50 protein-coding genes, 2 tRNA genes and 1 pseudogene (1 of these 53 running past the window's edge) are annotated in these 55,552 nt (G+C 73.6%); 22 read left to right on the plus strand and 31 right to left on the minus strand.

Annotated elements, in window-relative coordinates:
• Nucleotides 1-124: 124 nt before the first annotated feature.
• Nucleotides 125-2,632 (minus strand): DEAD/DEAH box helicase, encoded by a 2,508-nt coding sequence (locus tag EV190_RS13830; protein ID WP_133741970.1) that lies wholly within the window; start codon nucleotides 2,630-2,632, stop codon nucleotides 125-127.
• 219 nt (nucleotides 2,633-2,851) lie between these two features.
• Here EV190_RS13830 and EV190_RS13835 point away from each other — a divergent pair.
• Nucleotides 2,852-2,925: transfer RNA gene (locus tag EV190_RS13835), tRNA-Ile, on the plus strand.
• A gap of 604 nt (nucleotides 2,926-3,529) precedes the next feature.
• The gene (gene lhgO / locus EV190_RS13850) at nucleotides 3,530-4,729 is read left to right on the plus strand and encodes an L-2-hydroxyglutarate oxidase (protein ID WP_133741971.1); all 1,200 of its coding nucleotides are present in this window, start codon (nucleotides 3,530-3,532) and stop codon (nucleotides 4,727-4,729) included.
• A gap of 162 nt (nucleotides 4,730-4,891) precedes the next feature.
• On the opposite strand, the gene EV190_RS13855 is transcribed toward lhgO, so the two are convergent.
• Complete coding sequence (locus EV190_RS13855) at nucleotides 4,892-6,175, minus strand: DUF3500 domain-containing protein (protein ID WP_133741972.1); 1,284 nt, start codon at nucleotides 6,173-6,175, stop codon at nucleotides 4,892-4,894.
• Between the two features lie 347 nt (nucleotides 6,176-6,522).
• On the opposite strand from EV190_RS13855, the gene EV190_RS13860 reads away from it, so the two are divergent.
• Both EV190_RS13860 and EV190_RS13865 read left to right on the plus strand, forming a co-directional pair.
• The gene (locus tag EV190_RS13860; protein ID WP_133741973.1) at nucleotides 6,523-7,521 is read left to right on the plus strand and encodes an ADP-ribosylglycohydrolase family protein; all 999 of its coding nucleotides are present in this window, start codon (nucleotides 6,523-6,525) and stop codon (nucleotides 7,519-7,521) included.
• A gap of 140 nt (nucleotides 7,522-7,661) precedes the next feature.
• Nucleotides 7,662-8,606: a PfkB family carbohydrate kinase gene (locus EV190_RS13865; protein WP_133741974.1), complete on the plus strand. Its 945-nt coding sequence runs from the start codon at nucleotides 7,662-7,664 to the stop codon at nucleotides 8,604-8,606.
• Nucleotides 8,607-8,681: 75 nt separating this feature from the next.
• Here EV190_RS13865 and EV190_RS13870 read toward each other — a convergent pair whose 3' ends face one another.
• The gene (locus tag EV190_RS13870) at nucleotides 8,682-10,115 is read right to left on the minus strand and encodes an ABC transporter substrate-binding protein (protein ID WP_133741975.1); all 1,434 of its coding nucleotides are present in this window, start codon (nucleotides 10,113-10,115) and stop codon (nucleotides 8,682-8,684) included.
• Nucleotides 10,116-10,670: 555 nt separating this feature from the next.
• On the opposite strand from EV190_RS13870, the gene EV190_RS13875 reads away from it, so the two are divergent.
• Both EV190_RS13875 and EV190_RS13880 read left to right on the plus strand, forming a co-directional pair.
• Nucleotides 10,671-11,624 (plus strand): carbohydrate ABC transporter permease, encoded by a 954-nt coding sequence (locus EV190_RS13875; protein WP_133741976.1) that lies wholly within the window; start codon nucleotides 10,671-10,673, stop codon nucleotides 11,622-11,624.
• On the plus strand, nucleotides 11,621-12,448 hold the full coding sequence (locus EV190_RS13880) for a carbohydrate ABC transporter permease (protein ID WP_133741977.1): 828 nt from the start codon (nucleotides 11,621-11,623) through the stop codon (nucleotides 12,446-12,448). The genes EV190_RS13875 and EV190_RS13880 overlap by 4 nt, the downstream gene beginning before the upstream one ends.
• 155 nt (nucleotides 12,449-12,603) lie before the next feature.
• Here the strand turns inward: EV190_RS13880 and EV190_RS13885 are convergent, their stop codons facing one another.
• A complete protein-coding gene (locus tag EV190_RS13885; RefSeq protein ID WP_133742058.1) occupies nucleotides 12,604-13,536 on the minus strand; it encodes an alpha/beta hydrolase family protein in 933 nt (310 codons plus the stop codon).
• Between the two features lie 454 nt (nucleotides 13,537-13,990).
• Complete coding sequence (locus EV190_RS13890) at nucleotides 13,991-14,620, minus strand: hypothetical protein (protein ID WP_133742059.1); 630 nt, start codon at nucleotides 14,618-14,620, stop codon at nucleotides 13,991-13,993.
• Nucleotides 14,621-14,646: 26 nt separating this feature from the next.
• Between EV190_RS13890 and EV190_RS13895 the strand changes: the two genes are divergently transcribed.
• On the plus strand, nucleotides 14,647-14,910 hold the full coding sequence (locus tag EV190_RS13895; RefSeq protein WP_133741978.1) for a hypothetical protein: 264 nt from the start codon (nucleotides 14,647-14,649) through the stop codon (nucleotides 14,908-14,910).
• 156 nt (nucleotides 14,911-15,066) lie between these two features.
• Here EV190_RS13895 and EV190_RS13900 read toward each other — a convergent pair whose 3' ends face one another.
• The 5 genes from EV190_RS13900 to EV190_RS13920 all read right to left on the minus strand — a co-directional run bounded on the left by EV190_RS13900 (nucleotide 15,067) and on the right by EV190_RS13920 (nucleotide 20,543).
• Nucleotides 15,067-16,581 (minus strand): hypothetical protein, encoded by a 1,515-nt coding sequence (locus EV190_RS13900; protein ID WP_243742570.1) that lies wholly within the window; start codon nucleotides 16,579-16,581, stop codon nucleotides 15,067-15,069.
• A 7-nt stretch (nucleotides 16,582-16,588) separates the two neighbouring features.
• Nucleotides 16,589-17,545 (minus strand): cation transporter, encoded by a 957-nt coding sequence (locus EV190_RS13905; RefSeq protein WP_208113173.1) that lies wholly within the window; start codon nucleotides 17,543-17,545, stop codon nucleotides 16,589-16,591.
• A complete protein-coding gene (locus tag EV190_RS13910; RefSeq protein ID WP_133741979.1) occupies nucleotides 17,542-18,321 on the minus strand; it encodes a substrate-binding periplasmic protein in 780 nt (259 codons plus the stop codon). Before EV190_RS13910 ends, EV190_RS13905 begins: the two co-directional genes overlap by 4 nt.
• On the minus strand, nucleotides 18,318-19,496 hold the full coding sequence (locus tag EV190_RS13915; RefSeq protein ID WP_133741980.1) for a zinc-dependent alcohol dehydrogenase: 1,179 nt from the start codon (nucleotides 19,494-19,496) through the stop codon (nucleotides 18,318-18,320). Before EV190_RS13915 ends, EV190_RS13910 begins: the two co-directional genes overlap by 4 nt.
• 144 nt (nucleotides 19,497-19,640) lie before the next feature.
• Nucleotides 19,641-20,543, minus strand: a complete 903-nt coding sequence (locus EV190_RS13920) for a manganese catalase family protein (protein ID WP_133741981.1) — start codon at nucleotides 20,541-20,543, stop codon at nucleotides 19,641-19,643.
• Nucleotides 20,544-20,754: 211 nt separating this feature from the next.
• Here EV190_RS13920 and EV190_RS13925 point away from each other — a divergent pair, with 211 nt between their 5' ends.
• On the plus strand, nucleotides 20,755-21,009 hold the full coding sequence (locus tag EV190_RS13925) for a MerR family transcriptional regulator (RefSeq protein WP_133741982.1): 255 nt from the start codon (nucleotides 20,755-20,757) through the stop codon (nucleotides 21,007-21,009).
• A gap of 72 nt (nucleotides 21,010-21,081) precedes the next feature.
• Here EV190_RS13925 and EV190_RS13930 read toward each other — a convergent pair whose 3' ends face one another.
• Entirely contained in the window at nucleotides 21,082-21,921 is an 840-nt protein-coding gene (locus tag EV190_RS13930) for a SigB/SigF/SigG family RNA polymerase sigma factor (RefSeq protein ID WP_133741983.1), read from the minus strand.
• 344 nt (nucleotides 21,922-22,265) lie between these two features.
• Between EV190_RS13930 and EV190_RS13935 the strand changes: the two genes are divergently transcribed.
• The 3 genes from EV190_RS13935 to EV190_RS13945 all read left to right on the plus strand — a co-directional run bounded on the left by EV190_RS13935 (nucleotide 22,266) and on the right by EV190_RS13945 (nucleotide 25,080).
• Nucleotides 22,266-23,345, plus strand: coding sequence for an SDR family NAD(P)-dependent oxidoreductase (locus EV190_RS13935; RefSeq protein WP_133741984.1), 1,080 nt, complete (start codon nucleotides 22,266-22,268; stop codon nucleotides 23,343-23,345).
• A 203-nt stretch (nucleotides 23,346-23,548) separates the two neighbouring features.
• A complete protein-coding gene (locus EV190_RS13940; RefSeq protein WP_133741985.1) occupies nucleotides 23,549-24,370 on the plus strand; it encodes a nucleotidyltransferase in 822 nt (273 codons plus the stop codon).
• Nucleotides 24,367-25,080: a metallophosphoesterase family protein gene (locus EV190_RS13945; RefSeq protein ID WP_133741986.1), complete on the plus strand. Its 714-nt coding sequence runs from the start codon at nucleotides 24,367-24,369 to the stop codon at nucleotides 25,078-25,080. Before EV190_RS13940 ends, EV190_RS13945 begins: the two co-directional genes overlap by 4 nt.
• Nucleotides 25,081-25,146: 66 nt before the next feature.
• Here EV190_RS13945 and EV190_RS13950 read toward each other — a convergent pair whose 3' ends face one another.
• From EV190_RS13950 to EV190_RS13960, 3 genes are read right to left on the minus strand one after another with little or no spacing between them, the layout of a single operon-like run.
• The gene (locus EV190_RS13950; protein ID WP_133741987.1) at nucleotides 25,147-25,350 is read right to left on the minus strand and encodes a DUF2795 domain-containing protein; all 204 of its coding nucleotides are present in this window, start codon (nucleotides 25,348-25,350) and stop codon (nucleotides 25,147-25,149) included.
• A gap of 52 nt (nucleotides 25,351-25,402) precedes the next feature.
• On the minus strand, nucleotides 25,403-26,758 hold the full coding sequence (locus tag EV190_RS13955) for a cytochrome P450 (RefSeq protein ID WP_133741988.1): 1,356 nt from the start codon (nucleotides 26,756-26,758) through the stop codon (nucleotides 25,403-25,405).
• A gap of 32 nt (nucleotides 26,759-26,790) precedes the next feature.
• Nucleotides 26,791-27,171 (minus strand): DUF3140 domain-containing protein, encoded by a 381-nt coding sequence (locus tag EV190_RS13960; RefSeq protein WP_133741989.1) that lies wholly within the window; start codon nucleotides 27,169-27,171, stop codon nucleotides 26,791-26,793.
• Nucleotides 27,172-27,347: 176 nt separating this feature from the next.
• On the opposite strand from EV190_RS13960, the gene EV190_RS13965 reads away from it, so the two are divergent.
• The 3 genes from EV190_RS13965 to EV190_RS13975 all read left to right on the plus strand — a co-directional run bounded on the left by EV190_RS13965 (nucleotide 27,348) and on the right by EV190_RS13975 (nucleotide 28,745).
• Nucleotides 27,348-27,800 carry a hypothetical protein gene (locus tag EV190_RS13965; RefSeq protein ID WP_133741990.1) on the plus strand — a complete coding sequence of 151 codons (453 nt, stop codon included), beginning with the start codon at nucleotides 27,348-27,350 and terminating at the stop codon, nucleotides 27,798-27,800.
• Between the two features lie 89 nt (nucleotides 27,801-27,889).
• Nucleotides 27,890-28,294 carry a four-helix bundle copper-binding protein gene (locus EV190_RS13970; RefSeq protein ID WP_133741991.1) on the plus strand — a complete coding sequence of 135 codons (405 nt, stop codon included), beginning with the start codon at nucleotides 27,890-27,892 and terminating at the stop codon, nucleotides 28,292-28,294.
• A gap of 31 nt (nucleotides 28,295-28,325) precedes the next feature.
• Complete coding sequence (locus EV190_RS13975; protein ID WP_133741992.1) at nucleotides 28,326-28,745, plus strand: ChaB family protein; 420 nt, start codon at nucleotides 28,326-28,328, stop codon at nucleotides 28,743-28,745.
• A gap of 18 nt (nucleotides 28,746-28,763) precedes the next feature.
• Here EV190_RS13975 and EV190_RS13980 read toward each other — a convergent pair whose 3' ends face one another.
• Complete coding sequence (locus EV190_RS13980) at nucleotides 28,764-29,804, minus strand: glycosyltransferase family 9 protein (RefSeq protein WP_133741993.1); 1,041 nt, start codon at nucleotides 29,802-29,804, stop codon at nucleotides 28,764-28,766.
• A gap of 92 nt (nucleotides 29,805-29,896) precedes the next feature.
• Nucleotides 29,897-30,316: a CBS domain-containing protein gene (locus EV190_RS13985; RefSeq protein WP_166655459.1), complete on the minus strand. Its 420-nt coding sequence runs from the start codon at nucleotides 30,314-30,316 to the stop codon at nucleotides 29,897-29,899.
• 180 nt (nucleotides 30,317-30,496) lie between these two features.
• Between EV190_RS13985 and EV190_RS13990 the strand changes: the two genes are divergently transcribed.
• On the plus strand, nucleotides 30,497-31,573 hold the full coding sequence (locus tag EV190_RS13990) for an FUSC family protein (protein ID WP_133741994.1): 1,077 nt from the start codon (nucleotides 30,497-30,499) through the stop codon (nucleotides 31,571-31,573).
• Nucleotides 31,574-31,618: 45 nt separating this feature from the next.
• Nucleotides 31,619-32,473, plus strand: coding sequence for a Rieske 2Fe-2S domain-containing protein (locus EV190_RS13995; protein WP_133741995.1), 855 nt, complete (start codon nucleotides 31,619-31,621; stop codon nucleotides 32,471-32,473).
• 139 nt (nucleotides 32,474-32,612) lie between these two features.
• Here the strand turns inward: EV190_RS13995 and EV190_RS14000 are convergent, their stop codons facing one another.
• The 3 genes from EV190_RS14000 to EV190_RS14010 all read right to left on the minus strand — a co-directional run bounded on the left by EV190_RS14000 (nucleotide 32,613) and on the right by EV190_RS14010 (nucleotide 35,069).
• Nucleotides 32,613-33,089, minus strand: a complete 477-nt coding sequence (locus tag EV190_RS14000) for a deaminase (RefSeq protein WP_133741996.1) — start codon at nucleotides 33,087-33,089, stop codon at nucleotides 32,613-32,615.
• Nucleotides 33,086-33,742: a RibD family protein gene (locus EV190_RS14005; RefSeq protein WP_133742063.1), complete on the minus strand. Its 657-nt coding sequence runs from the start codon at nucleotides 33,740-33,742 to the stop codon at nucleotides 33,086-33,088. The genes EV190_RS14000 and EV190_RS14005 overlap by 4 nt, the downstream gene beginning before the upstream one ends.
• Nucleotides 33,743-33,926: 184 nt before the next feature.
• Nucleotides 33,927-35,069 (minus strand): nitric oxide synthase oxygenase, encoded by a 1,143-nt coding sequence (locus EV190_RS14010; RefSeq protein ID WP_133741997.1) that lies wholly within the window; start codon nucleotides 35,067-35,069, stop codon nucleotides 33,927-33,929.
• 386 nt (nucleotides 35,070-35,455) lie between these two features.
• Between EV190_RS14010 and EV190_RS14015 the strand changes: the two genes are divergently transcribed.
• Both EV190_RS14015 and pcaD read left to right on the plus strand, forming a co-directional pair.
• Complete coding sequence (locus EV190_RS14015) at nucleotides 35,456-36,631, plus strand: thiolase family protein (protein WP_133741998.1); 1,176 nt, start codon at nucleotides 35,456-35,458, stop codon at nucleotides 36,629-36,631.
• 337 nt (nucleotides 36,632-36,968) lie between these two features.
• Complete coding sequence (gene pcaD, locus EV190_RS14020; RefSeq protein ID WP_133741999.1) at nucleotides 36,969-37,733, plus strand: 3-oxoadipate enol-lactonase; 765 nt, start codon at nucleotides 36,969-36,971, stop codon at nucleotides 37,731-37,733.
• Nucleotides 37,734-37,790: 57 nt separating this feature from the next.
• On the opposite strand, the gene EV190_RS14025 is transcribed toward pcaD, so the two are convergent.
• Together EV190_RS14025 and EV190_RS14030 are read right to left on the minus strand one after the other, a co-directional pair.
• Nucleotides 37,791-39,419, minus strand: a complete 1,629-nt coding sequence (locus EV190_RS14025) for a SulP family inorganic anion transporter (protein ID WP_133742064.1) — start codon at nucleotides 39,417-39,419, stop codon at nucleotides 37,791-37,793.
• A gap of 68 nt (nucleotides 39,420-39,487) precedes the next feature.
• Nucleotides 39,488-39,832: an ArsR/SmtB family transcription factor gene (locus EV190_RS14030; RefSeq protein ID WP_133742000.1), complete on the minus strand. Its 345-nt coding sequence runs from the start codon at nucleotides 39,830-39,832 to the stop codon at nucleotides 39,488-39,490.
• Nucleotides 39,833-40,027: 195 nt separating this feature from the next.
• Between EV190_RS14030 and EV190_RS14035 the strand changes: the two genes are divergently transcribed.
• Nucleotides 40,028-41,107, plus strand: a complete 1,080-nt coding sequence (locus EV190_RS14035; protein ID WP_133742001.1) for a DNA alkylation repair protein — start codon at nucleotides 40,028-40,030, stop codon at nucleotides 41,105-41,107.
• A gap of 230 nt (nucleotides 41,108-41,337) precedes the next feature.
• Here the strand turns inward: EV190_RS14035 and EV190_RS14040 are convergent.
• Nucleotides 41,338-41,410 (minus strand) — tRNA-Asn (locus tag EV190_RS14040).
• Nucleotides 41,411-41,596: 186 nt separating this feature from the next.
• Here EV190_RS14040 and EV190_RS14045 point away from each other — a divergent pair.
• Nucleotides 41,597-41,911: a hypothetical protein gene (locus EV190_RS14045; RefSeq protein ID WP_133742002.1), complete on the plus strand. Its 315-nt coding sequence runs from the start codon at nucleotides 41,597-41,599 to the stop codon at nucleotides 41,909-41,911.
• A 41-nt stretch (nucleotides 41,912-41,952) separates the two neighbouring features.
• Nucleotides 41,953-42,450, plus strand: coding sequence for a hypothetical protein (locus tag EV190_RS14050; protein ID WP_133742003.1), 498 nt, complete (start codon nucleotides 41,953-41,955; stop codon nucleotides 42,448-42,450).
• A 450-nt stretch (nucleotides 42,451-42,900) separates the two neighbouring features.
• Here the strand turns inward: EV190_RS14050 and EV190_RS14055 are convergent, their stop codons facing one another.
• Genes EV190_RS14055 through EV190_RS14075 form a run of 5 tightly spaced genes read right to left on the minus strand, consistent with a single transcriptional unit; the run spans nucleotide 42,901 to nucleotide 50,055 of the window.
• Nucleotides 42,901-43,434, minus strand: a complete 534-nt coding sequence (locus tag EV190_RS14055; protein ID WP_133742004.1) for a hypothetical protein — start codon at nucleotides 43,432-43,434, stop codon at nucleotides 42,901-42,903.
• Entirely contained in the window at nucleotides 43,425-44,645 is a 1,221-nt protein-coding gene (locus tag EV190_RS14060; RefSeq protein ID WP_243742571.1) for a hypothetical protein, read from the minus strand. The genes EV190_RS14055 and EV190_RS14060 overlap by 10 nt, the downstream gene beginning before the upstream one ends.
• Nucleotides 44,646-47,441 (minus strand): hypothetical protein, encoded by a 2,796-nt coding sequence (locus tag EV190_RS14065; RefSeq protein ID WP_133742005.1) that lies wholly within the window; start codon nucleotides 47,439-47,441, stop codon nucleotides 44,646-44,648.
• Nucleotides 47,438-48,946, minus strand: coding sequence for a hypothetical protein (locus EV190_RS14070; RefSeq protein WP_133742006.1), 1,509 nt, complete (start codon nucleotides 48,944-48,946; stop codon nucleotides 47,438-47,440). Before EV190_RS14070 ends, EV190_RS14065 begins: the two co-directional genes overlap by 4 nt.
• Nucleotides 48,946-50,055, minus strand: a complete 1,110-nt coding sequence (locus tag EV190_RS14075; protein ID WP_133742007.1) for a hypothetical protein — start codon at nucleotides 50,053-50,055, stop codon at nucleotides 48,946-48,948. Before EV190_RS14075 ends, EV190_RS14070 begins: the two co-directional genes overlap by 1 nt.
• Before the next feature lie 820 nt (nucleotides 50,056-50,875).
• Here EV190_RS14075 and EV190_RS24570 point away from each other — a divergent pair.
• A pseudogene (locus EV190_RS24570) lies at nucleotides 50,876-51,520 on the plus strand (serine/threonine-protein kinase); the annotation flags it as partial.
• A gap of 924 nt (nucleotides 51,521-52,444) precedes the next feature.
• On the opposite strand, the gene EV190_RS14085 reads toward EV190_RS24570, so the two are convergent.
• The 4 genes from EV190_RS14085 to EV190_RS14100 form a co-directional block, all read right to left on the minus strand.
• Nucleotides 52,445-52,846, minus strand: a complete 402-nt coding sequence (locus EV190_RS14085; RefSeq protein WP_133742008.1) for a spore-associated protein A — start codon at nucleotides 52,844-52,846, stop codon at nucleotides 52,445-52,447.
• Between the two features lie 163 nt (nucleotides 52,847-53,009).
• Nucleotides 53,010-54,338, minus strand: coding sequence for a replication-associated recombination protein A (locus tag EV190_RS14090; RefSeq protein WP_133742009.1), 1,329 nt, complete (start codon nucleotides 54,336-54,338; stop codon nucleotides 53,010-53,012).
• Between the two features lie 106 nt (nucleotides 54,339-54,444).
• Nucleotides 54,445-55,077, minus strand: a complete 633-nt coding sequence (locus tag EV190_RS14095; RefSeq protein WP_133742010.1) for a phosphatase PAP2 family protein — start codon at nucleotides 55,075-55,077, stop codon at nucleotides 54,445-54,447.
• Between the two features lie 3 nt (nucleotides 55,078-55,080).
• Nucleotides 55,081-55,552, minus strand: the end of a protein-coding gene (locus EV190_RS14100; RefSeq protein ID WP_133742011.1) for a SpoIIE family protein phosphatase. 1,475 nt of this gene lie beyond the right edge of the window; 472 of the gene's 1,947 nt are visible here — the last part of the coding sequence; its start codon lies off the right edge, out of view; it ends in the stop codon at nucleotides 55,081-55,083.

Here is a 55,552-nt window from a genome sequence, read left to right on the forward strand (position 1 = left end):
CTCCGCCGCGCCGCCCCCCCCCCCCCGCGCCGGCCCTCCGTCCCCCGCGGGTGTTCCTCCATTTGGGGGCACCCTCCCCCCCCCCCCCCCCCCACACCCCCCCCCCACCACCGGGGAAACCGCTCTAGTCCAGCCGGTCGACCTCCACCACGCGGACGACCGCGTGGCCCTCCTCGTCCGAGGCGGCCAGGTCGACCTCGGCGGTGATGCCCCAGTCGTGGTCGCCCGCCGGGTCGTCGAAGATCTGGCGGACCTCCCACACGTCCGGCTTCTCCTCGATCAGCAGCAACTGCGGGCCGCGCGCGTCGGGGCCGGTGCCGAGCGCCGGGTGCTCGCCGTAGTACTCGGCCATGGCCTCCTCCCACGCCTCGGCGTTCCAGCCGTCCTCGGAGTCGAGCGCGCCCAGGTCCCGGTAGCGGCGCAGCGCGGCCAGCTCCACCCTGCGGAACAGCTCGTTGCGCACCAGCACGCGGAACGCGCGCCGGTTGGCGGTGACCGGCTTGGGCTTGGTCTCGACGGGGACCTCGCCGGGCGCCTCGGCGGGGTTGGTCAGCTGCTCCCACTCGTCCAGGAGGCTGGAGTCGACCTGGCGGACCAGTTCGCCCAGCCACTCGATCAGGTCGAGCAGCTCCTCGGTCTTGGCGTCCTCGGGGACCGTCTGGGTCAGCGCCTTGTAGGCGCTGGCCAGGTAGCGCAGCACCAGCCCCTCGGAGCGGGCCAGCTCGTAGTGGCCGACGTAGTCGGTGAAGGTCATCGCGCGCTCGTACATGTCGCGCGCGACGGACTTGAGCTGCAGCGGGTGGTCGCCGACCCAGGGGTGCCCGCGCCGGTACACCTCGTAGGCGTGGTCGAGCAGCTCCTCCAGCGGCTTGGGGTAGGAGACCTCCTCCAGCCGCTCCATCCGCTCCTCGTACTCGATCCCGTCGGCCTTCATCTGCTGGACGGCCTCGCCCCGGGCCTTGTTGAGCTGCGCGGCCAGGATCTGGCGCGGGTCGTCCAGGGTGGACTCGACCACGGTCAGCACGTCCAGGGAGTAGGAGGGCGACGTCGGGTCCAGCAGGTCGAAGGAGGCCAGGGCGAACGTCGACAGCGGCTGGTTCAGCGCGAAGTCCGGCTGGAGGTCGACGGTGAGCCGCGCGGTGCGGCCGTCGGCACCGGGTTCGCCCACCTTCTCGACGATCCCGCCGTCCAGCAGCGAGCGGTAGATCGCGATCGCCTCGCGGATGTGGCGGCGCTGGTTCCTGCGGTCGTCGTGGTTGTCGGTGAGCAGGTGGCGCATCGCCGCGAAGCAGTCGCCGGGCCGGGCGATGACGCTGAGCAGCATCGCGTTGCTGACGCGGAAGCGGGAGTTCAGCGGCTCGGGGTCGGCGGCGATCAGCTTCTCGAAGGTGGCCTCGTCCCAGCCGACGAACCCCTCGGGGGCCTTCTTGCGCACGACCTTGCGCCGCTTCTTGGCGTCGTCACCGGCCTTGGCCAGCGCCTTCTCGTTCTCCACCACGTGCTCGGGGGCCTGCGCCACCACGTTGCCGACCGTGTCGAACCCGGCCCGCCCGGCCCGGCCCGCGATCTGGTGGAACTCCCTGGCGCTGAGCCTGCGGACCCGCGAGCCGTCGTACTTGGACAGCGCCGTGAACAGCACCGTGCGGATGGGCACGTTGACGCCCACTCCCAGGGTGTCGGTGCCGCAGATGACCTTGAGCAGTCCGGACTGGGCCAGCCGCTCCACCAGGCGCCGGTACTTGGGCAGCATCCCGGCGTGGTGCACGCCGATGCCGTGCCTGACGTAGCGGGAGAGGTTGCGGCCGAACCGGGTGGTGAACCGGAAGCCGCCGATCTCGGCGGCGATGGCCTCCTTCTCGGCCTTGCTGCACATGTTGATGCTCGTCAGGGACTGCGCGCGCTCCACCGCCGCGGCCTGGGTGAAGTGCACGATGTAGACGGGCGCCTCGCGGGTGGTGAGGAGCTCCTCCAGAGTCTCGTGCAGCGGGGTGGTCCGGTAGGAGTAGAACAGCGGGACCGGGCGGGTCGCCGAGGAGACCACGCTGGTCGGGCGCCCGGTGCGCCGGGTGAGGTCCTCCTCGAACCGGGTGACGTCCCCGAGCGTGGCCGACATCAGCAGGAACTGCACCTGCGGCAGCTCCAGAAGCGGGACCTGCCACGCCCAGCCCCGGTCGGGCTCGGCGTAGAAGTGGAACTCGTCCATGACGACGGTGCCGATGTCGGCGTCGGCGCCGTCGCGCAGCGCGATGTTGGCGAGCACCTCGGCGGTGCAGCAGACGATGGGGGCGTCGGCGTTGACGCTGGCGTCCCCCGTCATCATCCCCACGTTGTCGGTGCCGAAGACCGCGCACAGCTCGAAGAACTTCTCCGACACCAGCGCCTTGATCGGCGCGGTGTAGAAGCTGCACTCGTTCCTGGCCAGCGCCGCGAACAGCGCCCCGGTGGCCACCAGGCTCTTGCCCGAGCCGGTGGGGGTGCTCAGGATGACGTTGGCCCCCGACACCACCTCGATGAGGGCCTCCTCCTGGTGCGGGTACAGGGTGAGCCCCCGCTCCTCGGCCCACAGCGAGAAGGCGTCGAACAGGGCGTCGGGGTCTGCTGTGCCGCGGGGCAGCTGATCGATGAGGCTCACCCCTCCATACTGCCCGCTCCCGAACGCTCCCGGTCCCGTTCGGGGGAGCGGGCCTCCCGGGACCGGGGAACCCCGGGCGCCTTCGGGAACGCCTGCCAGGCAGGGTGATCGATCCCTCAGGGCGAATCGGCGGAGGCTGCTAGACTCGCGGGCATCCGGGCCGGCCAGAGGTCGCCCGGCGCCGAGAGCCCTCCTCCCACGAGGCTCCGTCGTTCGTGCGGGCCGGTAGCTCAGCTGGTCAGAGCAGGGGACTCATAATCCCTGGGTCGCGGGTTCGAGCCCCGCCCGGCCTACCCCTTACCGCAGGGAAACCCCAGGTCGAACGCTATTCCCTAGCGCGACACTGGGGTTTCGGCGCGGGAGGAGTCGACGGCCAGGGAAACCCCGCACCAGAGGCTCCGACGCTGTTCCATCCCTCCGCGCTGCCGTCGTCACGTCGCACCCTGAACCTGACCGCCCGCACTATCCGGGCCCATCGCGCCGCCACCGGCTCCCAATAATCCGGACACGCATTACCGAATCACCTCTACCCCGGAATCCCCCTGGGGAGTCTCGGGCGCGGGGGTGATTCGGGCACCGGTGGTTTTGTTGACGGTCGTGGGGGGGGTGGGCGGGGGGGGGGGGGGGGGGGGGGGCCGGCCCCCCCCCCCCACGACCGTCAACGGAACCCTCACGCGACGGAGTGGCACACGCCGACAGCGGGCGGCACATAATGGAGCGGACCCGTGCTCCCCGGGTCGCGGAATCGAGCCCTGTCCGGCCTGCCTCTCCCCGTGGGGAGGCTCCGGGTGGGCACTGTTTCCCGGCGCGGTACCGGGGCTCCGGCGTGTTCGGGCGCGCTCGCCGGCATCGTTCCGGTCCCCGCCGCGCGCCCGCACACCAGCGAAGGGGGCCGGTATGGCTGACGGGGTCGTGGGCATCGTCGGGGCCGGAATCGTCGGGCTCGCGATCGGCCGGGAGATCACCCTCAGGCGGCCGGGGACGCGCGTCGTGGTGCTGGAGAAGGAGGACCGCGTGGCCGTCCACCAGACCGGCCGCAACTCCGGCGTCGTCCACGCGGGCGTCTACTACCGGCCCGGCAGCCTCAAGGCCCGTCTGTGCGCGCGCGGCGCGGCCATGCTGCGCGAGTACTGCGCCGATCGCGGGATCGCCTACGAGGAGTGCGGCAAGCTGGTCGTCGCGGTCACCGACGAGGACGTCGCGCGGCTCGACGAGCTCTCCGCCCGGGCGGGCGCGAACGCCGTCCCCGGGCTGCGGCGCGTCGGCCCCGCCGGGATCCGCGACGTCGAACCGCACGCCGTGGGCCTGGCCGCCCTGCACTCGCCGCGAACGGCCGTCACGGACTACACGCGCGTCGCCCGGTCCTTCGCCGACGACATCGCCGCCGCGGGCGGGCAGGTGCGGTTCGGGTTCCCCGTCACGGGCATCGCCGCGACCGGGGGCGCGCTGCGGGTCTCCTCCGGGGACCGGAGCGTGGCGGTGGACAGCCTGGTCGTCTGCGCCGGGCTGCACACCGACACCGTCTCCCGGATGGCGGGCGACGCGTCCGCGCCCAGGATCGTCCCGTTCCGGGGGGAGTACATGCGCGTCCGCCCGGAGAAGGCGCCCCTGGTGCGCGGGCTCGTCTACCCCGTTCCCGACCCCCGGTACCCGTTCCTGGGCGTCCACTTCACCCGGCGGGTGTCGGGGGAGGTGGAGGTCGGCCCCAACGCGGTCCTCGCGTTCGCCCGCGAGGGCTACCGCCGCTCCGACGTCCGCCCGGCGGACCTGGCGGGCACGCTCGCGTGGCCCGGCTTCTGGAGCATGGCGTTCGGGCACTGGCGCACGGGCGTCCGGGAGGTCCGCGGATCGCTGTCCCGACGCGCCTACATGCGGGCCGCCCAGCGGTACGTGCCCGGGATCGGCCCCGGCGACGTCGTGCCCGGCGGATCGGGGGTCCGGGCGCAGGCGCTCGACCGCGACGGCTCCCTCGTCGACGACTTCCGCGTCCACCGGCTCGGCCCCGTCACCACCGTCCGCAACGCGCCCTCACCGGCCGCGACGTCGTCCATGGCGATCGCCGAACACGTGGTCGACGCCATCTCCTCCCCCGCGTAGCCCACTGCGGCGGACAGGCGTCCGCCGTCGCCGTCCGGGACCCGGCAGGGATCGCGGGACACCAGGAAGGCCGCGTGGTGGGCGTCACTGGAGGTGAGAGCGCCAGCCAACAGGGGATGGGGCTGATGACGGTCATGGGTTCGACCACATCGTCCATCGGGATCAGCCGTTCTCGGCCGGGCCGCCTTCCGAGTCGCCGAACGGGGCCTCGCCGGAGCCGGGTCCGCCGGAGGGAGCCTCACCGGGGGGAGCCCCGCCACCCGGGCCGCCCATCCCGGAAGACTCCTGTTGGGTGACGCTGCCGGCGTAGTCGTTGGCCGGGTCCCGGTAGACGGTGTGGATGTGCCCCCACCCGGACGTGGTGTACCCGTCCACGTCGGCGCCCGCCGAACCCTGCTGGTTGGAGAACTCGACGTAGGCGTTCGGGCCGGAGATCTGGAAGTAGACGCCGTCGCCCTGGGACATGTCGTACTCGGTCGCCCCCGACCAGTTGACGTAGGTCTCGTCGAGGGTCGCCTCGATCGCGGCCAGGGCCTGGGCCGTGGTCTCCTCGTCCGACAGGCCCACCCAGTTGGCGATCACGTCGAGCAGGAGCTGCTTCTGTTCGTCGGTCAGGTCCGATCCGGCGATCCCGGTCCCCGTGGGGTAGGAGCAGGTTCCGCCGGGCGCGCAGGCGAGGTTCCCGACGTCCGACCCTTGGTACAGCTCGGCCTCCTGCTCGTCGGTCAGGCTGTCGTAGAAGGCGAAGGCCGTCTCGTACATGCCGGCCAGAGGCTGGACCTCGTTGCCTTCGTCGTCGGTGTAGACGGCGGGTTGGAGGCCCAGGTGCGTGGGCGCGAACGTGATCGAACCGTCGGAGCCGTCCAGCGTGGCGTTCATGCCGAGGTGGTGCCCGCCGAACTGCACCTGCCATGCTTCGGTGGCGGACGGGTCGCCGAAGAAGGCGATGTAGTACTGGCCCAGGGAGTCCTCGGTGCTGGAACTCTGTTCCAGGAGGAACTCGTCGCCGCCCATGATGCCGGTGGCGGTCTCGTACCCCTCTTCGCTCAGCAGCGCTTCGAGGACCTTCATGGCCGCGGCCCTCTGCTCGTCGTTCAGGTCGTCCAGGTTCAGTCCCACCCGCGAGACGAACGTGACCGGGAAGTTCGACCACGTCGTGGTCTTGGACTCGTCGTCGTAGGCGTGGACCAGTTGTTCGTGCTGCTCGTCCGACAGCGCCGCCATGAACTCCTCCGCGGCGGCGGCGGTGTCGGTGATCGTCTCCTCGCTGGTCGTGGACGAGGCTGCCGCCGTCTCCGACGTCGATGGGGTGGCGGTGGACTCCGAGGCGGCGCACCCGCTGAACACGAGGGCCGCCAGCAGAGACACCGCCGCGGTCCACACCGTTTTCGCGCGCTTCGGCCGGTGCCGGCCGCTCGCGGTCTCTTGGTCGATGGCGTTCGTCATGGAGACGAAGGTAGGAGACGGACTTTGGTGTCTCTTGTGCGCTGGGTGAGAACCAGGTGGGAGTCGGTCCCCTGTCTCCGGTCCGCCTGCCGGTGGCGGCCGGCCGCCGACTGCGATCAGGAGCCGGACCCGCTCCGCGCGGTGTCCGACTCCTGATCGCGGGGCTCAGCGAACCGGGTCCGCGCGGCGGTGTCCGTCCGTGCTGCGGGCGCGTTCCCCCGGACGCACCGGCCCCGCTTCCCCGCTTTGCGCATGAGCTCCTTCCACCAGGGCCGGGACAACGGGCGGGCGCCCCCCGCGGCTATCGTCAAGATCAACAACGGACCCACCGACGTTTGGAACACGCGATGAACACCGTCCGCACCCGCGCGCTGGCCGCCCTGCACGGGCTCGCCATCGGCGACGCCCTGGGCATGCCCACCCAGCTGCTGTCGCGCTCCGACATCACCGGCCGTTTCGGCTCCATCGAGGGCTTCGAGGACGGACCGGCCGACCACCCCATCGCACCGGGCATGCGCGCGGGCACCGTCACCGACGACACCGAGCAGGCCCTGCTGGTGGCGCGCCTGCTCATCGAGGGTGACGGGCACATCGCCCCCGACCGCTTCGCCGTCGAGCTGGCCCTCTGGGAGAAGCAGATGGCCGCCAAGGGGTCGGCCGACCTGCTGGGCCCGTCCACCAAGCGCGCCATCGAGGCCATCGCCGCGGGCGACTCCCCCCTGGAGACCGGTAAGTACGGCACCACCAACGGCGCGGCGATGCGCATCGCGCCCGTCGGGGTGGCCACCCCCCACGAGCCCCTCGACGGCCTGCTCGACCGGGTCGTGGAGGCGGGTCTCGTCACCCACAACACGGGACTGGGCATCGCCTCGGCGGCGGCCGTCGCCGCCACCGTGAGCGCGGGGGTGGCCGGGGCCGGCGTCGGCGCCGCGCTGGACGCGGGCCAGCGCGCGGCCGAGGCCGGGGCGGTCCGGGGGCACTGGGTGGCGGGCGGCGACATGGCGGCCCGCATCGCCTGGGCCCGCGCCCACGTCGTCGGCCGCCCCGAGGCCGAGGTGCTGGACTTCACCTACGACGTCATCGGCACCAGCGTGGCCTCGCAGGAGTCCGTCGTCGCGGCCTTCGCCCTCGCCCAGTACCTCGCCGACGACCCCTGGAAGGCCGTCCGGCTGGCGGCGGGCCTCGGCGGCGACACCGACACCGTCGCGGCGATCCTGGGCGCGATGCTCGGCGCCTGCCACGGAACGGGCGCCTTCCCCGCCGAAGCGGTGACCACCGTGCGGGAGGTCAACGGCATCGACTTCGAGTCGCTGGCGGACGACCTGCTGGCTCTGCGCGGCCGCTGACCGGACGCGCGTTCCCGCGTTCCCGCGCCCCCGCGGGGGCGCGGGGCCCGGAGCGCTCCGGGGGAACACCCTAAACTGACCGCAGCCGACCGGGGCGCCCCACCGCCGCCGGTTCCCGGACAGGCAAGGAGAGCCGCCCTGTGAACCGCCTCATCCACTGCGGATCGGTGATCACCGACCTCGTCATGACCGTCGAGGCCCTCCCCCCGCCCGGCGGCGACACGCTGGCCACGTCGACGAGCACCTCCCCGGGCGGGGGGTTCAACGTCATGGCGGCGGCGGCCCGCAGCGGGATGCGCGTCCTCTACGCCGGGACGCACGGCACGGGCCCCAACGGGGACATGGCGCGGGCCGCCCTGGCCGGGGAGGGGATCGAGGTCCTCCACCCGCCCCGCGCGGACGTGGACACGGGTTTCTGCGTCGCGCTCGTGGACGCCGGCGCCGAACGGACTTTCGTCAGCAGCATCGGGGCGGAGGGCGACCTGGACGGCGCGGACCTGGCGCGCGTCCGCGTCGAGCCGGGCGACTTCGTCTACGTGACCGGCTACTCGTTCGTGTCCGGGAACCGGGGGCCCGACCTGGTCCGCTGGCTCGGGGAGCTCCCGGGGCAGGCGCGGGTGGTCTTCGACCCGGCGCCCGTCGTCGCCGGGATCGATCCGGGGGTTCTCGGCGAGGTCCTCGGCCGGACCGACGTCCTCAGCCTCAACGCGCGCGAGGCCGGGCTGGTCACCGGGCTGGACCGTCCCGAGGAGGCCGCAGCCGAACTGGCGCGGCGCGGCCGGCCCGGCGGGCTCGTCGTGCTGCGCGACTCCGCGCGGGGATGCCTGGTGGCCCGGTCGGGGGACGAGCCGGTGCTCGTTCCCGGTTTCGCGGTGACGGCGGTCGACACCAACGGGGCGGGCGACGCGCACACCGGGGCCTTCGTCGCCGCGCTCGCCGGGGGCGCCGATCCGTTCGAGGCGGCCCGCCGGGCCAACGGCGCCGCCGCGGTGGCGGTCACCCGCTACGGACCCGCGACCGCTCCCGACTCCGGGGAGCTGCGTGATTTCCTGGCCGCCCGGGAGCCCGCGGGCGCGCGCCGCTGAGCTTTCCGCCGGTCGCGCGCGGGGGCCCGGGAGGGGTGCCGCCCCGGAGCCCGCGGGCTCCGGGGCGGCGGTCCGTCAGCTTTCGCTCTTGCGGTCGGACTGGAACACCTGCCAGTCCTTCTGCACGTCGGCGAGGTACTCGTCGACGGTGATCTCCTGCGCGAGCAGCTCCTGGGTCTTGACCCCGAGCGTGTCGTACATGGTGTCGGTGGCGTAGTCCCAGTAGCCGATGAGCGCGTCGTCCTCGAGGACCACCTGGGTCGTGTCGATGACCTCCTGGGCGAGCGGCTCGATCTCGGTGTCCTCGGGCGGCAGTAGCGGGGTGCGGCCCAGGGACGCGAGGTCGTTGGCGTGCTGCTGGTCCATGAGCATCGCGAGGAACGCGGCGGCGGGCAGGACGTTGGTGCTCGCGGCGTTCATGTGCCAGGACAGTCCGGCCGAGCCCTGCGAGTTGTGCGCGCCGCTGACGCCTCTCGGCGCCGGGATGAAGCCGATGTCGGCCGTCGCGCCCGCGGTCAGGGACGCGGCGTTCCAGTCGCCCGCGATGTAGAACACCGACTCGCCCTCACCGAAGCGGGTGGTGGCGTCCTCCTCGCTGATGCTGTTGTAGCCCTCCTGGAAGTAGCCGCTCTCCTCCCACTCCACGAGGCGCTCCACGGCGGCCAGGTTGGCCTCGGTGACGAAGTCCGAGCCCTCCATGCCGTTGATCCAGTTGGTCATCTCCACGGTCTCGCTCTGCGCGCCGGCGATGACGCCCAGCGCGTGGTAGCCCGGGTACTGGGTCTGGTTGCCCATGATGAGGGGCTGCTCGCCGGCGTCCTTGGCCGCCTTCAGGGCCGCCTCGAAGTCCTCGAAGGTCTCCGGCGGTTCGAGGCTGAGCTCCTGGAGCTTCTCCTTGTTGTAGAAGACGCCGACGTTCTGGGTCACCGGACTGATGCCGTACAGGTCGCCCGAGCCGAAGGCGCGGCCGTCGGGGGACCAGCGCAGCGGGCCCAGCAGCGAGGGGCTGAACGACTCCGTCCACCCGTAGGCCGCGGCGATGTCGTCGAGGGGGCGCACCAGTCCGCCCTCGACCAGGATTCCGTCGACGGAGTACCCCTGGTTGCCGTGGACCAGGTCGGGGGCGCTCTCCCCGCCGGACTCCAGGGTCGCCACGACGGTGCTGATCTGGTCGTCGAACGACTTGAACTGCGCGTCGACCGTGACGTTGGGGTACTCCTCCTCGAAGCGCGGGATGAGCTTGCCCATCGCGCTCTCGTCGTTGGAGTCGAGCATGAGGCGCAGCGTGACGTCCCCGAGTTCGGCCATCTGCTCGGGGGTCACCGGCTCGGTGATCTGGTCCTCGCCGGAGATGGTGGCGGGGCCGCCCGCGTCCTCGCCGCCTCCGGGCGTGCAGGAGGTGGCCATGAGCGACACGACCGCGAGCAGCCCGATCCCGGTGCGGCCGAGCCATCCATTCCGTACCCCTGAAGGCGATCTACTGGACAAATCGGAACTATTGCTGTTCATCTGCTGCTTTTCCTTTGGGACGGGGGTGTGGACGGGGGGTGTCTCGCCAGGCTCGACCGATCACCGGCACAGATCCTGGCAGCCTCCGATTCGAACCGTCCAGAAATGAAACTCACATCGGACAAAGGTCGTCGAATCGTTACGTTTCATCATCATCATTGAAAGGAGAAAATTCCCTTAATCAACAAAAGTAAAGAAACACCCCAAAACACCCGAAACAGGGTTCAGTCTTCCGCCTCCGGGTGTGGCTCCAGAAGGCGGGAGCGGCGTGCCCCACAGCATCTGCCCCAAGATCGAAGCATGCAAATGCCTCATCTGTCACCAAACTACGCAAAACGCACTAGAGCCCTGAAACACCCCATCCCGCTTTCCACTAAGGTGCGCTTCAAGGCCCTGGACCCGCGAACGCGGAGGCGCCCGCCGATCCGCACGAAAGGCGGCCCGACCGCGCCCCGCTGCTCTCCCGTGCCCCCACCAACCAGCCAGCACGGTCGGCCGCGCGCCCGCAACGCGTCGCGTCCCGTCCTGTCCGCAATCGAAGCCCCAGGAGCGGCGATGACCGCTGTGACCAGCAGGCCCCGAACCCGGCATCCGTCCCGGAGCCGTCCCGGCCGAACCCCGCCCCCGAGGACCGGCGGCCGACGCCGGGACTGGACGGCGCTGCTCTACGTACTGCCGGCCCTCGCGTTCTTCGGGGTGTTCGTCCTCTACCCCCTCTGGCAGTCCGTGTGGCTGAGCCTGTGGGAGTGGAACGGGGTGACCGCCGCGACATGGGTCGGCGCGCGGAACTACGTCGACGTGCTGGGCGACCCGGTCATGCGGGCCGCGCTGCGCAACTCGCTCGTGTTCATCGTCTTCTACGCCGTCCTCCCCACGGCGGTCGGACTCCTCCTCGCCGGTGTGATGTCGCGGATCCGCATCCACGGGCTCACCTTCTTCCGGGCCGCGCTGTTCGTCCCCCAGATCCTCTCCGGGGTGGTCGTCGCCGTGGCCTGGCGGTACCTGTACGGGGTCGACGGGCCCATCAACGGGTTCCTGGACCTCGTCGGGCTGGGCTTCCTGACCAGGGGCTGGCTGGGCGACTTCGCCACCGCGCTGCCCAGCGTCGGCCTCATCGGCACGTGGGTGATGTTCGGGCTGTGCATGGTCCTCCTCCTCGCCGGAGCCCAGCGCATCCCCACCGAGCTCTACGAGGCGGCGCGGATCGACGGCGCGGGGCCGATCCGCGAGTTCTTCACCGTCACGCTCCCCGGCCTGCGCCGCGAGACCTCCTTCGCCCTGGTCCTGACCACCACCTACGCGCTGCGCAACTTCGACGTGGTGTGGAACACCACATCGGGCGGGCCGGGCAACTCCACCGTCATGCCGAGCGTGATCATCTACAAGGCGGCGTTCAACACGCGCGACTACGGAACGGCCGCGACCGTCTCCGTGCTGCTCACCGTGATGATCCTGGCCGTCACCGCGCTCGTCCTCTTCATCCTCCGAGACAGGGAGACCGGCCGATGAGATCCCGCGGCGAGTCGGTGATCAGCCACCTCATCCTCGTGCTGGGCGCGGCCATCGCGCTGTACCCGGCGCTGTCGATCCTGGTGCTCGCGGTGAGCGAGCGCGGCGGACGCCCCAGCCCCCTGGGGATGCCGCGCAGCTTCACCCTGGACAACTTCGCCCGCGCCTGGGAGGGCGGCGGCTTCGACACGGCCCTGCTGTCCAGCGCCGTCGTGGCGGTCAGCGTCGTGGTCGTGACCGTGACGCTCTCGGTCCTCACCGGCTACGCGCTGGCCTGGCTGCGGGTCCCCATGGCGGGCCCGATCCTCGGGGTCCTGCTCATCGGTCTGGTACTGCCCTACGAGGGGGTGATCGTCCCCCTGCACTCGCTCGTCAAGGACCTCGGGATGATCAACACCACAGCGGCGCTGATCCTGCCCCAGATCGGCCTGTCGGTGTCCCTGGGGGTGTTCTGGATGACGACCTACTTCCGCGGCGTCCCGCGCTCACTGCCCGAGGCGGCGTCCATCGACGGCGCCTCCCGGTTCCAGACCCTCACCAAGGTGATGCTCCCGGCGGCGCTGCCAGGCGTCTCCGCCCTCGCGCTGATCGTCTTCCTGTACGCCTGGAACGACTTCCTGCTCGCCCTGGTCCTGGTCCCCGACAACGCGGACGTGCGGACGGCGCCGCTGGCGCTGTCGTTCTTCGCGGGCAACGTCAAGGGCGCCGACATCGGCGTGACCGCCGCGGCGGCGGTCCTCGTGGCGCTGCCGCTCGTCGTCGTGTACGTCGTCCTCCAGCGCAGCTTCATCAGCGGTCTGCTCGGCGGAGCGGTGAAGGAGTAGGGCGCCGCTCCCCCCGGGGCCCGCGGTCCGGACCGCGGGCCCCGGGGGCCGGGCGTCCGACGCGTGATGTCCGTTTCTCTCGGTGGTCTTGAACCGGCCGGAGGCGAAGGGGGCGCGGGATTCTCCCGCACCCCCTTCGCCGTGCCGCGGGCCGACTAGACCGGGCAGGTGTTCCGGTAGTCCGAGACGTCGCTGCCCAGACCGGTCGAGGGGCCGGGGCAGAGGAACTGCGAGTAGCGGGTGTCCTCGTCCACGAACCGCTTCAGCCAGGAGATGCTGTACTTGGCGATGGTGGTGTTGGAGAGGTTCGGGGCGAAGTGCGACGCCCCGTCCAGCTCCAGGTAGACCTTGTCCGGAGCGCCGGAGAGGCTGTTGTAGAACGGGATGGAGTGCGAGCTCACCGAGGCGACGGTGTCGTTCTCGGCGCCGATGATCATCGTCGGCACGTCGACCTCGGACCAGGTCTTGTCCAGGTGCCACGGGGTGAGCGGGATGGCCGCCTTCAGCTCCGGCCGGTCCGCCGCGACCGCGAGGGTTCCGCCGCCGCCCATGGAGTGGCCCATGGCGGCCAGGCGGTCGGGGTCGATCCGGTTCCGCACCGCGCTCGTGCTGTCCTCGACCAGGTAGTCCAGGGCGGCGCTGATCTGGTCGCCCCGGCTGTCGGGCTGGTCGTAGCGCGTGTTGGTGTCGATGGTGAAGATGACGAATCCCTGGGACGCCAGGCGCTCGCCCATCCAGGACATGGAGCTCGAACTGGCGGTGTAGCCCGGGGCGATCACGACGGCGCCGAAGGTCTCGTTGGTGCCGGTCGGGTAGTAGACCGTTCCCCCGCCGAAACCGCTGACCAGGGACGAGACAGAGGTGTCGTCGACCGAGTACGGGCCGCGCAGGGCCTCGACGCTGGAGTCCGTGGGGTCCGGGCCGCGCTCGTAGGGGTTGGCCGCGTAGGCCGGGGAGGCGATGCCGACGCCGCCCGCGACGAGGGCCGCGGCCACGGCCGTCCTGATCGCGGTCCGCACGCCGCGCGAGAGCGGGGAGGCGCTCTTGGCGGGGCTTTCGGTCGGCTGGTCCAGAGTGCTGTTCGTCATGTTCATGGGGGGTTCGGTTCCTCTTCGTCAGGGCGTGGGACACCGCCGGGGCCGCGCGCCTCGGGCGCGTCGACGGGCGGGGTCCGCCGCCTGATACAGGGGGGTGGCGCCGCTCGGTTCGCACGGAGCCGTACGACGTCCGCGTCTTCCCTGCGGGCGGGGATGGCGTTCTCGCACCGTCAGGGTCGGCCGCCGACCGGGAGGGCGCCCGGACCGGGGGACGTCGGCTAGGGGTCTGCGTCGGGTCTCCGCGCGGCGGCGCGGACGTCCCCCGTTCATCAACTCCTCACGGGGACGCACCGCAACTATCCGTGCCGACCCGGTCACCGCGCATCAGTGAAACGACCAGTGTTCGCCCGATTACCGTCCAGGACCCGGCCGGCCCGCCCCGGCGCCCCGGGGCCCGGGCTCCGTCGCGCTCGCGCGCGGAGGCCGGCGGCCCGGTGGCCGGGGTTCAGCGGGCCGGCGGGATCCGCACCGGGATCTCCCCGCCGAGGCGGACGCCTCCGAGCAGGCTGAGGTCGTCGCCGCTCCAGAAGCGGCCGGGGTCGTACCAGTTGGGTGTGCGCCCGCCGGGCAGCAGCCCCATGGCCTCGTAGGTGAGGGCCACGACCTCCGCGCAGTAGGCGGTCTCCAGGGCGTGCTCCCGCGCGCGGCGGGTGAAGGGCACCCTGCCGCGCAGCCACCGCCCGGCGAGCCGGGCGGTGGAGGGGAACGGCGTGCCGTCCAGGCGGGCGACGGTGCGCAGGACCGCGTCCTCGGCCTCCTCGCCGGGCGGGGGGTCGAGCTGGCGCAGCCACGCCCGCTGGCCGTACCTCCGGGCCCACACGGTCACCGCGTCGCGCAGGTCGTGCAGCTGGACCCCCCTGTGGTGGCTGCCGGTCCACATGTCCGTCAGGGACCGGCCGAGTTCGGCGTGCCACATCAGCGGGGGGAGGTCGTCGATGACGACGGACATGCCCACGTGGTTGACGGGGCTGTTCGTGGTCACCTGGATGGCGCGGTCGGGGACCGAGCGTCCGCGGAACAGCCACACGTCGCCGGTCCTGGTCAGGTCCAGCGCCGCGTCGAGGTCGATACTCAGGTCGGTCACCCCGCTAGCCTAGGCACATGCGGTGGTGGAAGATACTCGGTCTGGCCGGTTTCGCGGGCGTCGCGGCGACCGGCGTGGTCATCGTCCGGGCGGAGCGCCGGAGGCGCGCCTACACGCCCGAGGAGGTCCGCGACCGCCTCCGCGCCAAGGCCGCGGAGGCGAACGCCGAACCCCCCGCGGTGGAACCGGTGGCCGCCTCGGCGCCGGCGGCCCCGCGACGCCGCCGGGCGGCCCGGCGCGCCGCCGACAGGCTCGCCCGCCTGCTTCCCGGCCGGCCCTGAGACCACTCGGGAGCGCGGGTCCCCCGTCCTCGCTCCAGGCGTCGCCGACGCGGCGCGGCACGCCCCGGCCGTCGGGGACGTAGCGGGCCCCGCTCCGGCTCCGGGGGACGGGGCGGCGGCCGGGAGGGGTGTCCGCGTATCGGGGCCCTCCCGGCGTCAGTCGGCGACCGGGCTCCACTCGGGGACGTACAGGACCCAGGCGCGGGGGTCCGGAGCCGGTCCCACGGGCAGCGCGCGCCAGTCGGCCGCCCAGTCCGGCGGCGACCCGCCCCTGTCGAGCAGGCCGAACGGGACGGTTCGGCCGAGCGTGAGGAGCCCGTCCAGGCTGTGCGTGGCGTTGCTGCCCGACGGCGCGGCCGACGCGCAGCCCGCGTAGTAGGCGATCGGGACGGCCTCGTCCCCCGTGAGCAGGCAGGGCGGTCGCAGACCCGCGCCGTGCAGCGCGTCGGCGAGCCGCGCGTACTCCTGGCGGGCCGCGGTGTGGGAGGCGGCCCAGTGCGTCACGATCACGCCCTGGATGAGCAGGTGCCCGGCCAGCGCCACGGCCAGGCCCGCGCCCAGCGCCGGCCGCGTCCTCCGGTTCGCCGCCGACCACAGCCGCACCGTTCCGGCCGCGGCCGGGACCGCCAGCAGCGCGTACACCGGGAGCAGGAAGCGCGGCGCCGAGTAGTCGATGAGGAACAGGTAGGTGAACGACATCGACGCCGCGACGGCGACGGGCAGCAGGCCCGCCGCCCGCCGGGCGCGGCGCGCCGACGCCACCCCCAGCGCCACCAGCGGCACGAGCGCGGCCCACCACAGCAGGGCCGGCCAGCGCACGGCGTCCCCGTCGCACGGTCGGCACAGCAGCGGGCCGTCCAGGGTGGCGACCGAGTGCGCGAGGGCGAAGGTCGGCTCGGTACCGCCCTGGATCTCCCCCGCTCTGACCAACCGCTCCAGCACGCCGCCGTAGACCGCCTGGGCCTCGACCAGCCACGGCGCGACCCCGGCCAGCGCGCCGACCGCGACCGCCGCGACGAGGCCGGGCCGCCGCCAGGCCGGGACGGCGAGCGCCGCCGCGCCCAGCGGCGCGGCCAGCCAGAAGGCGTCGCTCGGGCGCATCAGCCCGGCCACCACGAGCATCGCGCCCAGGGCCGCGAGCGCGCCCCGGGGGCCTCGTCCGCGCGCCGCCGCCAGGAACCAGCCGACCGCCCCCACCGCGGCCATCGCCGTGTAGTGGTTGGGCATCGCCGAGGCGGTGTAGAACAGGCTCACCCACAGGGTGGCGTAGCCCAGGGCCGCGAGCGGCGCCACCACGGGCGTCGGCCACAGCCGCAGCCACGGCCAGAACCCCGCGAGCATCGCCAGCGCCGCGGCGCACGCCAGCCAGGCCCGCAGCACCGGGACCGAACCGGTCGCCAGCACCACCGGGGCGGCCAGCAGCGAGACCCCCCGCGACCGGGGCGCGCTGAAGAACGCGGCGGGGTTGCGCGGGTCGTACTGGCTGACGTAGACGACCTCGTCCCAGCCCAGCCCCAGTCCGATCGGCACCAGGAGCAGCCCGGCCGCGGCGAACGCCGCGCAGACCGCGCCCAGCGCCGCCGCGCCGCCGCGACCCGCCCTCCGGTTCCGCGCGGCCGGGCAGGCCCCCGCGGAAGCCGGTTCCGCCTCCCCCGCCCGGCGGGCGTCCACGGGCGCCCTACTGCCGTTCGATCCGCGCCACCGGCGCCACCACGATGTCGTGGACCCGCCAGTCGGACTCGCGCAGCCGCGCGCCGAGGCGCTCCAGGCGCCCGGTGATCCCCTCGGTGTCCGGCCGGGGCACCACCAGTACCTCGCCGACGAGCACGTGCCCCTCCTCGCGCAGCCGCACCCACGCGTCCAGCACCCAGGGCTCCGTCCGGGCGATGCCGACCAGCTTCTCGGGCACGGGATCGGTCCCGTGCCCGGTGGCGGGCGTGGGGCGGGAGTCCATCAGGTTCGTCACCGCCGTCCGGGTGGTGCGCAGGCCGTCGCGGACGATGTCGGCGGAGATGACGGCCGCGGCGACGGCGTCGGCCCACCACAACCCCGCCCCGATGCCCAGGACGCCCAGGATCGCGGCGCCGGAGGTCATCCAGTCGGCCCGGTTCATCTCGGCGTCGGCGTACAGGACCTTGTCGCGCAGTTCCCGGGCGAGCCGGATCTTCATCCGGCCGAGCACGACCGCCGGGACGGCGGTGACCGCCAGCACCGCGATCATCGGCCAGCCCAGCCAGACCTGCCATCCCGCGATCTCGACCAGGCCGATGGGCGGGCGCTCGCCGGTCACCAGCCGCGTCAGCGAGTCGGCCAGGATGTAGCCGCCGAGCGCGAGCAGGGCCAGCGCCGCGGCGAGGAACCCGATCGCGACCGAACGGTGGTAGCCGTACGGGAAGCGCTCGTTCGGCCCGCGGTCCCGAAGCCGGTCGGCGACCAGGAACGCGATCGGCGGCACCAGCGAGAGGAAGTCCTCCGTCCACGCCGCCTTCATCGCCTGGGACTGCCCCAGCGTGACCGCCATGAGGGCGATGGTGACGACGAAGACGGCGATGGTGGCCCACTCCAGCCGCACCGCCCGCAGGTGCAGCCGCTCCTTCTCCTCGGGAAGTTCGTAGTGGTCGTAGATCCGCGTCACCGGCCCGCTCCCTCGGCCTCGACCAGGAGGCGCCGGAGCTCCTCGTCCGGAACGTCCAGCAGGTACCCCTCGACAGTGGCCAGCCAGGCGTTCTCGCCCATGCGCACCGCCATCACGTGGTCCGACCGGCTCAGCTCCACCCCGCTGTCGCGCAGTCCGAGCGGCCCGAGCATCCACTCGCCCACGACCGCGGGCTCCCCCGGGGGCGGCGCCGGCCCCGTGTACGGGACCGCGATCCCGCCCTCCTCGCGCAGCCGCGCCTCCTCGGCGGTGTCCGCCCGCACCGCGACCCGCGTCCCGGACACCTCCTCGCCGGCCATCGGCGCGGGGACGCCGACCACGGCGCGCGTGGTGGTGTACGGCGTGGTGAGCGCCGCCATCCCCTGCCAGGTCCCGGTGTCGCCGAGTCCGCCGGCCACCAGGTCGAGGCCGCCCGCGTGCAGCGACGCCATCAGGTCGGACTCCGAGCCGGAGGACCAGCGCACCCGGGCGTCGAGCTCCTCGGCGAGCCTCCGCACGAGCACCGGCTCGACCCCGCTCACCGAACCGTCGTCGGCGACCCTGGTCCAGGGCGGGGACCCGGTCACGCCGACCCGCAGCACGCCGCCGCGCACCCGGTCCAGGGTTCCCTCGCTGTCGTCGGGCCACGGGTTCCGCGCCGCGAACTCGGCGAACGTCGCGAGCAGGAGGAGGGTGACCACGATCACGCGCGCCCACGCCTGCGCTCCGCTCTCGTGGCGGAACGGCGCGACGTGCGGACCGGGGGCGCGGGTCATGGCTCGAGCAGCACCTTCACCGCCCCGTCCGTCTTGCGCTGGAACATCTCGTACGCCCGCGGGGCGTCCTCGAGCGGCATCCGGTGGGTGGCGAAGAAGTCCACGCCCAGCGGGTCGCCGTCGGTGAGCAGCGGCATGATCTCGTCCACCCAGCGCTTGACGTTGGCCTGGCCCATGCGCAGCTGGATCTGCTTGTCGAACAGGGTGAGCATGGGCAGCGGGTCGGCCATCCCGCCGTACACGCCGGTCAGGGAGATGGTGCCGCCGCGCCGGACCAGGTCGATGGCGGTGTAGAAGGCGGTGAGCCGGTCCACGCCCGCGGTGCTCATCAGCTTGCCCGCCAGGCCCTTGGGCAGCCTCGTCGCCATGTGCTGGGCGATCTTGCCCGCGGTCGTGCCGTGCGCCTCCATGCCCACGGCGTCGATCACCGCGTCGGGGCCGCGCCCGTCGGTGCGGTCCCGGATCGCGTCGACGAAGCCCTCCTCCTCGAAGGAGAAGGCCTCCGCCCCGACCGCCCGTGCCCGCGCGAGCCGCTCGGGCACGATGTCGACCCCGAACACCCGCTCGGCGCCCAGGTGCCGGGCGACGCGGCAGCACATGTCGCCGATGGGGCCCAGCCCCAGCACCGCGACGCTCCCGCCCTCGGGGACGTCGGCGTACCGGACGGCCTGCCACGCGGTGGGAAGCACGTCGGAGAGGTACACGAACCGGTCGTCGGGCGGCCCCGGGGGGACCCTGATCGGGCCGTAGTCGGCGTGCGGCACGCGCAGGAACTCGGCCTGCGCGCCGGGAACGGAGCCGTAGAGCCTGGTGTAGCCGAACAGCTCGGCGCCCATGCCCTCCTCCCGGACCTGGGTGGTCTCGCACTGGGTCTGCAGGCCCTGCCCGCACATGGCGCAGTGCCCGCAGGCGATCTGGAACGGCACCACCACGCGGTCGCCGGGCCGCAGGTTCGCCACCCCGTCGCCGACGGCCTCCACCACGCCGATGGGCTCGTGGCCGAGGATGTCCCCCTCGGCCAGGAACGGCGCCATCACCTCGTACAGGTGCAGGTCGGAACCGCAGAGCCCCGAGGTGGTGACACGGACGACCGCGTCGGTCGGCTCCTGGATGAAGGGGTCGGGCACGGTGTCCACGCGCACGTCGCGCGGGCCGTGCCAGGTGAGCGCTCGCATGCGGGGCCTCCTTCTCCCGCGCCGAGCGGGGCCGCACCGGTGCCGGTCCGGCCCCGCGTCCGCGCCGTTGTCGGTCATGTCCCTGCACAAGTGACCCGGGGCAGCGGGTTCAACCGCGCGGGACGGGCTTTTCCGGGCTCCGGCTCATTCGAGGGACTTCTTGATCTTGTCGGTCATGCTCGTGCCGGGCGCCGCGGCGGCCCCCTTGGCCGAGCCCTCGCCGGGCCTCCCGTCGGACGTGGCGTACAGCGCGGGGTCGGGCGGCGGCGCCGAGGCGGGGCCGCCCAGCGGCTCGGGGTTGTCGAGGTAGCGCAGCTCGTGGCGGCCGTCGGGCGCGGGCCGGTGCGCCCAGCGTCCCCGGGCGGCCTCGGTCCCGTCGGAGAGCCCCCAGATGGTGTTGGAGTGGGTCTGGTCCTCCTCGTCGAACAGGGCGTCGGGCGCGACGGTGTCCTCCAGGCCGTCCTCCTTGAGCTCCTCGATCGCGGCCAGCCACATGTTCTGGTGCACGGTGTCGCGGGCGAGGTTGAACTTGAGCATGGCCTTGACCCCCGGGTCGTCGGTCATGTTGTACAGGCGCGCGGTCTGCAGCCGGCCCTGCGCCTCGGCCGCGACGTTGGCGTGGAAGTCCGCCAGGAGGTTGCCGCTGGCCACGATGTACTTGCCGTTCCACGGGGTGCCCGCCGAGTCGGCCGGCACCGGGCCCCCGCCCGAGACGATGGCCTGCTGGGGGTTCATGCCGCCCACGACGGCCGCCACCACGGGATCCTTGACCGCGTCGGCCGTGACCTCGGAGGGCGCGCCCTCCAGCAGCCGGGCGACCATCGTGGCGAGCATCTCCACGTGGCCGATCTCCTCGGTGGCCACGTCCATGATCAGGTCCTTGTACTTGCCCTCCATCCGGCAGTTCCAGCCCTGGAAGAGGTACTGCATGGTCACGGTCATCTCGCCGTAGGCGCCGCCGATCAGCTCCTGGAGCTTCATCGCGTACAGCGCGTCGGGCTTCTCGGGCTTGGCCTCGAACTGCAGGTGCTTGGTGTGGCGGAACATCCGGGTCCCTTCTCCAGAGTGCGGCCGGACCCCGCCCGGTCGCGGGTATCCGGGGCCGCCAGCTACCCTCCCGGCCCGGCGCGAACCCATCCGGCCGGGAAAACCGGACGGTTCTCCCGCGCGCCGGTCGGGCCCGTTTTCCTGTTTCGCGGCGGCGCATCCGGGTCAGTAGGCGGGGCGGCAGCAGCCGTGCAGGGAGAGGACGGACACGATGACCAGTACCGCCATGCCGCCGGCCTCGGCCCCGAGAACGCTGCGCGCGGTCGCCGAGAGCGTCGGGGTGTCGCCGATGGCGGTCCGGCTGTACGAGAACCGGGGACTGGTCGTGTCGACCCGTCGGTCCGACGGGTCCCGCGTCTACCAGGAGGGGGACGTCGTCCGGCTCCGCCGCGTGGTCGAGCTCCTCGACCAGGGGGTCGACTTCACCACGATCAGGTACGTCTTGGACGCCTCACCGGACCGTTGACGGTCCCGGCGCCGGCGCCCCGGGACGGAGACGACGGGGTGCCGGCGCCGGGGGTTTCGGAGCGGGCCGGGCCTACTGGTCGGGCACGAGCTGGCCGCGCAGCGTCGCCAGGATCGCCGCGAGCCTGCGCGAGACGTGCATCTGGGACAGGCCCACCAGTTCGGCGATCTGCGCCTGGGTCTTGTCCCCCGCGAACCGCAGCAGCAGGATGCGCCGGTCGCGGGCCGGGAGCGCGGCCAGGGCCGGACGGAGGGTGGCGTGGTCCACGACCCGCTCCAGCGCCTCGTCCAGTCCGCCGAGGGTGTCGCCCAGCGTGGTCCCGTCCTCGTCGGCCCCGAAGGGCACGTCCAGGGAGAGCGTGCTGTAAGCGCGCGCGGCGTCGATGAGCTCAAGGGTCTCCTCCTCGTCCAGCTCGAGCAGCACGGCCAGTTCGCGCACGGTGGGCGAGCGCCCGTTCCGCTGGGCGAACTCCGCGGTCACCCGGTTGAGCTCGGCGCGCCGCTCCTGGTGCTTGCGGGGCACCCGGACCGCCCAGGTCCGGTCCCTGAAGTGCCGTTTGACCTCGCCCGTCATCATGGGCAGCGCGTAGGAGATGAACTCCTTGCCGTAGGCGGGGTCGAAGTTGCGGATCGCGTTGTAGAGGCCGACCATCGCGACCTGGCGCAGGTCCTCCTCGGGTTCGCCGCGGTTGCGGTACTGGCGGGCGATGCGCCTGGCGACGGGCGTGTGCAGCTCGGTCAGCTCGACGTAGATGCGCTCGCGGCGGTCCGGGTCCTCGCGGACGCGGCCGAGCTCCTCGAGCAGTTCGCGGGTTTGACGCAGGTAGGCGTCGTCGGAGTGGCGGTTTGGCGGGACGCGGCGACCGTTCCTGCTGCTGGTGCCGCAACCGTGATGTGAAGCCGAAACGGACATTGCGAAACGTCCCCCGCAGGGTCATGGTGAAAGTTTCCGGCACTTCGGGCAGGTGGCCCGCGCGATGGCCGGTGCCACCGGGAAATCCCGCTCAGGAGCGACCCACCGGTCGATTCGCGGTGTTCGGTCGTCTCCAGGTGAAAGGCGGGCCGAAGTGACGGATGGGATTTAGGTCCTCATTCGGACCTGCGAACGCCACCCACTGTAAGCAAGACATCACGGTTAGGGAACGAACACGGCCGAAACCGGAAGGTTGTTTTGCCAGGGGACAAGGTGCCGGAGTTTGAGGCGGCCACCGTCGGTGAATGGGTTCCTCTCAGGTGCACACACGACCGGGAGGCAGCATGCGAGGACGAGCGGCAGTGGCCGGACTGGCGGGGGCGGCGGGACTGGCGGGAACGGCCGTGACGGCGGGGGTGCTCGCCGCCGCGGTCTGGAGCGGCCGCCGCCCCGTGTTCGGATTGCGCGGCCGCACCGCCCTGGTCACCGGGGGGTCGCGGGGCCTGGGTCTGCTGCTGGCCCGCGAGCTGGGCGCGCGGGGGTGCCGCGTCGTCGTGTGCGCCCGGGACGGCGACGAGCTGGACCGGGCGGCCGCGGACCTGACCGCCCGCGGGGTCCGGGCGCACGCCCTGGCCTGCGACCTGCGCGACCCCGATGCCGTGCGCGCCATGGTGGCCGACGCGGCGGCCCGGTTCGACGGGCTCGACATCGTCGTCAACAACGCGGGCATCATCCACACCGCCCCGCTGGACTCGCTGGACGAGGCCGACTTCCACGACGCGATGGACACGGTCTTCTGGGCCTCGCTGCGCGTCGCCCAGGCCGCCCGGCCGCACCTGCGCGGCGGCGGGGTCCTCGTCAACATCACCTCGATCGGGGGCAAGATCAGCCCTCCCCACCTTCTTCCCTACGCCTGCGCCAAGTTCGCGCAGGTCGGCCTGTCCGAGGGGCTGGACTCCGAACTCGCCCGCCACGGCACGCGGGTGCTCACCGTCGTCCCCGGCCTGATGCGGACCGGATCGCCCCGGCGCGCCCTCTTCGGGGGCCGGCCCGGCCTGGAGTACGCCTGGTTCGCCGCCCTGGCCTCGATACCGCTGGTGTCCATGAACGGCGAGCGCGCGGCACGGCGGATCGTCGACGCCGTCCAGCAGGGGCGGCACCACCTCACCCTGACCCCGGTGGCGCACACCGCCGTGACCGCCCACGGCATGGCGCCGAGGCTCACCCAGGCGGTGCTGCGCGCCATGAACCGGGTGCTGCCCGGCCCCGGCCCGGGGCCCGTGCGGCCCACCAGCGGCCTGGAGGCCGCCCCCCAAGCGGACCGGTGGGGGCTGGGCCTGCTCACCCGCCTCAACGACAGAGCGGGCGAGCGGACCAACCAGCTGCCCGCCCACAACGGCCGCCACACGCCGTCGGGGGACTAGCCTCCCGCGTGTCTCCCCGGTGATCTTGACCTTTCCGGGGTCTCGGAGACGGTTGAGACCCCGGAAACGCCAAGATCACCGGGGGGACGGAAAAGGGTGCCCCGCGTTTGAAGCGGTTCGAGGGCGGTAGCGGAGGGTCTCGAGCACCACGACCCGGCCGGGCCGGCCCACAGCGCGCCCCGGTCGGTAGAAGGGGCCGTCCGATGGAGCACGAACCACGCACTCGGGCGCTGCTGACCACGCTCAAACGCGTGGCGGGCGCGTTCAAGGCCGACGGGGTGCCGTTCGCACTGAGCGGGGGCTTCGCGGCGTTCGCGCGGGGGGCGCCGCCCTCCCGGCACGACGTGGACTTCGCGGTGCTGCCCGAGGACGCCGAACGGGCCCTGGAGGTCCTGGCCAAGGCGGGCCTGACGCCCGCCGACACCGTGGAGGACTGGCTGGTCAAGGCCCACGACGGCGACGTCCTCGTGGACCTGATCCACAGTCCGTCCGACCTCCCGGTCACACGCGCCATGCTGGACCGCGCCACGCCCCTGAAGGTGGACTCGGTGCACGTCCCGGTGCTGGACGCCACCGACCTGCTTGTCATGCGGCTGCGCGCCTTCACCGAGCACGAGTGCGACTTCGCCGGGCCGCTCGTCACGGCCCGGGCGCTGCGCGAGCAGGTGGACTGGGAGCAGGTCCGCGTCCGCGTCCGCGGCTCCCCCTACGCACTGGCGTTCCTGGTGCTGCTGGGAGGTCTGGACGTGATCAGCAGAGAGGAGAGCGGAATGCCGCACGAGGCTCCGCAGTACGCGGCGGGCCACCTCCAGCAGACACTGGCGGAGGATCCGCGCACCGCCGAACAGGGAATCCGGGTGCGGGTGGTGGGGGAGGACGTCTATCTGTCCGGAGAGGTCTCGTGTCCCCGCCGCCGCCTCAAGGTCGTCGAGGTGGCCGAGGAGACGATGGCGGGCTACCGCGTCCACGACGAACTGTCCGTCGTCCGGATGGACGGCCCGATCCGGGAGGAGCGACTGCCATGATCACCGTCGCGGCAGTGGGTGACGTGCACCTGGACGAGGAGATGCGCGGCCGCTACCGGGAGCGGCTGGGGCGGCTCGCCGACGACGCGGACGTGCTGCTCCTGGCCGGGGACCTCACCAAGCACGGCACGGTCGAGGAGGGCCGGGTCGTGGCGGAGGAGTTCCGCGGCCTGCCGGTGCCCGTCGTCGCGGTGCTCGGCAACCACGACTACCAGTCCGACGCCCAGGACAAGATCGCCGAGACGATGCGGGCGGAGGGGATCACGGTCCTGGAGGGCGACGCGGTCGCGCTCGACTGCGCGGGCGGGCGGCTCGGCGTCGCCGGGGTGAAGGGCTTCGGCATGGGCTTCTCGGGTAAGTGCGCCTCGGAGTTCGGCGAACCCGAGATGAAGAGCTTCGTCCGGCACTCGCGCGACGCCGCCGAGCGCCTCCGGGAGGCCTTCAAGTCCCTGGACACCGAGCTCACGGTCGCTCTCACCCACTACTCGCCGGTCAAGGACACCCTGGTCGGCGAGCCTCCGGAGATCTACCCGTTTCTGGGCAGCTACCTGCTCGCCGAGGCCGTCGACACCGCGGGCGCGCACCTGGCGGTGCACGGCCACGCCCACAAGGGCACCGAGTGCGGGCTGACACCGGGCGGGGTGCGGGTGCGCAACGTCGCGCTTCCGGTGCTGGGCCGCCCCTACGGCGTGTACCGGATCCAGGACTGACCCGCCGGACCCGCGTCACCGCGCGGCGGCCCCTCCCGGTCGGGAGGGGCCGCCGCGCGGTGGCGGTCAGTGGCCGCCGGTGGCGTCGGACACCGCCGAGCTCACCTCGTTGGGCCCCTCGTAGTCGCGGTCCTCGATCTCGCGCAGCGCGTCGAGCACGTGGTCCCCGGCGCTGTTGTTCCGGGCGTGCCTGACGAGGTCGTCGCGGCCCGCCGGGTACTCGATGCCGGCCAGCGCCTTCTGCACCTCGATGAACGTCGGGTCTGCCATGGTCGTCTTCCTTCCGGTGTGCGGTGTTCGTGCGGGTCCGGGCGGGGCGCGCTCAGACGGCCGAGCCGGCCAGGCGCAGGGCGAAGTGGTCGAGCATGTGCGGCAACGGCCGGTCCGGGCCCATCCGGCCCGGTGCCACCAGCCGGAACTCGCGGCGCTCCAGCAGCGCCGCCAGCAGCGCGGTGGTCGTGAACAGCACCAGGTCCTCGCCCGCGCAGCGCGCCGGACCGCCGCTGAAGGGGACCACCGACCAGTCCCCGGCGGTGTTCCCCTCCAGCCACGCCTCGGGCGCGAACCGGTCGGCGTGGGGCAGGTGGTCGGGGTCCCGGTGGAAGAACGCGCTGAAGACCACGAATGCCGTGCCCGCCGGGGCGGTCGCGCCGTCCCACACGGTCTCGGCGGTGCTGTCGCGCAGGATCGCCAGAGTGGTGGGCCACAGCCGGACCGTCTCCATGACGGCGGCCCGCAGCCGGTCCAGCCCGGCCACTCCCCCGGGGTCGGACACGTCGTGCCCCGCGAGCTCGGCGCGGACCAGCGCGGCCTCCTCCGGGTGCGCCGCGATCAGCGCGAGCGCGCGGAAGGCCGTGATCACGGCGGCGTCGAAGGCGAACAGCCAGTGCGGCACCTGGCCCGCCGGATCGGTCCCGGCCGGAGCGGCCGTCCGGGCGATCTCGGCGGCCAGGCTGCCGGGCTCGGCCCGGTCCAGGTACTCGTTGACGCGCTCCTCGAACTCCGCCCGCGTCCGGTCCCTCCGGGGACGCAGGTACAGCCAGTTGGCGTCGGCGCGCAGGCGGCGCAGCAGGTCGGTGGTGTACCGGTCCTCGCGCGCGGAGTCGCCGAACACGATGCGCCGCACCGCGTTCCAGCAGGACGGGGCGAACCGGGGCCAGGTGAGCTCGCGGTCCGCGCCCAGCGCGTGGTCCAGGACCTCGACCTCCTCGCGGACGGCGGCGAGGAAGGAGGCCGCCAGGGCGTGCGCCCGCTTCCCCGTGCCCAGCGCCTCCTCGTTGAACCGCCGCCGCGCGGGGCGCGCGTCCCCCCGGGTGACGAGCAGCGCGTGCGGCTGGAAGTGCGCGAGCGCGCCCTCCTTCTCCCTGCTCGCCGGGGTGAACGGCTCCGGCGACCCCATCAGCACGCGGCGCACCTGGTCGGGGGTGAGCAGCAGGACGCCGCGCCTGCCGAGCACGTTGACCCGGACCGGTCCGGGTCCGTGCGCGGCGCGCATGCGGCGCAGGACCCGCCCCGCGCGCCCGTCGGTGTCCAGAGCGGTCGCCGCGGCCTCCCAGAAGGGTCTCCGCAGGACGGGGCCGCGGGCCAGGGTGGGGACCAGCATGGTCGCGACGACGCTCAGCTGCTCCGCCGCCGAGGCGCGCGGAAGCGAGGGCGGGGAATCCGCCGTTCCCTCCATGGGGGTGTCCTCCTCGTCTCGGCCTCGGGCGGTCACTCGGGTTCGCCGACGCCCGGTTCGTCCCCCGGACGGGGCGAGTCGGGCTTGAGCGGGTCGTGTCCCAGCCCCATCAGGGCGTGCCGCCACTTCTCGTCGTCGGGCCGGGGGTGCGACAACAGGGCGGCCACCTCGTCCACCGCGTGCCGCATGGTCCGCACGTCGTCGTCGGTCAGGTCGGTGCGCCGCTTGTCCAGCACGTGCAGGACGTCCCGCCCGGTGGCGGTGATCCCCATCGCGGGGTCCGAGGTGAAGACCTCCGGTCCCGAGGCGTCGGTCAGCAGCCACGAGCGCAGTTCCGCGCCGCTCATGTTGACGGTCTCGTGGAACCGCGTCCACAGCTCCGCGTCCTCGCCCTCAAGACGGTCCTCGGCCATGTCGGCCTCCCTTCCGTTCGTTCTCGCGGGGTGTCGGCCCTGTCGGCCCAGCTACCGAATCGCCTTCTCCGCAAACCCCCGCACCGCCTCCCCCGCCGCGTTTGGACGGGGCCGGGGGTGGTAGCCGCAGAGGTGATCGCGGGCCGCCGCGCCCGCGCGGACCCGGGGAGCCGGTCGTGGGAGTGCTGAGAGCCGGAGCGCAGGGCGGCGCGGCGGGGGTCGCGGCGACCCTGGCCATGAGCGCGGTCATGGTGGCGGGCAGGAGGTCGGGCAGGGTCGGGCGCCTTCCGCCGAAGCTGCTGACACGCCGGCTCCTGCCGGGCGGGGGTCCGCACACCCCGCGCTCGGGGGAGGACGCCGCGACCGTCGCGGCGCACCTGGGGTTCGGCGCCGGGGCCGGCGCGGTGTTCGGCGTCCTGACCGGTGGCCGGCGGCCGCGCGTGCTCACCGGGGTGGCGTACGGGCTCGGGGTGTGGCTGCTCGCCTACGAGGGGTGGGTTCCGGCCCTGACCGTCCAGCCGCCCGCGCACCGGGACGCCCCCGGACGCGCCTGGACCATGGCGCTGGCGCACGTGGTCTACGGCTCCGCCCTTGCCTCGGGGCTGCGCCGGATGCGCGGGGGCGCGTGATGTTTACCCGTGCGGGGCGGGGTTAGGCGCACGGAGGAGTACCGGAGGAACGAGAGACCGGGAAGCAGTGCCACCGACAGGAGGACGCGATGGTCACCCAGACGGAGGAGTTCCTGCGCCTTCACCCGCGCGAGAGCGGGACCGACGCCGAACTGCTCAGGAGCTGCATCGAACGGCTGGCCACGTGCGTGCAGGCGTGCACCGCCTGCGCCGACGCCTGCCTCGGCGAGAGCGACGTGGCCGGGCTCGTCTCCTGCCTGCGCACCGACCTGGACTGCGCGGACGTGTGCCGCGCCGCCGAGCAGGTGCTGACCCGGCGCACCGAGCCCCGCCCGGACCTGGAGCGGTCGCTGCTCCAGACGTGCGTGGTGGCCTGCTCCCAGTGCGCGCTGGAGTGCGAGCGTCACGCCGAGGCCCACGAGCACTGCCGCCTGTGCGCGGACACGTGCCGCCTGTGCGAGGAGGCGTGCCGCCGGCTGCTGGCGGCGCTGTGACGAGAAGACCCCGACCAGAGGAGGACCGGCGATGCCCGCCGAGGACGAGATGCCCGGCACGCTGCGACGCTCCCCGAGCAAGGCGCGGCGCACCTGGGCCGAGGCCCACGACTCCGCCGTCGAGACCTACGGCGAGGGCGAGCGGGCGCACCGCGTCGCCTACGCCGCGCTCAAGCACGCCTTCGAGAAGGTCGGCGACCACTGGGAGCCCAAGGAGGGCAAGGGGCCCTCGGACGCCCAGGCTTCCCGTTCGGGAGCCGGACGGGGGGAGGACCGCCCCACCGCCGAGGGAGTGGACGCCAACGCCTCCAAGGAGCACCTGTACGCGAAGGCCCGCGAGCTGGACGTTCCCGGCCGGTCGGGCATGACCAAGGACGAGCTGGTCGACGCGCTGCGCAAGGAGAACCGCTCCCGGACCAGGAAGGCGCGGGAGCGGGAGAAGAAGGGATAGGCCCGCCGCCCCGGTCGCTCACCAGCGGATCAGTTCGCCCGGGGCCCGGACGGGCACGCTTGGGCGGCCCTCCAGCAGGTCGTCGCAGGCGGCGAGGGTGTCGCGCACCGTGATCGAGGCCAGGCCGGGGTCGAGCCGGTCCGCGTGCGGGTCCCCGGTGGTCCCCGCCCACAGGCACAGGTGCCGCTCGATGTCGATCAGGGGCCCCCACACAGCGGGCGACGACGGGCCGAACAGCAGGACCGACGGCGTTCCGTAGGCGGTCGCGAGGTGGGCGACCCCGGTGTCGCCGCACACCAGCAGGCGCGCGCCGGCCACGAGTTCGGCGAGCCTGTGCGGCGTCGTCCCTCCGGCCAGGACCGACCGCGGTTCCAGGCCCGCCACCCGTGCCACGCGCTCGGCGAGGCGGCGCTCGTTCGCCGAGCCGGTGACCACGACGCGCAGCCCCCGCCCGCGCAGCCCCCGCGCGACCTCGGCGAACCGCAGCTCCGGCCAGCGGCGCGAGCCCGAGGACGCCCCGGGGTGCACGACGGCGGTCCCGGACGGGACCGCGCTGGTGTCGGGGGCGGGCCACCGCAGGTCGCCGGGGCGGGTCGGGATGCCGAAGCGCTCCAGGAGGCCGCACCAGACGTTCACGTCGTGGAGGCCGCCGGGCCAGCGCGGCCGGCCCGGCCCGGCGTAGGTGTGGTGCCGGTACGACCAGAGCCGCCCCGGGTCGAGCCCGGCCAGGGCCCCCACGCTCAGCGGACCGCGGCCGTGCAGGTTCACGGCGATCTCCGGGGGTCGCCGCTTCCCCCACGGCAGGGAGTCGGGGCCCTCCACCACGAGGGTCTCCCAGTCCAGCCCGGCCAGCACCAGCAGGTCCCGGTAGGACTCGGGGCCCGCCAGGACCCGGCGGTACCGGGGGAAGGCGCGTTCCAGGGCGCGCAGCGCCGGGACCCCGGTCGCGAAGTCGCCGAGGCCCAGGGCGCGCAGCGCCACCAGGACGGGTCTGCGCTGACTGGGGACGACCCGCCCGGATCCGGTGGACTCCCGTTGGACGCCGCGTTGTTCTGCCATGGCGCACGGCTACCGAAACGGCCGGGTCTCAAACCCCGCGCCCAGCGGGGCGGCCGCCCTCGGCGGCCGCCCCGCTGGGCCGCTCCGCCCCGCTACTCGTTGGGGCGGGCCGCGCTGATGTCGGCCAGCGCCGACCTCGGATCCCGCTCGATCGCCAGGTCGCCGATCGAGACGACCCCCACGATCGTGTCCCCCTCCACGACCGGCAGTCGGCGCACGGACTTCTCACGCATGATCCGCGCGGCCTCGGTGATGTCGGCGTCGGGTGACACGGAGACGACCCGGGAGCTGCTGACGGAGTCCACACGCTCGACGTCCGGCGCGCCGCCCTGCGCCACGCACCGCACCACGATGTCCCTGTCGGTGAGGATGCCCACGGGCTTGTCGTTCTCGGCCACGATGACGTCGCCGACGTCGGAGTCGCGCATCAGCGCCGCCGCGTCACGCAGTGTCGCCGTGGGCGGGATCGTGCGCGGCCGGGCGGTCATCACGTCACGGATCTTCTGGGCCACGGTTCCGCTCCTTTCCTTCCGTTCGGTTCCACCGGATCGGCTACCGGTCGGAGGGCACTTGAAACACCCTGGCCAGGGGGAATCGGGGGCTTGCGGGAACGCGCCGAAACAGGGTGCGGACGAACGGGGTGAAACCGCGCTCCCCGGATAGCAGTTCCGCGCGGAGCGAGGGAGGGACGTATGAGAGTGCGCGGATTCCGGAGGCCCGGCCGCGACGGGTTGATGTCGCCGGAGGACCGCAGCCGTCGGGTGGAGCGGATCGACGTGGTGGTCAAGACCGTCGTCGCCGCGGTCGCCGCCTGGTGGCTGGCGCTGCTGCTTCCCGGGGGGACCACCCCCTACTTCGCGCCGATGGGCGCGCTCGTCACCGTGTACCCCACCGCCGCGCGCTCGGTGCGCGAGGGGCTGCGGTACGCGGCGGGCTTCCTGCTGGGGGCGGCGATCGCCGTCCCGGCCGGTGTCGTGCTGGGTGTCAACGCCCTGAGCATCGCGCTCACACTGCTGGTCGCGCTCGTGGTGGGGCACTGGCAGCGGCTCGGCGACCAGGGCTTCCAGGTCGCCGTCACCGCCCTGTTCGTCCTGCTGTTCGGCGGCGACCACGCCTGGGACTACACGCTGCCGCGCCTGGCCCACCTGGGCATCGGCATCACGGTCGGGCTGATGGTCAACGTGGTGGTGCTGCCGCCGCTGTACGTGAGGCCCGCGGACCAGAACCTGACCTGGTTCGGCTCGTCGATCGCGGCGGTCCTCGACGAGCTGGCGCTGATCACCGCCGACCCCGAGCGCGGATGGTCGCGGTGGAAGGAACTGGACGACGAGCTCGGCCGCAGCGGACGCGACGCGCGGTCGGCCTTCGACCGCGCCTACGAGAGCGTGCGGTGGAACCTGCGGGCGCTGTCCCCGAAGCGTCCGCCGCTGCCCGAATCAGCCGACATCAACACGCTGGAGCAGGTCGCGGCGCTGACCCGCGGCATCGGGTACCTGCTGCGCGAGACGCTCGACAGCGAGGAGCGGACCGAGTTCGACGCCGGGTTCACCGAGCGGTTCACCGAGGTCATGGAACGGATCGGCGCGGCGGTGCGGCGGTTCGGCGAGGCGTCCCCCTCCGGAGGACGGATCGACACCGGGGAGGCCTGGGCCGGGCAGCGCGCCCTCGACCGCTACGTCGCCGGTCGGCACCGCGCGGCCGAGGTCGACGACACGCAACACCAGCTCGCCTGGCGCACCCACCGCGTCCTGCGCGAACTCCCCCGATGAGCACGGCGCGGTTCGGCGCGCGGCTTCCCGGGTAGCCGCGCGCGCATGAGAATCGGTGAACGCATCCGTCGGATCGAAGAGGCCGAGAAGCTGGACCAGGCGGTGGCCGTCGTCAAGCGGATGGTGGACCGCGTCCCCGAGGGGCGGCTGCGCGACGTGCTGCACGGCGTCCAGCTCGGCCATCCGGCGCATCCGCTGCTCGTCCAGGTCCCGATCGGCGTCTGGACGTCGGCGCTGCTGCTCGACCTCATGCCCGGCGCCCGGCGCCCGGCCCGCGTTCTGGTGAACGTCGGGCTCCTGGCGGCCGTACCGGCCGCGCTGGCCGGTGCCGTGGACTGGTCGCGCATGCGCAGGCGGCACCAGCGGGTGGGCATCGTGCACGCGGCGGCCAACGACGTCGGCATCCTGCTGTTCGGCGCCTCCTCGCTGGCGCGGGCGCGGGGACGGGACGGCCTGGGCAGGGCGCTGGCCATGGCGGGGATGGGCGCGGTGGGGCTGGGCGGCATGCTCGGCGCGCACATCGCCTACTACCGGACCGGCGGCGCGAACCACGCCGACCACCTGGTCGACCTGCTGCCGTCCGGATGGCACGGGATCGGCCGGATCACCGACTTCCCCGACGGGAAGGCCGCGCGCGCCGACCTCGGCGACGTCCCGCTCGCGGTGGTGCGCCGCGACCGGGACGTGCACGTGCTGGTCGGCACCTGCGCCCACATGGGCGGCCCGCTCTTCGAGGGCGAGGTCGACGGCGACTGCCTGCGCTGCCCCTGGCACGGCAGCGCCTTCAGGACGGCCGACGGCGTGGTGGCGCACGGACCGGCCACCGCGGCGCAGCAGGCGCTGGAGGTGTCCGTACACGACGGCGCGGTGAGCGTCCGCCGCCCGCCGCGCCTGGGGTAGGGGCTCGGGCGCCCGCGGACAGGGACCTGCTCGATGACCTTGACGCCAGCGTTCCACTTCGTCCGTTTTGTAGAACGCAAACGTCAGGATCGTCAACGGAACCCTCGTGGCATGCCCGCCCGAAGCACCGGTACGCGGATCACCCCGCGCCGGAGCCTCCCTGGAGCAGGTGCGCGTTGACCTCGCGGACGAGGGGGGCCAGGGCGGGGACCTCGACGACCTCGCGGCCGGCGGCGCGCAGCAGCTCGGCGCCCCGGCAGTCCACGAACAGCTCGGGCTCCCGCCAGGCGAACACCACCCGCGGCACCGGCGTGTCGAGGATGAGGCCGGCGCACGAGCGCGGACGCGAGGCGCGGGCGCTGCACGGCTCCAGGGAGCTGTAGACGGTGGCCCCGGCCAGCCGGGGGTCGTCCGCGGCGAGCGCGCGCAGCGCCGCCTCCTCCGCGTGGTCGTGCGGGTCGTCCCGCCGGGAGTACCCGTCGGCGATGACCCGGCCGTCCTCGTCCACGACGAGCGCGCCGACCGAGAACGCCGTGTCCGACGGCGGGCAGGAGCGGGACAGCTCCACGGCCGCGCGCAGCATCCCCAGGTCCCGGTCGGTGGCCCCGCCGCTCATCCGCTCTCCCCCTCCGTCGTGTAGCGCAGCACCGCCATGTCCCCCACGGCCCGGCTCTCCAGCAGCCGCATACGCGCCCCGGGGCCCTGCGGGAACACGCCGGGGCGCACGAACCGGGGCGCGTCCCGCTGCCCGACGAAGAACGGGGCGACCGCCAGGCGCAGCTCGTCGGCGAGCCCCCGGGTGAGGAAGGCCGTGTGCACCGCTCCCCCGCCCTCGACCATGAGACGCCGTACGCCCCGCCGGGCCAGGTCCGCGAGCACCGTCCCGAGGTCGACCGGATCCCCCGCGGCCACGACGTCGACCGTCACGGCCCCGGCGAACCGCCGCTCGGTCCCGGCCCGCGCGCCGTCCGCCACGTAGACGACGGCTCCGGCGTCCCCGGTGGTGAAGACGCGCGCCGCCGGATCGAGTTCCCCCGACGCGCTCAGGACGACCTTGAGCAGATGCGCGGGCCGGCCCCCGGCGAGCCGCCGCCGCTGCCTCTCGGGCGAGCGCACGAGCAGCCGCGGGTTGTCGGCGCGCACGGTCCCCGCGCCGACCAGGATCGCGTCGCAACCGGCGCGGAGTTCGTCGACCTCGTCGAAGTCGGCCTCGTCGGACAGCCGCAGCCGCTCCCGCGAGAGGTCGTCGACGCGGCCGTCCAGGGACATGGCGCAACTCAGGACGACGTGCGGGCGCGGCGTGTTCACGCGGCCAAGGCTAGGACATCGCGGCGTCCTCCCGCGCCCGGGAGCGGACGACACTCCGGCGGGAAGCCGGCGTGTGGGAACCTCCCCGGAACCGGTCCTGAGCACGTGTCGGGCGGTGTGGGGGCACCGGAGGCCGTGCCACGGGTCAGGCCCCGTAGCCGAAGGGGCACCCCTGGTCGGCCGCCCCGGTCCGGGGGTCGGGCAGGTAGTTGGGCATCAGGTCGGCCTCGTCGTAGTAGCGGTGGTACACCGGGGTGATGCCGCCGGACATCGGCGGCACGATCCAGGACCAGTCGCTGGGAACGATCCGGCCGGCCCGCTCCTCCTTCCTCAGGTGCAGCAGGAAGCGGCGGGACTCGGTGTGGTGGTCGGTGATGGTGACCCCTGCCTCGGCGAAGGAGTGCAGGACCGCCCGGTTGAGCTCGAGCAGGGCGCGGTCCCGCCAGAGGGTGTCCTCGCGGGAGGTGTCCAGGCCCAGGAGCTTGGCCACCTCGGGGATCAGGTTGTAGCGGTCCTCGTCGGAGAAGTTCCGGGCGCCGATCTCGGTGCCCATGTACCAGCCGTTGAACGGCGCGGGGTAGCGGAGCCCGCCGATGCCCAGCAGCATGTTGGAGATCACCGGGACCGCGTGCCAGCGCATCCCCAGGTCGGCGAACCACGGCAGTTCGGGGTGCGTGATCCGCACCTCCAGCACCGCGTCGGGGGGCACCTCGGCCACCCACGGCTGGTATCCGGGAACGTCGATGACCAGCGGAAGCACGTCGAATTGGCCGCCCGTCCCGCCTCGCCAGCCCAGTCCGCGGGCCATCGCGGTGAACCCGGCCTGCCCGGGGTCGCCGAGCACCGCCCCCTCCGGATCGCGCCAGCCCGCGTACCGGACGAGCTGCTCGTTGCGCACCCGTATCCCCCGGCCGTCGGGGGTCAGCGGCGGCAGCACGGTGACGGTCGGCCGGATCGCGCCGCCGTTGGTGCCCAGCCGCAGGTGCTCCACCAGCGCCTCGTGGACCGCGGCGGGGGTGTACAGCGTGCGGTGGTCGCGGACCTGGAGGTTGTTCCAGTAGAGGCGGCCGATGCACCGGCTGGAGTTGCGCCAGGCGACCTTGGCCCCGAAGCGGAGCTCCTCGGGCGTGTGCGTGTAGGTCCCGGTGCGGGCGACCGCCACGCGCACCTCGCTCCAGCGGGCCTGGAGGTCCCCCGCCCCGGGGTGCTCCGTGTGGAAGAGCCGGAGGAAGTCCTCGGCCTCGCCGAGGTCGACCTCGACCGGCCCCGCCCCGCCCGGGGGCTCCACCGCCGTGCCCGTTCCCCAAGCGTTCCGCCCCCGGACAACCGCGTCGCCACCGAGTCCCACGTCTGATCCTCGCTTCCCACGACCACGTACCGTCCGCGGCCACTCACGCGACCCTAGGCCCCAACGATGGTGGAGAAAACCGTGATTTGTCCGACCTGACCGGCAGAACGCGGGAAGAGCTGCCCGGACTCCGACTGTCACGTTTTCCGCCCGCGCCGCGGGGAGGACGCGACGGCCCGGGGGCTCCGGTCCCGGTGCCGCCCCGCCCGGTCGGTCGCGGCGGTCCCACGGGCCCCGGGTGGACCCGAGCTCGACGCACCGCGCAGACTGACCGGACGGTATGTTTCTTGGCCGTTCCCCGGCCCGACGCGATCCAGGAGTCAACCATGACCGACGTGTACGTTATCGACGCGGTACGCACCCCCTTCGGCCGCTACGGCGGCGCGCTGGCCGGCGTCCGCCCCGACGACCTGGCCGCGCACGTGGTCCGCTCACTCGGTGTGCGGAGCCCCGCCCTCGACCCCGCCTCCGTCGACGACGTGTACTTCGGCAACGCCAACGGGGCGGGCGAGGACAACCGCGACGTGGCCCGGATGGCGGTGCTGCTCGCGGGCTGGCCCACCCGCGTCCCCGGGGCGACCCTGAACCGGCTGTGCGGGTCCGGCATGGAGGCGGTGATCGCCGCCAACCGCGCGATCGCCGTGGGCGACGCCTCCCTGACGGTGGCCGGCGGCGTCGAGTCGATGAGCAGGGCCCCCTGGGTCCTTCCCAAGCCCCCCAAGGGCTTCCCCTCCGGGCACGAGACCCTGCACTCCACCACCCTGGGCTGGCGGATGGTCAACCCCGCCATGCCGGGGCGGTGGACCGTCTCGCTCGGCGAGAGCACCGAGCAGGTCGCCGAGGAGTACGGGATCGGCCGCGCCGAGCAGGACGCCTTCGCCGCGCGCAGCCACGAGCGGGCCGCCGCGGCGTGGGCCGCTGGGGTGTTCGACGCCGAGGTCGCGCCGGTCCCGGGCGCGGACCTTGAGCGCGACGAGAGCATCCGCGAGACCTCCACCGAGAAGCTCGCCGGTCTCAGGCCCGCCTTCCGCCCCGACGGCACCATCACCGCGGGCAACGCCTCCCCGCTCAACGACGGCGCGGCGGCCCTTCTCATCGGGGACGCCGCCGCCGCGGACCGGGTCGGGCGGGAGCCGCTGGCCCGGATCGTGAGCCGCGGGGTCGCGGCCGTGGACCCGGACCGGTTCGGCATCGGCCCGGTCGAGGCCGCCGAGACCGCCCTGCGCCGCGCCGGGATCGGTTGGGACGAGCTGTCCGTGGTGGAGCTGAACGAGGCGTTCGCCGCGCAGTCGCTGGCCTGCCTGAGGCTCTGGCCGGAACTGGACCCCGGGGTCGTCAACCCCAACGGCGGCGCGATCGCCATCGGGCACCCGCTGGGCGCCTCGGGCGCCCGCGTCGTCGGCTCGCTCGCGCACGAGCTGCGGCGGCGCGGCGGCGGCTGGGGCCTGGCCGCCGTCTGCATCGGGGTGGGCCAGGGGCTCGCCGTGGTACTGCGCGCCTGAGGCCGCTGACGCCGGGTCCCGGTCCCGCGGAACCGGGCGGGCCGGTCGGGAGCAGCGGGGGAACAGCAACCCCGCCGCATTGGGTAGGACCCCTCGGGACCCCGGAGCGAACCCTCCGGCGGCCAGCCCCGGGGAGCGGCCCATGGCGCACCGGGGCGCGGGGCCGTTCGGCGGGTCCCCCGGCGGGCCGGGCGGCCGCGCCCCGGGACGGGCCCGGACGGTCCACGCCCCTTGGCCGGGGGGACCCGGTCGGCCATGATCGTTCTCAACGCGCCTCCCGAGCGGCCGGTCCCCGGCCGCTCCGGTGTCCGGCGCACGGCTTCGAGGAGGAGAGACGATGAGCGTTGACGTGCACTACACGGTGGACGGCCCCGAGGACGCGCCGGTGGTGGTGCTCAGCGGGTCGCTGGGCAGCAACCTGGGCATGTGGGACCCGCAGATGGCGGGCCTCACCGGCGACTTCCGGGTGGTCCGCTACGACATCCGGGGCCACGGCGGCTCCCCGGTCCCGCCGGGCCCCTACTCGATGGCCGACCTGGGCTCGGACGTGGTGCGGCTGATGGACCGGTTGAAGGTACGGCGAGCGCACTTCGCGGGCCTGTCGCTCGGGGGCATGACCGGCATGTGGCTGGGCGCGCACGCGCCCGAGCGGATCGACCGGCTCGCGCTGCTGTGCACCTCGCCCCTGCTCGGCACACCCGAGGCGTGGGCCGAGAGAGCCGGCCTGGTGCGCGCCGAGGGCCCCGCCGCGGTCGCCCCGGGCGTGGTCGGCCGCTGGTTCACGCCCGCCTACGCCGAGCGCGAGCCCGACACCGTCGCGCTGTTCGCCGAGATGATCGCGGACACCCCCGCCGAGGGGTACGCGGGCTGCTGCGACGCGATCGGGCGCATGGACCTGCGCCCGGACCTGCCCGCGATCACCGCGCCCACCCTCGTGGTGGGCGGGTTCGACGACCCGTCGACCCCGCCTGACCAGGCCGAGCTGATCGCCGCGTCGATCCCGGACTCCCGGTTGGAGATCGTGCCCGACGCGGCGCACCTGGCCTCCTGGGAGCAGGCCACCGTGGTCAACGAACTGCTCATCGAGCACTTCGGCAAGTAAGCCCGGAATCGGTGGGGGCACGAGCGGCGACGGCGGCGCCAGGCGGGAGGGCCCGGATCAGCGGATGTCCTCCGCCGACAGCACCCCCGAGCGGCGCACCGCGTCCAGTGCCGCGCTGATCGCCTCAGGGGTGGTGTCGAAGACGCATCCGGCCTCCCGGAGCCGGGGCAGCGTGCCCAGCGACTCCAGCGGGCGCAACTGCCCGGGCCGGAGCCCCGACACCATGACGGTGGTCCCGCGCGCCTGGAGCCGGTCGACGGCGTCGCCCAGGACCCGCGCGCCGGTGGCGTCGACGGTGCTGACCCTGGCCATGCGCAGGATGACCACCTGCACGTCGGCGACCTCGCTGAGCTCCAGCAGGAACCGGTGCGCGGCGGCGAAGAAGAGCGGGCCGTCCAGCCGGTAGGCCACGATGTGCTCGGCCAGCAGCGCGCGCTCGGCCTCGGTGTGGTCGCCCGGCGGGAGGTGCCCTTCCAGTTCCTCCTGGTCGAGGCTCGCGTCGCGGGCCAGAGCGGCCAGGGCGAGCGCCCCGGCCACGAGCATGCCGACGATGACCGCGACCACCAGGTCCAGGGCGAGGGTCGCGACGGCGGTGAGCACCAGCACGAGCGCGTCCGAGCGGGTCGCGCGGACCATTGCGCGCACCGAGCCGACCTCCACCATCCGCACCGCGGTGGCCAGCAGCACCCCGGCCAGGGCCGCCAGCGGGATGCGCTCCACCAGGGGCGCGGCGGCGAACACGATCCCGGCCAGAACCAGGGCGTGGGTGAGCGAGGCCAGCCGCGAGTTCGCGCCCGAGCGCACGTTGACCGCGGTGCGGGCGATGGCCGCGGTGGCCGGGACCCCGCCGAACAGCGGGGCGGCGAGGTTGGCCAGTCCCTGGCCGAACAGCTCCCGGTCGGGGTCGTGGCGCTGGTTGACACTCATCCCGTCGGCGACCGTCGCCGACAGCAGCGACTCCAGGGCGGCCAGGGCCGCCACCGCGAAGGCGGGCGCCGCCAGCGCGGTCAGCTGGGAGGGGTCGAGGAAGGCGACGGAGGGCGCGGGAACACCCGCCGGGAGTCCGCCGATCCGCTCCGCGTCCAAGCGCGCGGCCTCGGTGATCGCCGTCGCCACCACCACGGCCAGCAGCGAGAACGGGATCGTGGGACGCCACCGGGCGCCGACCAGCATCACGGCGGCCACACCTCCGGCGATCGCGACCGCCGTCCAGTCGGGGCGGGCGGCGAAGTCGAGGACGGCCTCGAACGCCACCAGCGCGACCTTCTCCCCCTCGGGGGCGGGTACGCCGAGCGCAGCGGGGACCTGCTGCAGGGCGATGACCCCGGCGATGCCGACGGTGAAGCCCTCCACGACCGGAGCCGGGATGTACCGGACGTAGCGGCCCGCGCGCAGCACGGCCAGCAGCACCAGCAGCGCGCCCGCCATGAGCCCCACGGTGAGCACCCCCGAAGGGCCGTACTCGGCGACGATGGGCACCAGCACCACGGTCATCGCGCCGGTGGGACCGGACACCTGGAGGTTGGAGCCTCCGAAGAGCGCGGCGACCGCGCCCGCGACGACCGCGGTCACCAGGCCGGCCTCCGCCCCCAGGCCCGAGGAGATGCCGAAGCCCAGGGCCAGCGGGAGCGCGACGACGGCGACGGTCAGTCCGGCCAGCAGGTCGCGTCCCGGCGCGTGGCGCATCCGCGCGAGGTCCGCGCGCGCGGGGAGCAGCCCGGTGACCCGGCCGGCCACAGCCCGGACACCCGTCCTCACTTCCGCTCCTCCCCCCGTGTCCCGCGCAGCTCCGCCAGGAGTTCCCCCTGGTCGGCGAGCATGCTGGTGAGGATTCCACGGGCGGCCCGCAGCAGGTCGGCGACCTCGGGCGTGCTCAGCTCGTACAGCACGGCGCCGCCCTCGCGGCGGGAGGCCACCAGGTTGGTGCGGCGCAGCACGGCCAGCTGCTGGGAGAGGTTGGACGCCTCCACCCCGATGTCCGCGAGCAGTTCGTGCACCGGCCGTGGCCCCTCCTGGAGGAGTTCGAGCACCCGTATCCGGACGGGGTGGCCGAGCGTGCGGAAGAACTCCGCCTTGGCCTGGTAGAGCGGCACCGGCACGGTGTCCCCTTTTTTCGCTTTCTGATGACTTGACCGGATAATCATGTATGAATATGAAGAATTCTTCAAATCGAGTGAAGGCGGGCGCGGCGATCACCTCCGGCGACGCCGGGACGTGCCGGGCGTCGCGGCGGGACGGCTGTCACACCGGCACGGCATGCTGGGCGCCCCGCCCCCGCCCCGAGGAGAGACCGCGTGCCCACCGCAGACGAGATGCTGGACTCCGCCGCCGTGCGCGGCCTGGCCGACGCCCTGGAGCGGGCGGGGGCGGACGCGGAAACCCTGCGGGCCAGCGCCGACGACCTGGAGGACCGGGGGTTCAAGGAGCGCGTCGTCCTGGCCCGGGACGCCGTCCTCGCGGACCTGCCCGACGACTACCCGGCGTTCGAGGCGGTCCTGCGCTCGGCGCTGGAGGACGGGGCGTTCCGGGGGTGGATGACCCTGCCCGCCAGTGAGGCCGTCGCGGTCCGGGGCCTGGCCGCGTTCGAACCGGCCCTGGAACTCCTGGCCGCCCTCACCCCGCGCCTGTCCAGCGAGTTCGCGGTGCGGCCGTTTCTCAACAGCGACCTGCCGCGCGCGCTCGCGGTGGTGCGGCGGTGGACCGCCGACCCCGACCCGCACGTGCGGCGCCTCGCCAGCGAGGGGACCCGGCCCCGGCTGCCGTGGGCGGCGCGCATCCCCGCGCTCATGGCCGACCCGGGCCCGGCGCTGCCGGTCCTGGACGCCCTGTACCGGGACGACTCCGAGTACGTGCGCAGGTCGGTGGCCAACCACCTCAACGACATCGGCCGCGACTCCCCCGGCATCGCGGTCGCCACGGCCCGCTGGTGGCTGGCCTCCCCCGGCGCCGACACGCCCCGGGTGGTGCGGCACGGCCTGCGCGGCCTGGTCAAGCAGGGGCACCCCGGCGCGCTGGAGGCGCTGGGCTACCCGGCGGACGTCCCGGTCGTCGTCGACGGCCCCCGCCTGGGGTCGGCCCGCGTCGCGGTCGGCGGGAGTCTCGACTTCACCGCGACGGTCACCAACCTCGGCGCGACGACGGCCGCCGTCGCGATCGACTACGTCGTCCACCACGTCAAGGCCAACGGCACGCGCACCGCGAAGGTCTTCAAACTCACCACCCGCACCCTGGCCCCGGGCGAGCAGTGCTCCCTGCGCCGCGCCCACTCGTTCCGCCCCATCAGCACCCGCCGCTACCACCCCGGCATCCACGGAATCCAGCTCCAGGTCAACGGCCGCCGCCATCCCATGACCGAGTTCGAACTGACCGTCTAGGGAGGTTCCGACGCGGGGGCGTTTGGGGCTCTGTCGGGGCGGGGTCCCCTCGGGGCCTGTCACGGCACCGCGGGAAGACGTCCGTTTCTTGGCGTTCTCCCCGGTGATCTTGACCTTTTCGGGGTCTCCATCGCCTCCGAGACCCCGAAAAGGTCAAGATCACCGGGGAGAAGCTTCGACCGGGAGACGAAAGAGGCCCCACCGGGATGGCCGGTGGGGCCTCTGCTCTGCTCCCGCGATTGGACTCGAACCAATAACCTGCCGGTTAACAGCCGGCTGCTCTGCCAATTGAGCTACGCGGGATCGTGCGTCTCCGCCCCCGGGCTTCTGCCCCTGGGCGACATGCAATAGGTTAGCGCACTCCGCGGGGTGGTCGTGACAGGTTTTCCGGCGGTTCCACCGGGCAGGCGGAGAGTGCCGTTCCCCCGCCGACGAGGTGACCACCCGGTAGCGTGGGGCGGTAACGACCATCCACGCCGAAAGGATCTCATGCGCTACCGGATCACCTTCGCCGCTGGACTCGCCGTCGGTTACGTGCTCGGGACCAGGGCCGGGCGGGCCCGGTACGAGCAGCTGGCCCGCGCCGCGCGGCGCATCGCCGAGAGTCCGGCCGTCCAGGAGACCGCGGGTCTCGTGGGAGCCCAGGTCAGCAACGCCGGGAAGACCGTCTACAACAAGGTCTCCGAGAAGCTCCCGGTGACCTCCGTCAAGGACTTCCTCACCCGCCCCACCCCCGAGGAGGAGGCCGAGTTGAACCGGACCGAGATCGACGGCGCCCCGCTGGGCGGCCCCGGCCGGTCCTGACCCCGCGCACGCGGCGGGGCGGGGCGGGCTACGGTGGGACCATGCTGCGATGGCCGCGCCGGAACACCCTGCCCGCCGATCTCCGTGACCGGCTCCGGCTCCGACGGGGCGAGCGCGTGATCGCGCACGCCCCGGCCCCGGGCCACGGGGCGGTGGTTGCCACCACCGCCTCCCTGCGCCTGCCCGACGGGCGCGCCGTTCCGTGGGAGCGTGTCGAGCGCGCCCGCTGGGACGACCAGGGGCTGGTGCTCACCGTCGAGGGCGAGGCCGAGCTCGCGGTCGCGGTCCCCGAACCCGGCCCGCTGGCCGAGGCGGTGTTCGAACGGGTCACCGCCACCATCGTGGTCTCGACGCACGTGCCGCTGCTCTCCGCTGAGGAGGGGGCCCCCGGGGTCCGCCTGGTCGCCCGCCGCGCTCCCGGCGGCACGGAGGTCGTCTGGGGGACCCGCTACGACGAGGGCGTGGACCCCGGCTCCCCCGAGATCCGCGAGCGCGCCGCCCGGGCCCTGGCCGCCCTGCGCGAGCAGACGGGCGTCTAGGGAGGCTCCGGCGCGGGGGTGGTTCGGCGTGCCGGTGCTTCGGGTGGGTCTTTCGGCCTCACGCCACGCGGATCGCGAGGTCACGGCGGGCGGCGACGGCGGGTGAGGGTCGGGGCCGCGCCCATGATGTCCGTCGCGTGAAGGGTCCGTTGACGGTCGTGGGCTTTCTGCCCGTTTCGGGGCCTGGAAGGGCGGAAAGCCCGTGATCATTCCGGGTGGGGGCGGAACCGCCCTCGAATGTCCGGTGATCTTGCTGTTTCCCCCCGAAGTCAAGGTTCTCGGGGGGAAACAGCAAGATCACCAACGGAAACCACGCGAAACGGACGTCGTGGGCGCTGCCCCGACCCGCCCCCGCCGTCGCCGCCCGCCGTCACCTCGCGATCCGCGTGGCGTGAGGCCGAAGGCCCCCGAAACACCGGTGCCCGAATTCACCCCCGCGCCAGAGGTTCCCTACTCCAGGAAGAACAGGGACAGCTCGATGGTCCCCGGGCTGCCGCCGGTCCACAGCTCCCGGTAGGTCGCCTTCTCGAACTGGGGGATCCCGTCGATGGCGACCTCGGTGGCGTCGGCGGCGAACTCCCTGGCCTGGTTCAGCTGCGCGTAGTCGCTCGCGCCGAAGGCGATGACGAACCCGATGTCGCGCCGCTCCTCCAGGTGCTCCAGGCACTTGTCACTGGGCGGCCCGTGGCCGTCCTCGCGGTTGAAGTCGCCGTCGTCCGGGTCGGTCAGGATCCGCTCCAGTTCGGCCACGACCTCGTCGTCGTCCACGGTGAACCCCGACCCGACGCTGACCGTGAACTCGCAGGATTCGGGGCTCAGCAGTTCGGGCGGGGGCGGGGGCGGGGGCGGCGGGGGGACTGGCACGCTCTGCGCGCTCAGCGAGATGAGGAACAGCACCAGCAGCAGGTCCGCGAAGAGCCACCCGGCCAGGTGGACCGCCGGGACGCCGGTTCCGGTCCGCGCCCGGCGCCGGTTCAGGACCACCGGTCCTCCCCGTCGGCCACGGCCGCCCCCGCGCCGCGCGAGCGGTCGTTGACGTCCCGCTGGACGTCCTTGATCAGGAAGCCCAGGTCACCGGAGATCTCGGTGAACTCGTTCAACGCCGTCCCCAGGGTGCGGGCCGACTCCTCGGTGAACACGCCGAGCCGGTCCTGGGCGCTGGACAGGCCGCCGGCGACCTTCTCCAGGTCGTCCAGGGCCCGGGAGATGCGCTCCATGACGGAGGCGGCGAAGGTCGAGACCTCGTCGCTGCGCGCCTCGATCAGCCGGTTCTGGTCGCCCAGCAGCTCCAGCATGCGGCCGGTCTGCTCGCTCATCCGCTCCTGGCCGTGCACGGCGCTGCGGGTGAGCCGCCCCACCTCCTCGAGGAGTTCGGCGGGGGTCCGCGCGTCCCGGATCGCCGACGCGAGCTCCTCCATCCGGTTCTGCCACAACGCGAGCGCCTGGACGAGCTGCTCCCGGGGGTCGCCGACCAGGGCCTCGGTGATGCCGTCGGCGGCCAGACGCATGTCGGCCGCGGCCCGGGACATGCTGCCGGTGGCGGCGCCCATGGCGTCCCGCAGGCCGTTCACCACGCTCCGGACGCCCTGCAGGGTCTCGTTGGCCCCGCGCACCTCCTCGCGCATCGACTCGGAGCGGGCGGGGATCAGGTAGGTCGCCAGGGCCAGCAGCTGGGCGACCTCGTCGCGCTCGCGGGTGCGGTCGGTCCACAGGTTGACCAGCCCCTCGGCGACGTGCACGAGCAGCGCCAGGGCGATGACGCCGCCGAGGAAGCCCGCGACCCAGACGGCGGTGTCGCTGAGCGGGTCGAACCCCGCGCCGCCGAAGGTGCCCTGCTGCCACCCGTACAGGAAGTTGGCGCCCGCCGGGGCCGAGCCGAAGGCGAGCAGCACCCGTCCCAGCTGGTACCAGGTCCAGAAGACCGGCAGGAAGATGAGCACGTCGCGGGCCGCGCGCATGAGCCACAGCAGCCCGTTCAGCGGGCGCGGCACGACGCGGTCGGGCAGCAGCGACTCCGGGGGGTAGGCGGTGGCCAGGTCGGTGGCCGCCAGTCCGGCGCCGCCGCCGGACAGCCCTCGGGCGAGCGCGCCCAGCAGCTGCGCGCTGGCGGGCGGGGCGCTTCGGGCGTGCTCCTCGAGCCGCGCGGCGATGGCGGCCAGGTCGTAGGCCGGACCGCGGCCTGTTGACACGCTCACCTAGGGGGTCTCCTCGCTCTGGGAGGGTCGGGGGTTGGTGTCGTCCGCTGGGGAGGCGGACGTGTCCGACTCCGCGGACCGGCTCGCGGCGGGAGCCGGGCTCGGTTCCGCGGGGCCGGGGACGGGGGCGCGGACCACTGCGAGGATCCACCAGGCCGCGAGGACGACGACGACCACGAGAACGGCCAGGACCGTGACGATCACCAGCCCCCTGCTGTTCTCGCTCCACTGCTCCCCGGCGGACTTCTCCATCCAGCTCTTCTCGCGGGCCCACGGGCCGAGCCGGTCCGACTCCGTGCCGCCGGTCCGGGCCGGGGAGCGGGCTCCCTGGTGGTCCTGCTCGGCGCCCGCGCCCTCCAGGCCCATGTTCTGGTCCCAACCGGCACTCGGGTCCCTGTCAGCGGCGGCAGCGGGGGCGCCGCTCCCCGCCGTGTAGTCCGCGAACCACGAGTCAGGGGCGTTCTCGGGGCCGGGGGCGTCCTCACGGCTGGGAGCGTTCTCCTTGCTGCGCAAGGAGCCCAGGGCCCGGAACACTCCACGCCCGGGTCCGCCCCCCGTCTCGGCGCGACGGTCCCGGTTCGTGAGCGGGGGCTCTCCGACCAGGGCCGCGAGCTCCGGCTCCGCGCGGACCTTCTCCCGCGCCCGGTCGGAGACCTTCTCCCACAGCATCTCGGAGAGCCGGGTGGGCTCGAACACGGTGCGCGAGACCCGGATCACGGCCAGCAGGTAGTACTGAGACCCTCCGTCCGAACGGGCCTTGAACAGCGCGCGCACCTCGGGATCGGGGAGGCAGCGGGTGCGGTCCTGGTCGGGAGGATGGCCGTTGGCCAGCCAGAACAGGTCCGCGTAGGCCCGGATGATGTCCGCGGCCCTGGTCCTGCCGGAGTTGCCCCGGTGGTACCCGGTCATCGGCTCCTGGAAGTAGGCGTTGTCCTGGCACAGCCGCTGGAACCGGTCCTTGGGCAGCGCGTCGGCCGACAGCAGGTCGGTCAGGTCCGCCAGCCGTTCCCTGAAGGCGCGCAGGTCCGGGCTTGCGGGCAGCTCCGCCATGACGTGCTCGGCGACGCCGTCGAGCAGCACGTCGGCCTCCCGTGCCGCGCGGGTGTCACGCAGGCCCCGCCACAGGCGCAGCTGGACCCTCGGGGCTCCGATGACGCGCGCGGCGCCCGGAAGGACGAACGCGAGCCCGGGCTTGTGCAGGATCGCGGACAGGTCCCGGTAGAGCTGTCGGGGACGCTCGCCGTCGGCCTTGTTCTCCTCCGGGCCCCCGTAGCCGCACAACAGCAGGTTCTCGATGACGTCCGCGCGCTCCTCCATCCCCTCCGTGCGCAACGCGTCGAGCAGGAAGTCCGTCTCGACGAGCGCCGCGCGGATGCCGGGCCGCTCCTCGTGCGAGGCCCGGTATCCGCGCAGCGCGGTGAGCGCGGAGCGCCGGAACCCCTCGGCCCCGTGGCGCCCGGCGAACGCGTTCGCGGCGACGACGAGGGTGCTGGCGGGGACCTTCAGGCCGTCGACGACGTCCTGGAACTCCTCCGGGGAGAACTGTGCCAGGGTGTGGGCCCGCGCCAGCAGCAAGACGGCGTCGCTCTCGTTCCGGACGCCCTCGGCCGCCCTCCACAGCTCGCCGAGGCGGGACCGCACGGCCTTGACCTCGGCCTCGCGCCGGGGCGTGGGGACGATCCCCGTCGAAGGGGAGAAGAGCCGCCGGGCCTCGTGGCACAGCTCGTCGCGCTCGCGGTCCTCCTCCCAGTCCAGGGCGCGGGCCACCACGTGGTCGCGCAGCAGGGCGGTGGCCCGCGCGTCCGCGCGGTGCCAGCGGCCCCAGTCCCGGCACAGCCGGATGAGCTCGGACAGGCCCAGTCCGCCCAGGCCGTCGCGCATCCAGCGCAGGGTGTCGGCCTCGGCGAGGTGGCGGGCCGCCTCGGGGTCCCCGTCGAGCACGTCCATCAGGAACTGGTACAGGCCGCGCTCGCGGAACCGCAGGTCCGCGATCCACGAGGTCATGGAGTCGCCGCTCAGCAATGGCGGGGACCCCGCAGCGGCGGCCAGCGCGGTGCGCACCAGCTCGGCGACGTCCGCCTCGTGCTCGGCCAGCGGCGCCCGGGCGGGGTCGGGGGTCTTCTTGCTCCACCCCGAGGCGTGCAGCTTGACCTTCTCCCCGGTGACCACGACCTGCGGCCGGGCCCCGGCGGCGCGGACGTCCCCCTCGACCATGACGGAGACGTCCAGGACCGCGGCCACGCCGAAGGCGAGCGCGTAGGGGTCGCTGCGCGCGCCCGCGAAGTGGAAGTTCTCCTCGGGGTGGCGCAGGACGTGCCGGACCAGGGCGGCGACCTCGGCCGGGTCGGGGTGCTCGGGGGTCCGCAGCTCCCCGGCCAGGTCGTCCGGCTCGACCGCGGGAAGCCGGGGGTCGGCCAGCGGCCCGTCCTCGGCCCGCAGCCAGCCGCTCCAGCCCATCAGCTCCAGGGCCAGGCGGGCGGTCAGCACGTCGGCCCGGCCCAGCAGGACCTGCGTCTGGTGCGATCCCCGCACCGAGGCGGGCACCGTGTCGACCCGGACCAGGGCGGCCCGGTCCGGCCGGGAGCGCAGCCGGAGCAGGCCGACGGCGGGGCGCTCGCGGCGGACCAGGCTGACCAGGTCCCCGTTGTCCAGCAGGGCGCTCCACTCGGCGAGTCCGCGCTCGTCCAGGGAGGTGCCCACAGGGCCGATGCCCCGGCCGCCCAACAGGTGGTGATCGGTCCACCGGAACACGATCTGGTGGAGCCGCGTCTCCCGCTCCTGGTCGGTACCGCTCACCCGGACACCTTTCGTACCGGCGGTCTGCGCACGCCCCGCACATGGGCGTGGCCGATCTCGTTGGGGTCGACGACCCCCGCCATCGCCAGGAGGGAGAGTAGCGGGCGCAGCACCCGCATGTGGCGGAACTGGTTCCTGTTGTAGTAGCCCTCCTGGATCTCCTCGCCGTTGAGGTCCAGGAGCGGCTCGCCCTTCGCGTCCCGGCGGGTCCGCGTCTGCATGTCGCACCCGGTCGCCGAGGCGAAGTGCAGGGTGACGTCCTCGCAGTCCACGACCGGGCGCAGCCACGACCGGGCGCCATTGGTCGCGCAGTAGACGTAGACGTCCTCGCTCTCCTCGTCGACCGTCGCGAGGTTGAACTCGTCGTCGCACTCCAGCCACTTGGCGACCCAGCGCTCGCCCTGGGAGAGCTGGAGGTCCGCCTTGGCCATGACGATGGCGGCGGGTTTGGGGAGCGGGATGTCGGGGTGCCGCCCCTCCCCCTGGGCCTGCTGGAACTCGTACTGGTTGACCTTGTTCAGCACCGTGTCGAAGCCCGAGGGGTTGCGCAGGCCGTGGCGCTTCCCGTCCCAGCCGTACAGCGAGTTGCCGTCCCCGACGAAGAGGTAGGCGTCCAGGCCGTAGATGAACTGGAGCCGGGCCTGCGCGGTGGTGTCGTCGAAAAGCTCCCCGGCCACGTCGAAGAAGCTGACCACCCGGCTGCGCTGGACCCCGCCCCAGGTGCTGATGACGACGTAGGCCATGCGGAACTCGACCGGGTCGCGGCGCGGGGTCCGCTCGATGACGGTGCGCCGGGCGGGGGACAGGAACCCGGCCACGTCCTCGCGCTGCACGTAGCGGTCCCACATCTCGGCGAAGGGCTGCACGTGGATGCCGAGCCGGGCCAGCTCCTGCGTCTCCTCCCCGAGCCGGTGCAGCATCGCCGCCAGCAGGTGCGACTTGCCCGACGCGGAGGTGCCGACGAGGCCGATGTTGAGCGGGTCGGGCAGTTGGCAGTACTGGTAGGGGACGTAGTGCGGTTCGGGGAGCCTTTCGCCGTCGTCCTCGGTCTCCGCGGGCACTGCCTGGGCGGGGTTCGGCGCCGCCCTCGCCCCGGTGTCGAGGTCCCACTCGTCCTCGTCGTCGTCGACCGGTGAGGCCGGGGGCATGGCGAAGACCGACACGGTCGCGTCGCCCGCGACGGTCGTCGTGTCCGACGCGAAGGTGTCGGACGCCTCCCTGGTGGTCCAGTCGTCGTCGTTCTCCCAGCCGTCGTCGGCCGCCGGAGCGGACGCGCCGACGTCGATCCGGGCCGCGCGCTCGCAGACGAGGTAGGTGTGTCCGAGTTCGGCGGGCTCCACCCCCTGCGGTCCGCTCGCGCGCATCTTCGCGGTGACGTCGCGCACGACCCGGCCGGTGCGGGCGTCGCGGACGACGATCGAGACCCTGGCCGGGTCGATGCCGGCGCGGCAGTAGGGGCAGACCACCCGATCGGGCAGGTGCCCGGCGCGGTTCGTCGGAGCCATCAGAGCGTTCCTCCCAGCAGCAGGACGAGGACGGCCACGGCCCCGGCCACCCCGAACACGGTCAGTGCCCGCGGTCCGGGCCGCATGCCCATGAACCGGGTGAGGACCTCGCGCGCGGCCGCGCCGATCCCCTCGTTCCAGAAGACCCGCCACAGCGAACGGCGCGGCAGGAAGTCCCCGCCGGGGAGCGGCGGCTGGACGCGGGGCGGGGGCGGGGCGACCTGTTCGGGGTAGCGCGCGCGCCGCTGGGCGCGGTGCCTGTTGCGGATCTCCCGGAACGCCTCGCGCTCCCTGCGCTCGGCGGCGGTGTCGGCGATCTCGGCGCGGGGGGCCCGCCCGCCGGGCTCGTCCTCGTGGCCCACGGCGAGGTCGCGCAGCCACCGGTACGCGTCCGCCGCGTCGATGCGCTCACGCGGCGGGGCCAGCGCCCGGGCGACGACGGAGCCCAGGCCCCGGATGCACGCCTCCAGGTCCCGCTGCGCCTGCGGGCTCAGCGGGGTGCCCGCCTCGATCGGGGACCCGGTGGCGACGTAGTGCAGGAGCCGGGCCGCCTCGGCGACGTCCTTGCCCCGCTCCGTCCCGCTGTGGTCCCGCTCCGCCGCGTGGCAGCGCGCCAGTACCGCGTTGTGCTCGTCCCAGAGCAGGTTCTGCGCGCCGACCTCGCCGTGCGCGTAGCCGATCCCGTGCAGCACGGTCAGCGCCTCGTACAGGTTGATACCGAGTTCGCGCACCTGCTTCGCGGACAGCGGGAGGGTGACCTCGTCCTCCTGGACGGCGGTCTCGAGGAAGCGGCCGCTCTCCCTGATCCCGTGCGCGCCCAGGACGAGCACCGGCGTCCCGTGGCCGCCGGTGTCCTCACGGAACCTGACGTACCTGGCCAGGGTTCTCGGGGGCTTGGCCCGGTCGTCGCGGCTCTTGAGCTCGTTGGTGATCTCCTGGGTGCGCCGGGCCTCTTCGGCCAGCCGCTCGGAGGCCCGGTGGTCGACGGCCTTGACGTGGATCTGGGTGTACTCGCCCACGTGCTTTCCGGCGACCCGCTGGAAGGAGTAGTGGAAGAAGCCGTCCGTCTGCTGCGGACCGGTGCCGCGCCCCATGTCGTACTCGGTCATCCAGTGCTTCCCGCCCCATCCCACGCCCGGTCACGGATCACCCATGCCAACTGTCTTGATATTTCCTCGCCGAAGCACCGTAATGGCGCGCCCAAAATCCGGTCACCCTCACTTTTGAGGCACTTACTGGGGTCTGTGGTGAAAATCGAGGGAAGTTGTTCATATTTCCCTGGAATCCGGTACGCGGCGCAATGGACGCGACACGCGCTGGATGCGTCGAATGCCGATTATATCGGTTGGCCGGTCCCACTAAATGCCGGTCCGCAACACCGGGAGTTCATCCCGGGCGGAACCGATAGGGATTCCGCTGCCGCCCTTGACCTCGTTCTTTCATAATGGCCTGTTCGTCCGCCGGTGGGGGTGTTTCCGCTTGAGGCAACGGCGGGGGCGCGGCCGCGGACACGGCGACGGCCCGATGCGTCCGGGCGGGCCGCCGGGGGGCACGGGCCACGGACGGGAGGCCGCGGCCTCCCGGGCCCGGCCCGCGGACGTGCGAGAACCGGGGAGGCCCCACGCGGGACGTGCTTCTGCCCCGTGTGGGGACGAGAGCTTCGACAACCCTTGTCGTTCCAAGTCAGAGGCGCTTTCCCCGTCCACGGGCCATGGTCGGCCCCCACCTCCGCGGAAGCCCGGGGCTAGGATCGTCGAGCCGTCCCAAATCGGCCGAAATGTCAGCGAGCAAACGGAATCCGGGTTTCCTGCCGTGAAGACCACGAACACCCCGCCGATCGTGCTGCCCTCCACCGCGACGGACCTGACCCCCGAGGACCCGTCCCAGATCGGCTCGTACCGGCTGCTCAAGCGGCTCGGCGCGGGCGGGATGGGGGTCGTCTACGCCGGGGTGGACGCGCACGGGGGCGTGGTGGCGGTCAAGGTCGTCCACGCCGAGTACGCGGCCGACCCCGAGTTCCGGGCGCGGTTCGCCCGCGAGGTCGACCTGCTCGGCCGGGTCGGCGGAGCGTGCGCGGTCCCCCTGCTGGGCGCGGACCCGCAGGCCGCCCGGCCCTGGCTGGCCACCCCGTTCGTCTCCGGCTCCACGCTCGGCGGCTACGTCCGCAGGCACGGGCCGATCCGCGAGCCCCTGCTGCGCGGGCTGGCCGCCGGGGTCGCCGAGGCGCTCACGCGCATCCACGAGGCCGGGATCGCGCACCGCGACCTCAAGCCCGCCAACGTGATCCTGTCCCCCAACGGGCCGCGCGTGCTCGACTTCGGCATCGCCCGCGCCGTGGACGAGACCGCGCTCACCCGCACCGGGAGCGTCATCGGCTCCCCCGGCTGGATCAGCCCCGACCACTACCGGGGCGCGCCCGCGACGTTCGCCGACGACGTCTTCGCCTGGGGCGGCCTCGTCGCCTACGCGGCCACCGGGCGCCCGCCGTTCGGCAAGGGCTCTCCCGACGCGATCGGCTACCGGGTCGTCCACGAGGAACCCGACCTGGACGGGTTCACCGGTCCGCTCGCGGACCTGGCCCGCGCCGCGCTCGACAAGGACGCCTCGAAGCGCCCGACGGCCGCGCGGCTGCTGACCGGGATCGCCGCTGTCGGGCAGCGGTTCGCGCCCAGCGTCTCCAACGCCTCGGAGGCCACCCACGTGCTCTCCCAGGTGCTGGACGACAACTGGACCGGCGTCGAGGCGCCGTCGGGGGTCGCGTTCGCCCTCGAGACGCGCCGGAACCGCCGGTTCCGCGCTCTGACCGTGGCGGCGTCGGCCGTGGCCGCGGTCGCGCTGGTGGTGGCGCTGGGAACCGCCGCCGTGGCCTCGGGCGCGGACAGCCCGCTGTGGTCGTGGATCCCGGCCCTGGCCTCCGGGACGGCCCCCGACCAGCAGGCCGCGGGGCCGGCGGGGAGCGACGGGCGGGACGGCGCCGACGGGGAGGACGGAAAGGACGCCCCGCCGAGCCCGGAGGCGTCCGCGAGCCCCGGCGGGGAGCCGGAGGAGGCGGAGGAGAACGGCGGCCGGGAGGCCCCCGGGTCCGGCGGGGGCTCCGCCGAGTCGCTCACCGGGACGGCGGTGCTGGGTCCGACCTCGCAGCCCGGAAGCGGGCGGCCGTCGGGGTCCCTCGTCGTGGGCTTCGCGCCGCAGGGCGGGTCGGCGCGGTGGGGGGTGCTCGCGGACGGCGCCGAGGTGCTGTGCGCGTGGAGCTTCTGCCAGGACCGGGGCGGCGCGGTGAGCGACGGCGCCGCGGGGACCGTCCCCTCCACGCCCCAGGCCCTGGTGGACCACCTGTCGGGCCACGCGCGGGCGGAGATCCTCGCCGAGGTCACCTACACCGTCGGCGACGACGGGACCGCCCGGATCACCCGGGTCGTGGAGCGGCACCGCGCCGGCGCCGACGGCGCGGCCCCGCCCTGGGCCTGACCGGTCGCCCGCCGGCCGGGGCCGCGCCGGTCAGCCGCAGTTGGTGCCGGTGCGGACCACCCACTGGGTGCCGATGAGGCCGCCCCAGTCGACGCACTCGCCCGGCGCCGACAGGTAGACCGGTCCGGCGTACTGGGCGAAGTCCCCCGCGTCGGTCGTCCACGCGGTGGACGTGTCCTTCTTCAGCCCCGCCTCGGCGCGCACCCGGGTGCCCTGGTCGCTCAGCACGGTGACCACGCAGTTCTTGCGGGTGGAGGAGCTGTAGGTCAGGTACACCGTGCCCGCGGAGCCGATGGGCGCGGAGTTCACGACGGAGTAGCCCTGTCCGCAGACGCCGTTGTAGGAGGCCGCCGAGGCGGGGGCGGCCGCCACCGCCGACCCCGCGAGGAGCACCGCCGCGGCCAGCCCCGACCCGGCCAGCTTCTTGATCATGGAGGGGTTCCTGTCATCGTGGGACGCCGCGGACGGGCACGGCCGTGGATACGGATACGGATACGGGCATGCTAGCGTCCGTTTCTTGGCGCCCTCCCCGGTGATCTCGACCTTTCCGGGGTCTCAGAGGTGATCGAGACCCCGGAAAGGTCGAGATCACCGACTAGCGGGGCGGTCCGCCGCGCAGGACGCCCTTGATGCGCTCCAACACCTCGGCGAACCGGCGCTCGGCGCCGTGCGTGGTGGGCCGGTAGTACTGCGCTCCGGCCAGGGCGTCGGGGGCGTACTGCTGGGCGACGACCCCGCCGGGGTGGTCGTGCGGGTAGCGGTACTCCTCGCCGTGGCCGAGTTCGGCCGCCCCCTTGTAGTGGCCGTCGCGCAGGTGCGGCGGGACCGAGCCGACCCGGCCCGCGCGCACGTCCCGCATCGCCGCGTCGATCGCCGAGACCACCGAGTTGGACTTCGGGGCGAGCGCGATGTGGATGACGGCCTGGGCCAGGTTGATGCGGGCCTCGGGCAGGCCGATCAGCTCGACGGCCTGGGCCGCGGCGATCGCCGCCTGCAGCGCGCTGGGGTCGGCCATGCCGACGTCCTCGCTGGCGTGCACGACGACGCGGCGGGCGATGAAGCGCGGGTCCTCGCCCGCCTCGATCATCCGGGCCAGGTAGTGCAGCGCCGCGTCCACGTCGCTGCCGCGCATGCTCTTGATGAACGCGCTGACCACGTCGTAGTGCTGGTCGCCGGACCGGTCGTAGCGCACCGCGTGCCGGTCCACCGCGCGCTCGACGTCGGCCACGGTGATCTCGTCCCGGCCCCCCGCGACCAGGGCCGCGGCCTCCAGGTAGGTGAGCGAGCGCCGCGCGTCGCCCCCGGCCAGCCGGGTCAGATGCGCGAGGGCCTCCTCGGCGAGGGTGTGGCGCCCCTTGAGGCCGCGCTCGTCGGTGAGCGCGCGCTCCACGACGGTGCGGACGTCCTCCTCGGTGTGCGACTCCAGGGTGAGCAGCAGCGAGCGGGACAGCAGCGGGCTGATGACCGAGAAGAACGGGTTCTCGGTGGTCGCGCCGATGAAGCTCACCCAGCGGTTCTCCACCGACGGCAGCAGCGCGTCCTGCTGGGTCTTGCTGAAGCGGTGCACCTCGTCCACGAACAGCAGCGTGCGGGTGCCGCGCATCCCCATCTCCCGGCGGGCGGTGTCCACCACCGCGCGGATGTCCTTGACCCCGGCGGTCACCGCCGAGAGCTCGACGAACCGCCGCTTGGTGACCCGGCTGACCACCGTCGCCAGCGTGGTCTTCCCGGTCCCCGGCGGTCCCCACAGCAGCAGCGACATGGGCGCGTCGTCCTCGACCAGGCGGCGCAGCGGGCTGCCCTCGCCGAGCAGGTGCCGCTGGCCGACCACCTCGTCCAGGGTGCGCGGCCGCATGCGCACCGCGAGCGGCTCCTCGGAGCGCTGGGCTTCGGCCCCGGCATCGTCGAACAGTGTTTCGGACACGGTCCAAGCCTACTGACCGAGGTCCGGTCACCGGATTCAACGTTGGCGCCACTCCCGACGGTCCTGACGTCAGCGCCCTGGGACCGCGGGTTCCAGGGCGCTGGCGTCAGGACCGTCGACGGAACCGGAACGAGGGGCGCGGCAGCAGCACCGCGCCCCAGACGAGCAGACCCACTCCCCACCCCAGCAGCGCTCCGCCGACCGTGTCCGAGAACCAGTGCGCCCCCAGATACATCCGGCTCCACGCCATCAACGCGGTGAACGCCACCGCGGCCGGCACCGTCCAGACCCGCGCGCGGCCCGGGGAGACGGCGACGGCCGCCGCCGCCAGGGCCCCGGCGAACGCCGCGTGCCCGGAGGGGTAGGAGGGCGACGTCTCCAGCACCAGCGGGTCGAGCGGGCGGGCGCGGCCCAGCAGCGCCTTGGCCGCCGGGACCGCGGCCAGGGACGTGACGGCCCAGGCGCACACGACCAGCAGCGCCGGTTCCCACCGCCGCCGCAGCAGCAGCGGGACCACCAGCCCGGCCAGCAGGAGACCTCCCCACGGCCACCCCCCGATGACGTGGCAGAAGGTCGCCACCGCGGTCAGGAACGGGGTCCTCTCGCCCGCGACGGCCTCGGTGAGCGCGGTGTCCAGCCCTTTGAGGAGCGGGACGGCGATACCGAAGGCGAGCGGCGTGGTCATCGCCGCGAAGGCGGCCAGCAGCCCGACGGAACCCCACCCGACCCCCCTGGGCATCGGTCAGCGCATCCGGGCGATGAGGATCGCGATGTCGTCGCCCCGCCCGGCGGGGACGAGCTCGGCCAGGGACGAGGCCGCCCCCTGCACGTCGCGGGCCTTCGCGCTCAGTTCCCGGCCGACCGCGGCCAGGCCGTCGTCCATGAGCACCCCCGAACTCTCCACGAGCCCGTCCGAGCAGATCAGGAGCGTGCTCTCGGGGTCCAGGCGGTGACTGCTGACCGGGTACTTGGCCTCCGGGTCCACCCCGAGGGGAGGGCCGGTCTCGGGCGCCCACACCTCGAAGCCCGACTCGGTGGCGAGCACCACGGGGGGCTGCCCCGCCCAGGCCGCCTGAAGCTGCCCCAGGTCCAGGTCGAGTACGAGGTAGCCGCAGGTGGCGAAGGCGATCTCGCCGGTCTCGGCGAGCAGCCGGTTGGTCTCGGCCACGACCGCCCCCGGGTCGCTCTGGTTGCTGACGTAGGCCCGGAAGGCC

This window comes from Actinorugispora endophytica, from assembly GCF_004363075.1.
GTDB lineage: Bacteria > Actinomycetota > Actinomycetes > Streptosporangiales > Streptosporangiaceae > Actinorugispora > Actinorugispora endophytica.

Excerpts from the sequence above, each read along its gene's own strand:
- EV190_RS13875 (WP_133741976.1), top strand. The coding sequence starts at position 10,671 with ATGACCGCTGTGACCAGCAGGCCCCGAACCCGGCATCCGTCCCGGAGC.
- EV190_RS14045 (WP_133742002.1), top strand. The coding sequence starts at position 41,597 with ATGCGCTACCGGATCACCTTCGCCGCTGGACTCGCCGTCGGTTACGTG.
- EV190_RS13950 (WP_133741987.1), bottom strand. The coding sequence starts at position 25,350 with ATGGCAGACCCGACGTTCATCGAGGTGCAGAAGGCGCTGGCCGGCATC.
- EV190_RS14070 (WP_133742006.1), bottom strand. The coding sequence starts at position 48,946 with ATGGCTCCGACGAACCGCGCCGGGCACCTGCCCGATCGGGTGGTCTGC.
- EV190_RS13970 (WP_133741991.1), top strand. The coding sequence starts at position 27,890 with ATGGTCACCCAGACGGAGGAGTTCCTGCGCCTTCACCCGCGCGAGAGC.
- EV190_RS13975 (WP_133741992.1), top strand. The coding sequence starts at position 28,326 with ATGCCCGCCGAGGACGAGATGCCCGGCACGCTGCGACGCTCCCCGAGC.
- EV190_RS13960 (WP_133741989.1), bottom strand. The coding sequence starts at position 27,171 with ATGGCCGAGGACCGTCTTGAGGGCGAGGACGCGGAGCTGTGGACGCGG.
- EV190_RS14005 (WP_133742063.1), bottom strand. The coding sequence starts at position 33,742 with ATGTCCCTGGACGGCCGCGTCGACGACCTCTCGCGGGAGCGGCTGCGG.
- EV190_RS14095 (WP_133742010.1), bottom strand. The coding sequence starts at position 55,077 with ATGCCCAGGGGGGTCGGGTGGGGTTCCGTCGGGCTGCTGGCCGCCTTC.
- EV190_RS13910 (WP_133741979.1), bottom strand. The coding sequence starts at position 18,321 with ATGACCCGCGCCCCCGGTCCGCACGTCGCGCCGTTCCGCCACGAGAGC.
- EV190_RS13895 (WP_133741978.1), top strand. The coding sequence starts at position 14,647 with ATGCGGTGGTGGAAGATACTCGGTCTGGCCGGTTTCGCGGGCGTCGCG.
- EV190_RS14085 (WP_133742008.1), bottom strand. The coding sequence starts at position 52,846 with ATGATCAAGAAGCTGGCCGGGTCGGGGCTGGCCGCGGCGGTGCTCCTC.
- EV190_RS13860 (WP_133741973.1), top strand. The coding sequence starts at position 6,523 with ATGAACACCGTCCGCACCCGCGCGCTGGCCGCCCTGCACGGGCTCGCC.
- EV190_RS13855 (WP_133741972.1), bottom strand. The coding sequence starts at position 6,175 with ATGACGAACGCCATCGACCAAGAGACCGCGAGCGGCCGGCACCGGCCG.
- EV190_RS13880 (WP_133741977.1), top strand. The coding sequence starts at position 11,621 with ATGAGATCCCGCGGCGAGTCGGTGATCAGCCACCTCATCCTCGTGCTG.
- EV190_RS14075 (WP_133742007.1), bottom strand. The coding sequence starts at position 50,055 with ATGACCGAGTACGACATGGGGCGCGGCACCGGTCCGCAGCAGACGGAC.
- EV190_RS13935 (WP_133741984.1), top strand. The coding sequence starts at position 22,266 with ATGCGAGGACGAGCGGCAGTGGCCGGACTGGCGGGGGCGGCGGGACTG.
- EV190_RS13920 (WP_133741981.1), bottom strand. The coding sequence starts at position 20,543 with ATGTTCCGCCACACCAAGCACCTGCAGTTCGAGGCCAAGCCCGAGAAG.
- EV190_RS13915 (WP_133741980.1), bottom strand. The coding sequence starts at position 19,496 with ATGCGAGCGCTCACCTGGCACGGCCCGCGCGACGTGCGCGTGGACACC.
- pcaD (WP_133741999.1), top strand. The coding sequence starts at position 36,969 with ATGAGCGTTGACGTGCACTACACGGTGGACGGCCCCGAGGACGCGCCG.
- EV190_RS13980 (WP_133741993.1), bottom strand. The coding sequence starts at position 29,804 with ATGGCAGAACAACGCGGCGTCCAACGGGAGTCCACCGGATCCGGGCGG.
- EV190_RS13930 (WP_133741983.1), bottom strand. The coding sequence starts at position 21,921 with ATGTCCGTTTCGGCTTCACATCACGGTTGCGGCACCAGCAGCAGGAAC.
- EV190_RS14015 (WP_133741998.1), top strand. The coding sequence starts at position 35,456 with ATGACCGACGTGTACGTTATCGACGCGGTACGCACCCCCTTCGGCCGC.
- EV190_RS13945 (WP_133741986.1), top strand. The coding sequence starts at position 24,367 with ATGATCACCGTCGCGGCAGTGGGTGACGTGCACCTGGACGAGGAGATG.
- EV190_RS14050 (WP_133742003.1), top strand. The coding sequence starts at position 41,953 with ATGCTGCGATGGCCGCGCCGGAACACCCTGCCCGCCGATCTCCGTGAC.
- EV190_RS13955 (WP_133741988.1), bottom strand. The coding sequence starts at position 26,758 with ATGGAGGGAACGGCGGATTCCCCGCCCTCGCTTCCGCGCGCCTCGGCG.
- EV190_RS14000 (WP_133741996.1), bottom strand. The coding sequence starts at position 33,089 with ATGAGCGGCGGGGCCACCGACCGGGACCTGGGGATGCTGCGCGCGGCC.
- EV190_RS13925 (WP_133741982.1), top strand. The coding sequence starts at position 20,755 with ATGACCAGTACCGCCATGCCGCCGGCCTCGGCCCCGAGAACGCTGCGC.
- EV190_RS13885 (WP_133742058.1), bottom strand. The coding sequence starts at position 13,536 with ATGACGAACAGCACTCTGGACCAGCCGACCGAAAGCCCCGCCAAGAGC.
- EV190_RS13940 (WP_133741985.1), top strand. The coding sequence starts at position 23,549 with ATGGAGCACGAACCACGCACTCGGGCGCTGCTGACCACGCTCAAACGC.
- EV190_RS13995 (WP_133741995.1), top strand. The coding sequence starts at position 31,619 with ATGAGAATCGGTGAACGCATCCGTCGGATCGAAGAGGCCGAGAAGCTG.
- lhgO (WP_133741971.1), top strand. The coding sequence starts at position 3,530 with ATGGCTGACGGGGTCGTGGGCATCGTCGGGGCCGGAATCGTCGGGCTC.
- EV190_RS13990 (WP_133741994.1), top strand. The coding sequence starts at position 30,497 with ATGAGAGTGCGCGGATTCCGGAGGCCCGGCCGCGACGGGTTGATGTCG.
- EV190_RS14025 (WP_133742064.1), bottom strand. The coding sequence starts at position 39,419 with ATGCGCCACGCGCCGGGACGCGACCTGCTGGCCGGACTGACCGTCGCC.
- EV190_RS13870 (WP_133741975.1), bottom strand. The coding sequence starts at position 10,115 with ATGAACAGCAATAGTTCCGATTTGTCCAGTAGATCGCCTTCAGGGGTA.